Below are 54333 nucleotides of genomic sequence, written 5' to 3'. Positions count from 1 at the left end.
AGCAGCAGAGTGAAGAAGGAACATGGTCCATTTATCCAGGCGGTCCTCCGGATCTCAACGCGACGGTGGAAGCCTATGTGGCGTTGAAATTGATTGGCGTTCCGGCGGATGACCCGCGTATGCTGAAGGCGCGTGCGTTCATCCAGAGCGGTGGTGGGATTGAGGCCACGCGCGTGTTTACGCGCCTGTGGTTAGCCCTGGTGGGGGAGTACGAGTGGGGCAAACTGCCGGAAATCCCGCCTGAAATTATGTACCTTCCGAAATGGGTGCCGTTGAATATCTATGATTTTGCCAGTTGGGCACGGGCCACCGTTGTCGCTTTGACCGTCGTGATGAACCGTAGGCCCGTCTACCCGCTCCCGGACGGGGCGAAGGTTCCGGAATTACACACAAATGGAACGCCGCCGGCCGGAGACGGAGACATATTTACGGTGTTGGACCGAGCGCTCAAAGCGTATCGTCGTTTTCCTTGGCATCCGCTGCGTTCCTCGGCGGAATCGCGGGCCTTGCAGTGGGTTGTTGAGCATCAGGAGGCAGACGGAAACTGGGGTGGCATTCAACCGCCTTGGTTTTATTCACTGTTAGCGCTAGACGCTTGCGGTCAACGCCAACACCCGGCGTTCGAAAAGGGCTGGCGTGCACTGGACAGCTTTGCAGTCGATGAAGGGGATACGTGGTGGTTCCAGGCGTGCGTTTCCCCGGTTTGGGATACGGGATTAAGCGTCTTGGCTCTGCGCGCTGCCGGAGTTCAGGCGGATCATCCTGCGCTCATACAGGCGGGGGAATGGCTGTGCGAGAAACAGATCTTCACTGGTGGGGATTGGCAGGTGAGCCGCCCGCACGCGAAGCCAGGCGGGTGGGCGTTTGAGTTCTATAACGATAACTACCCGGATGTCGATGATACGGCGATTGTGGTGCAAGCCCTGAACAGTCTTCGCCTCCCCGATGAAGCCATGCGCCGCAAGGCGATGACCGCCGGTTTTCGCTGGCTTGTTGCCATGCAGAGCAAAAACGGCGGGTGGGGCGCCTTTGACGCGGATAACACGCGTACCCTGGTCAACCGAATTCCGTTTTGCGATTTCGGCGAAGTGATAGACCCGCCGAGCGAAGACGTGACCGCCCACGTCCTTGAGTGCTTTGGCAGCTTCGGGTACGACGATGCGTGGGACGTGATCCAGCGGGCCGTGGGCTATCTCCGCCAGCAGCAGTCCGCCTCGGGACCTTGGTTCGGGCGCTGGGGCGTGAATTATGTGTACGGCACCGGGGCGGTCGTGCCGGCGTTGGCCGCGGTCGGCATCGATGTGCGAGAGGATTGGGTGCAGAAGTCGCTGCATTGGCTCGCCGAGCACCAGAATGAGGACGGCGGCTGGGGAGAGGATTGCCGTTCTTACGAGGACGAGCGGTTTGCCGGCGTGGGCGAGAGCACCCCGTCCCAGACTGCCTGGGCATTGATGGCGCTGATAGCCGGGGGCTGGGCGGAACACGAATGCGTCCAGCGCGGGGTGGACTATTTGCTGCGCAATCAGCGTCCTGACGGGCGTTGGAACGAGCAGAAATACACTGGCACCGGCTTTCCGCGGGACTTTTACATCGGATACGAGATGTACCGTGACATTTTTCCATTGTGGGCCTTGGGCCGCTATCGACAGGTTGTGCTGGCAGGGGAGTGATGGCGGTGACCCAGCTCGTTGTCGATCCGGACGCAGGTTTGGCCAGCGACGAGGATGCCGCTTTCGCTTTGTGTAAGCAGGTTGTCCATCGCCATTATGAAAATTTTTCTGTGGTGTCTTTGTTTGTGCCCAAGCCCTTGCGACCGCACTTCTGGGCGGTGTACGCCTTCTGCCGAGGGGTGGACGATCTGGGGGATGAATACCCAGGCGATCGCCTCGCGGCCCTGGCCGCCTGGGAGCGCCAGCTGCGGGCGTGCTACGGCGGTCGACCGACGCATTTCGTGTTTCAAGCCTTACAGCAGACCATTGCGCAGTTTTCGCTGCCGATAGAGCCCTTCTTGGACTTGTTGGAGGCCAATCGCCGGGATCAACAGCCGCAGCCCTGTCAGACCTGGGAGGACCTGATGGAGTACTGTCGCTATTCGGCGAACCCAGTCGGGCGTCTGGTGCTGGCATTGTTCGGGTTTACAGACTCTCTCCGCCAGCGCTTGTCGGACAAGACGTGCTCGGCTCTGCAGGTGGTGAATCATCTGCAGGACCTGGGTCGGGACGTGCCGTTAGGGCGGATTTACCTGCCGTTGCAAGACCTGGCTGCCTGTGGTGGGTCGGAGACCGATTTGCGAGCAGGCAAGGGAAGCGAATCGCTCCGCCGCTGTGTCCAGATGCAGGCCGAACGCGCTTCCCAGATGTTTGTCGAAGGGGCTGCGTTGGAGGCGATGGTGCCTCCCCGCCTGCGCATGCAGCTGCGCATGTACCGACTCGGCGGTCAGGCGATATTGCGTGCCCTGGCCCGGCAGGGGTACGATCCCATGTTTCGCCGGCCCACTGTGTCCGGTTTGGGGAAGGTCTCCATTGCTGTGCGCACCCTGTTTGCACTGCCGCAGGCTTAACCGGGAGGTGACAAAACGTGGAGCTGTCGCACGCGTATAAGGTGTGTCACCAGATCACCAAGCAAGGAGGAAGCAGTTTTTACTACGGCATGATGCTCCTGCCGCAGCCAAAACGCCTGGCGATGCACGCCATCTACGCGTGGAGTCGAATCTGCGACGACGCGGTGGATGAGTTTTCCGGAGATCTGGCCACAAAGCGGCTGGAGGAAGCCGAATCACTATTGCGCCGCGCCACAGAGCCGTCGTATCTGGAGGACGATCACCCGGTAGTGCAAGCTCTGGGAGACACCATCCGCCGCTATCACATCCCCATCGATCCGTTCGAAGACTTGCTTCGCGGGATGCGCGTGGACCTGAAACCGGTCCGGTTTACCACTTTTGCTGAGCTGAAGCAGTATTGCGAATACGTGGCAGGCTCGGTCGGCCGATTGTGCATTCACGTGTTTGGCTTTACAGGAGAGGAGGCGCCGCATCTGGCCAATCAGATGGGCATCGCGCTTCAGCTGACCAATGTCATGCGGGACTTAAAAGAGGACATGGGGCGCAATCGCATATACATACCATCTCAAGACATGGAGGAGGTTGGGTGCACCTTGGACGACCTCCGCAAGGGGCGCAAAACGCCGCCCTTCCTCCAGTTGATGCAGCGGCAGCTTGAGCGCGCCCGGGAACACTATCGACAAGCTATGGAATTATTCCCGTTAATCCACGCGGATGCCAGGCGGTGCTTGCAAATGATTTATGCGGTGTACTTCGAACTTTTCAAAGCCATTGAAGCCAAGCCGGAGAGCGTGTTGACCGAGCGCATCAGTCTCTCAAAAACGAAAAAAATTCACCTGATATGGGATGCCCTGTGGCAGAAGCAAATCGGGTAGGCGCCGGTCGTGTCGTCATCGTGGGGGCCGGCTGGGCGGGCTTGGCGGCGGCCCTGGAACTCAGCCAGATCCACCCGGCGTGTGAGATTTGGCTGTATGAACGGAGAGCGCATCCTGGGGGGCGTGCGTTTTCCTTCATTCACCCCTCCACTGGTTGGCATCTGGACAACGGTCAGCATGTGCTTCTGGGCTGTTGCACGGAGTTCGTGGCTGTTCTGCGCCAAATTGGGCAGGAGGAGGCCGTACGCTTTCAACCTCTTTTGTCCGTCCCTGTCTACGCGTCCGGTGCCTGGCAGACGTTAAAAAGTCGGCGTTTGCCGGGCCCCCTGCACCTATTGCAGTCCCTCCTGGGTTACCGCCATCTGTCCCCGGCCGAACGGGCGCGCGCTCTCTGGGCGGCATTGGCCGTGATGACGGGTAACACTGAGCGGATTGACGGACAATCTTTTGCATCTTGGCTGGCCGAGCACGGGCAATCCTCACGCGCCATCGAGCGGCTCTGGGATTTAATTGGGGTCGCGGTTCTGAACGGCTCATGCGACAAGGTCAGCGCGGGGTTGGCGGTACAGGCTTTGCGGATGGGCGTGGTCAACGGGTGGCGCGCTGCGCGTCTGGGTTATTTTGTACGCCCGTTGGGCGATTTGGCCGAAGCTGCCGTACGCGTGCTCCGGGAGCGCGGCGTGCACGTCCACTTGGGGGAAGCGATTGAACGCGTTGAGCTGGAAGGGGGAACGGTTGTCGGCGTCCAAACCAAGGCGGGGGAGCGTGTCGCGGCCCAGACGGTGATTGCCGCCGTACCGCACGATGTGCTCCCGCGTTTGCTCCACCATGATTTGGCTCGCTCTTCAGAACTGCGCGGCCTGGCTTCGGTGCCCTGGAGCCCCATCGTGAATGTGTATCTTTTGTATGACCAGCCTGTCATGGCCGGGGAAGTGGCAGCTTGGGCCGGCCAGACGGCGCCCTTTATATTCAACCGCGGGCGGCTTCTTGGGACCACTGAATGGGACGGGCGGTTGTTGGCCGCCTCCATCAGCGCGGCTGGCAGCCTACTGGGGCAGCCGCGTCAACAGCTCGTGCGCCAGGTGGACCAGCAAGTGCGGCAGATGTTCCCAAAAGCGGGGGCAGCCAGACTCCTGCAGGCCGTCTGTGTTTGGCAGGCGCAGGCCACGTTTTTGGCCGAGCCAGGCATCCGTCAGTACCGGTTTCCCTGCCAGGGTTTGGTTCCTGGGCTGCTGGTGGCTGGGGATTGGACCGATACCGGTTGGCCCGCTTGTCTGGAAGGCGCTGTCCGCAGCGGGCGGGCTGCGGCCCGCAGGGTTGTCAATTCAAGGTGCATTCAAGACAGGGCGTGTAATGTATAAACCGACCGAACAGGAATCTCTCTATCGACATACAAAGTGAGGTTGGTTGTTCATGAGCAAACAGGGTCCAGGAGTGTGGAAGTGGGTTGCCGTGTGTGTCGTTTCCGCCATTGTCGGGTCCGGATCGACCATGGCCGCATTGCCGTGGGCGACACGGCACCTGCAAGCTTCGTCCACGGCGTCCAACACGCCCGCGTCCAGTACGAGTTCGAGGGCCCCGGCGGTCACGTCGACCAACGTGGACGTGAATGTGACGAGCGGGATCACGCAGTTGGTGAAGAAGGCCGCGCCGGCTGTGGCGGCTGTGGTCAACTACACGTCCTCACAGAACTTCTTTACGCAGCAGACTCAAGATCAAGAGTCGGACATCGGAACCGGAGTGTTGATAGAGAAGAATGGCGATACGGCCTATCTGGTGACCAACAACCATGTGGTTGAAGGCGGTTCGAAAGTGAGCTTGGTGCTGGAATCAGGGAAACACGTGTCGGCCGAAGTGGTTGGTACCGATCCGTACACCGACTTGGCCGTGTTGAAGACGAGTGCGACGAACTTTTCCGGAGTGGAACCGCTGCCCTTGGCCAACTCGGACAGCATCGAGGTCGGGGAACCGGTGGTGGCCATCGGTACACCGATGGGACTTGACTTCACGGATTCGGTGACGTCCGGCATCGTGAGCGCCAAGTCGCGCGAAATGCCGGTGGAGGAGCCGGAATCGCAACAGACGCTCGATTACCAATCGGTCATTCAGACCGACGCCGCCATTAACCCGGGCAACAGCGGGGGACCCTTGCTGAACATCGAGGGTCAGGTCATCGGCATCACGAGCAGCAAGATCGCGGAGGAAGGCGTGGAAGGGATAGGATTTGCCATCCCAGCCAACTTGGTCAAGATGGTGGCTTCTGAAATCATCCAATCTGGCCACGCCACCCACCCGGCGCTGGGGATAGAGGCATACCCGGTGGATGAGGTGCCGCCCAGCTATCTGCAAGGCGTGCCCACGAACACGGGTGTGTACGTGCTCAAGGTGACGTCCACAGCCACTAAGGATGCCGGTTTGAAGGCGGGCGACGTGATTGTCCGCATCAATTCAACCAACGTGCAGGACACGGCGGACCTGCGCACGGCGCTGTTTGAAACCAAACCCGGAGACAAGGTTCAGGTCACTGTGTACCGTGGGCAAAAGAGGTTGACCTTGACCATTCCGGTGCAAAAAATGTCCACGCCCAACGACGCGAATGGGCAAGGACAAAGCGACGACTCACAAGGGTTCGGAGACCAAGGTGGATACTCGTCTGGGGAAGGTGGCTATTCGCAGGGCATCCCGTTCACAGGGGGCTGGTAAGGTGGATGGGCCGTGGGAGATGATCCCGCGGCCCATTCTGTCAATCCGTCAGTCGTCCATGTCGTGGGCGTGGTTATCTTGGTCATGGTCTTTGTCGTCATGACCGTCCTTATGCGTGCCCCACCGGTCTTTCTTGTGCTTGTCCGTTTTGTCCGTCGTTCCAGGCGGGTGTGATGGAGCAGGCTTGTGAGTGTCCGCGGCGGTCGACCATGGGAGTACGGAGTGGGCGGACGCTGGCTGCGTCCACGCCGGCCAAGCGGTGAACACCGCAAACCCTGCCAGCAGCCAGGCGGCGATGGTTCCTTTTCTCATCCAAATTCCTCCTCTATGTGGAAGTTTCACCCTTATCTTGTACCGGGCCGTGCCAGGCTATGCGCGGCCAGGCCATCTATGCGTCCACCTTGTGGAGTGATATAATAGGTTCACATCATACGCCCAAGCGCGAAAATTCCATCTCTACAAACGGAGGTGACTTTATTGTCACGTGCCGCCGGGTTGTTTGTGACAGGTCTGGTCCTGATGCTGGCTGGTCTCGTGATGGTTGTGCAGTTGCGCGGGTTCTGGGAGTTTATTGGGATTGTCCTGATGGTGGTGCCGCTCTTTATTGGCATCGGGGCTGATATGTCGCAATCGAGTGACTAGGCTAAGGACGCCTGCTCTCAGGCAGGTGTCTGTTTCCGTGCAGGCACAGTTCCAGGAGTGGGCAGTTGGCGCAATCAGGCCGCGACTGTCGGCAGACTCGATTGCCGAGCGCGTCAATGAGCGCGTGGTATTGATTGTAGAGGGATACATCGCGCGGCAGGTGCTGCATAAACCAACTGCGCATCGCTTCGTAGCCGGGGTTTTCCGGAGTCATGCCGAGGCGATGGAAAATACGCCGGGTGTACGCGTCGATGACAAAGCTCGGTTTGGCGGCGGCGTACAGCACGATATCGTCCGCCGTTTCCGGACCGATGCCGTGGATGGACAACAATTCTGAGCGCAGCGTGTCTTCGGGCTGTTCCAGCATCGCGTCGAGGTCAAAACCATACCGGTTCTTCAGATGACCGGAAAACGCCTTCAGCTTTTGCGCTTTCATCCGATAGAACCGTGTCGGGATGAGGCAGTCCTCCAGAAGCGCAGTGTCGGCCGCGTCGAGCGCGCGAAAGGAGAGCAGACCGCGGTCCTCAAGCGCTTGGATGGCTTTTGTGGTATTCGCCCACGAGACGTTTTGCACCAGGATGGCTCCGATGACGATTTCCTCGCGGGTTTTGGCGGGCCACCACTTGCGGTCGCCAAAATGGCGGTACAACCGGTCATAGATTTCCATGAGTCGAGTTTTTGTTTTCTGGCTGAGTCGGCTGGGAGGCCAGTTGGACGTTTGCTTCTTCATGTTAGACATTATAGCGCATCGGGCGTCGAGCATTGTGGCCTGGTTCTCGAGACTAACACAGGGCGGTGGGTTTCACTGGGCGGTGGTCAGTGAAAATCGGGGAGTGAATGCGGGGTGTCCGTACGGATCAAGCTGGTGGCGGCGTTGGTCCTGGTGGTGGGCGTGCTGGCCGTCCTCATCCGAACGGCGGTGACGCATGCCGCAACCTATTACATGACGGTCGCGGAATTGACGGCAGAGGGTGCGCGGGCGGATGGCCAGGAAGCGACGGTGAGCGGTGATGTCGTCGCCGCAAGCGTGCGGTGGCAGCCGGAGCAGCAGCTGCTTCAGTTTACCCTGCGGGACCCGAAAACGAATCAACGCCTGCCGGTTGTGTTTCATGGGCCTGAGCCGGATGATTTCGCCAATGACTGGCCAGTGATTGTAACTGGCAAGTTGCAGTCCAACGGACGCTTTGTCGCCCACACCTTGCTGGTCAAGTGTCCGTCCAAGTACGAAGCTCAACCGCAGCAGTACACAGCCGCATCCGCGAAATGAAGCAGGTGAGCAAGGGGGGCTCTGTGTGTGGATTGGTGAACTGGGACAGGCCGCCTTGCGGGTGCTTCTGGCCGTTCTCGTCCTGTCCATGGCCTGGCACGGCTGGACGGTTGCTAGGCCCACGCCCAACCGCCTGCGCGTGGGCCGGGCGCTGATGCTTATTCAGTTCGCCCTGGCCGCGCTGGCCTCCGCCGCTTTGGTGGAACTGTTGGTGAGCGAAAACCTGGCCTATACATATGTTGCCGAGTATACGGGGCCGCACCTGCCTCTCGTCTACCGAATGGCCGCTTTTTGGGGCGGCAACGCGGGCTCCTTACTCTTCTGGGTGCTGATTCTGACTCTGTACGGCAGTGTTCTGGCGGCCATCCGCCACGATGGTGAGCAGCGGGTGGCGGCCCTGGCCCTTTGCATCTTCAGCGGCATCACCCTTTTTTATGGGGTGCTGATTGTGTTGGTGGCCAATCCATTCGCGCGCTTGCCTCACCCTGCGGCCGTTGGCAATGACCTGAATCCTTTGCTGCAGAATCCAGGCATGACCGTTCATCCTGTCAATGTCTACCTTGGCTGCATCGGCTTCACTGTCCCCTATGCTTACGCCATGGCTTGCGCATGGCTAAAACAGACTGGCGACGCGTGGCTGCGTGTGACTCGCCGTTGGTCGATGGTGGCATGGCTGTTTCTCGGTATCGGAATCGTGTACGGGGCGCACTGGTCATACGAGGAACTGGGTTGGGGCGGCTATTGGGCTTGGGATCCGGTCGAGAACGCCTCCTTGCTGCCGTGGCTGACCGCCACGGCGTTTCTCCACACCGCGATGGCTCAAGAGCGGCGCGGTCTGTTCTCTTTATGGAACATGGTCCTCATCGCCCTGACATTCATACTCACCCTGTTTGGGACGTTCCTGACGAGAAGTGGAACGGTGTGGAGCATCCACGCGTTTGCCGATGGGCCGTTGGGAGCGGATTACCTTACGTTTATCGGCGTCGTGGTGGCATTCTCCGTGGCAACCATCCTGTTGCGGGGTAGGTCCATGCGTTCCAGACGGCGCCTGCAGGCTGTGGTCAGCCGCGAGTCGGGACTGCTCCTCAACAATCTCATGCTCTTGGCCGTTATGTTTGCTGTTTTGTGGGGAACCGTCTACCCGCTTGTGTCGCAACTGCTGGTCGGTCGACAAATGGTGGTCTCCGCTTCTTTTTACAACAGTGTGGCACTGCCTGTGGCCGTGGTCGTGCTGGCTCTCATGGCGGTCGGCCCGCGCATAGCGTGGCGAATGTCGTCGGTTGTTGAGGTTGTGCGTTCGTCACTGGGTTCCGGTCTCGTGGCGTTGGCTGCGGCCGGCGTATCCACGCTGTGGATGTACATAGCTTACGGGCGATTACCTTGGCTGACCGCGGCAGCGATGTTGGCTGCCGCGTGGGTGATGGCCAGCGTCTTGTCTGAGTGGCTTGCCGTCCTGCGCAGACGGATGGCGGAGACCGGTGACGGGCTGGGACGGAGCCTGTGCGCGGTCATCGCCAACCACCGACGGCGTTGGGGGGGGTATTGTGTGCACCTGGCCTTCTCCGTGATGGCGGTGGGCGTGGTTGGTTCTGGAGCTTATCACATAGAAAAGCAACAGGTATTGGCTCCGGGCCAGACGGCTGCCATCGGGGCGTATCAATTGACTTTTGCCGACATGGCCGTAAAGCCGGGGGAGGGAACCCGGCAGATGTACGCCGATTTGGTGGTCTCCCGGGAGGGCCGTACGTTGGGTGTGCTGCGCCCTGCCGTGACCTTCTACGAAGACGGCCAGCAGCCCTTGACGAATGTTGCCATCTACAATCGGCCACTGGCGGATCTATACGTCGTGATGATAGGCACGTCCGGCGGCACGCGAGCCGTGTTTGATTTTCATTTGAACCCGCTGGTGTCCTGGATCTGGTGGGGTGGATACTTGATGATCTTTGGCACCTTGTTCAGTCTCTGGCCCAGCAGCGTGAGCGCCAGGCTGGGCGCGGCCGCGCGTTGGTCCAGTCCGGGCTCCCGGGCAGGGGGTGGATGCACGTGATGCCTCCCCGTCTTAGCCGTTGGTGTGGCTGGTTTGGCCGTCTCCTGCTGGGGGTCTTATGCTCTGTTTTCGCTCTGACTGGAGCTTGGGCAAGCACGGTCGAGGCAGCTTCCACACTGCGTGTGGTCGAAGCAGCCTACTTCTTTCTGCCGGAGGGACAAAGCCACCGGTTGCAGATTGTCGAGCAACTTCGCGTGTATAATCCTGGTCACTCGCCACAGGACGTCACCCTGCCGTTGCCGCATGGCGCTCACGGCGTGCAGATGGGTAACCATGTCTTGGTCCGCACGAACGGAGGGGTGCGTGTTGCACGGGGTGCCCCGGCAGGGAGCAGCACCCTCACAGTGACTTACTGGGTGCCGTGGGTTCCGAACGGATCGGTCGTGGTGAATGTGGGGCAGACGTATCCAGTGGAGGAACTGCACCTGTATCTGCCCATCGGGGACACCGCTCTGTCGGCCTCCAATTTGTCCACGCAGACCGATACGGTAGCGATTTCGGGGACCGTGTATCGGGTGTTCACACACCCGGGGCTGGCTGCACGCGCCGACCTGCCAGTCAGCATTCAACAGCTGCCAACGGCCGCCGCGAGTTCTTCCAGTCTGGGTCTTCCGGTGATTGGCAAGACGGCCGACTCCACCGTGCATACGGCGGAAGCCGTGGGCAATCTGCTGTTGGCGGCCATCGTGTTCTCGTTGGGGATCTTGGGGCATGAGCGGGCGGGCCGGCTTGGGTCTCGCCAGCTGGGCGGACTTTACGGGCCGTGGCGGGAGTCGGCAAGCCGCACTCCGATGGACGGGACGTCACACGACGCGAGACGTGACGGCTGACTACAGGAAAGATTCCTAGCAAGGAGTAACGGATATGTTGGCGTTGTGCGATGTCACGAAAGAGTTTAATTTCCGGGTCGTATTGGAAGACATCACGCTCCGCCTGGAGGCCGGACAACGTTATGCGTTACGTGCGCCCAATGGGAGCGGAAAGACCACCCTGTTGCGCATCATGGCCGGTCTGACAAGACCCACCCGCGGACGCCTCCTGTGGTCCGGACGCCCGATGAGGGTACAGGATCGCAGGCGGATGGGGGTGGTGTTGGAGTCTCCGATGCTCTACGGGGACCTGACAGTATTGGAGAACCTCGTTTGGTTCAGCCGTTTGTACGGGTTGTCGCAGGCTGGCCGCTGCGCCAGGTGGTGGACGGACGCGGCGGGACTGACGGAGTGCGCCCAACTGCCGGTGCGGCAGCTATCCAAGGGGCAGCGGCAGAGGGCGGCCATGGCGCGCGCCTTCCTGCATGACCCTGAACTGATTTTGTTGGATGAACCGTTCGACGGCTTGGACGAAGAGGCGCGGGAATGGGTCGGGGATGTACTGGATACAGCGTGTGCCGCCGGGAAAACGGTATTTTTGGTAACGCATGAGGAAGAGACCTGGGCACAGGCCGATGTGGGGCTGACCTTGCACAACGGCCAACTCGAGGTGCTTCAATGACCGCGGTCCGGGTGTATGCATGGCTGGTGGCAAGCGATGTGCGCCAGGAATTGCGGCGCGCTCGCGTTGTGGTGTCGGCTCCGGTCCTGGGGGTCCTGTTGGTGCTCCTGCTCGGCCTGGCCTTGGGAGCGCCGGACCGCCTCAGCGCGGACTGGTCGGCCGGCCTCCTGTGGATGATGGTCTTCTTCATGAACGCCGTGACGGCGCGGCAAACCCATACCCGAGACGGGGAGCTTGGCGCCCGGGACGCGTTGCAGATGTTACCTGTTGACCGCAGCGTGATTTTTTACGCGCGCTGGACCACAGCCACGCTGTTTTTGTGGTGGGCTCAGGCGGTAACCATAGGTGCCTTTTTCCTCTTCCTCCATCCATCGCCGCCCGGTCGTCCGTTGGGCTTTATAGCTGTACAGGCCATGGGAGGAGCCTGCATGTCCGGGATCAGCGGACTGTTGGTCACTGTGTTCGCGTCCAGTGTCCTGCGCGAGGTGCTCTTGCCCCTGGCCCTGTTTCCTCTGGCCGTTCCCTTGTTTTTGGCACTGACAAGGCTCAGCGCCGCCATGCTGGCTGGAAACCCTTGGCCCTCGGTTTGGCTGGATGTCGTGCTGGGCTATCTCATACTGTTTGGTGCGTTGCCCTGGTTGGTCTACGAGACGCTGCTGGAGGTGTGATATGAAACCGAACATCCTGTTCGTCGCTCTGGTGGGGGCCTGGATGTTGGTGTTCCTGTGGTGCGCGTTGGTTCTTTCGCCGCCCGAGGTCCACATGGGAGACCTCGTGCGCATTCTCTATGTCCACGTCAACAGTGCTTGGACCGCTCTGCTGGCGTTTTTCGTAAGCTTCGCCGCATCCGTGGGGTATCTGATACGACGCCGGCTGACGTGGGACCTCGCCGCTGCCAGCGCGGCTGAGATAGGTCTACTGTTTACCACGTTCACCCTGCTGACGGGGTCGCTCTGGGGACGCCCGGTCTGGAATACCTGGTGGACCTGGGACCCCAGGCTGACCACCACGCTCATCCTGTGGTTCCTGTACGTTGCGTATCTGTTGCTGCGCCAGACGATTGATGGGGTGGAGCGGCGTGGCAGGGTGGCGGCAGTCTACGCCATTGTGGCGTTCCTCGACGTCCCCATCATTCACGAATCGGTCACCTGGTGGCGTTCGATTCATCCCACCGTCATTGACGACAGTGGCTTTCACATGCCGGATTCCATGACGTGGCCCTTGCTGTTGGGCTTTGTGGCGTTCCTTCTGTTGTTTTGTCTGCTGTTCTGGCTGCGTTTTCAGCTGGAAATTACCCGCATGGAGGCCATTCGCATGCGGGAACAGATCCGTCGCGCCCGCGGGCAGGCAGCGCATGTACAGGGAGGGGGACGCTGATGAGGGATTCGTTGATTTACCTGTGGGCAGCCGTCGGTGTGGTCTGGGTGGGCACGCTGGTTTACGTGTTGTCGCTCATCCGCCGGCAAGCTCAGGTCCGCAAGCAGTTGGAGCAGTTGCGGCGCATGCTCGAGGGGCGGTCGTAGCACCTGGGTTGGGAGCCGCGATGTAGCCGCCGAGATGCAGGGGGGATAACTCCCGCCTTTCCGCCGGTTCCGGCGGCAGGACCGCTACCGCCACTCTTGTGCAATCAAGACAGGGCCTGCCGCAGGTTGTCCGTGAGTGCGGTCCAGGTCTGTTTGTCGGATAGGCTGAGCGACCAGACCGCCACGCCTGCCAACCCATATTCACTGACCAAATTGAGTTTTTTGGCCAGGGTCCGCGGGGTGTCGTACCAACCAACCTCGTATCCGTCCGGTTTGGGGTAGCGGACGGTGGCGACACCCAGTTTGTCGTCCCAATGGGCGGTCGCGTGGTGAATCCGCAGAATCTCATCAACATTGGGAAGCGCCACCGCTGTGTCGGACACCCATCCGGCTTTGTGAACATACCAGAAGCGTCCATAGAAAGGCACGCCGAGTATGACCTTGTCGGCCGGCACTCCGGTGTTCAGAAGGTCTTCGACCGCCTGCGTGACCCAGGGAACATCGGCCACTGGACCGGGTGTCTTGTCTCCTCCCCAGTGTTCATCATAGGCCATGAGCGCGATGTAGTCTGCCTGCGCCGCCAGCCCGGCGTGAAAGTAGGCCGCGTCGTCGCGAAGGAATACGATGTCGGTCGTGATGTCTATAGATAAGGTCTTGTGCAAGGGCGCCAACGCTTTATGCAATTCCCCCACAAACTGGGTCAACGCGTTCTCATCGGCGCTGTACACATTCTCAAAATCGATGTTCAGTCCATCCAGGTCTTGAATCTTCACCACATGGACCAGTTGCTGCACGGCACGCCGGCGGGCCGCCGGCGAGGAGAGAACCTGATGGGTCAAGCTGGATCGGAATTGGTTATCCACGAGGGCCCACACGGCAATCCCGTGCTGGTGTGCGTATTTCGTCACTTCGGGTTGAACGCGGCTGGTGATCGACCCGTCGCTGTTAAGGGTGAGCCACTTCGGACTTACTACCGTGATACCCGGGCTCTCACGAATCATTTCAATGGTGGCTGGCACGTTGTTGTAGGGAATCCAGCCCATCGCAATCGGCTTCTCCTGCGGCGACTTGCTCTCCCATTGGGTGATGGTCTGAAACAACCCGGCCTGATCCGATGACGCGGGTACATAGGGGGCTTGGGTTGCCGGCAGTTGACTCGTGATCATCGTCAAGGGTTGCGTGAACGGAAGATTCAAGATCTGGCCCAGGGCGGCCATCAAACTGCGGCGTTGCACTTGGTCTGCCTTTTCGTATTGGGCGGTTCCGACCCATTCGGTGACGGCCGCCGTGGCCAAACGGGAGGCCTCGAGCTTTGCTGTGCCCTGTGCTCCGTATATCCACCTGACTCCGCCCAAGCACCCACAGCTCAAGACCATGATCCAGACCAACGAGAGGATAAACCGGGCAACCTGGCGAGTGCGTGCTTTTGGCATGAGCCTTCTCCTTTCCGTCGTTCATCGCTGCGGACTGGGGCAAGATGCGGGGGTGGGCCTGTCCTATACACCATTCTATGAACCGCCCTCATAGTTTAGAAGAATTGCGGGTCATTGCACGATTGCGTATCATGAACGCAAAGGCGTGACGATTGCACGCCGCGCGAAGGGCCGAAAGGAAGGGCTGGATATGCACGCACAGCTTCTTTGCGACCATGTGACAGTTTATCCGCTGGAACTGCCGACGCCGTTGCCGGTGGGCCCGGTTAATGCCTATCTCTTGTGCGGAATGGGACAGTGTCTACTGGTCGACTGTGGACCTCGGTACGCCCCGGCCTGGGACGCGCTGGTGAGCGGATTGGCGCAGTACGGACTGACACCCGCGGACGTGACGGGCATTGTCTTGACTCACGGTCACGTGGATCATGTCGGCAACACGCGGCGTTTCCAGGCGCAGGGCGTACCGGTTTACAGCCATCCGCGTGTTTCGGACTGGCTGGAGCCGGGGGGAGCGCACGATGCGTACCGCGCAGAATTTTATCGCCGTTTGTACCATGACATGGGGGTTCCCGAGGAAGCCGCGGCGAGAGCGCTGGAGGGGCTTTTATTGTTCCATCGTTGGAACGACCGGTCGGTAGTTACCCATCCTGTACGTGCCGGAGAACCGTTACCGCCACTGCCCCAGTTCCAGGTCTTTGAAGTGCCTGGACACGCGCAGGCGGCGATTGCCCTGTGGAACAGCGACAGCGGGGAGTTGCTGGCCGGTGACCAACTGCTCCCGCACATTTCTCCCAATCCTATTATTGAACCGCTGCCAGGCGCGGACTCGGGGACTGCAGCCGAACGCAGCCGCAGTCTGCTCGACTACCGCCGCAGTTTGCGGGAGCTGGCACAGCTGCCCATCAAAACCACGTATCCAGGCCATGGCCCGGTGATTGTGGATTCGGTGCCGCTCATTCATCGGCGTCTCCAGGAGCTGGAGGTGCGCAGGCAGAATGTCTTGCAGTGCTTGTGTCGGCATTCTCCTATCAACGCTTACGAGCTGGCGCGCCTCCTGTTCCCGCGGCACACCGACCAAGTTTCCCTCATCCTCTCGGAGACGTTAGGGTATCTGGACTGGCTGCAAGACGAGGGTCTGGCGTACGTGGCTCCTGATGAGGAAGGAGTCTACCAATGGATGTGCGCATAATCCGGGTTTTTTCTGGCGGGCAGCGCTTGATCGACGCCTGGCCCCCTTGTCTTCAGCCTTCCTCGGGCTCACGAGCGGCCTCTGGATTGCTTTTCCAGGTGGTTTCGCCGTTCGCGTAAAACTCCTTTTTCCAGATGGGTACTTCTTTCTTAAGGCGGTCAATCAGCATGCGTGAGGCCGCGAACGCATCGGCGCGGTGTGGTGCAGAGGCGGCGCAGATGACAGCGATTTCACTCGGGAGCAGACGCCCAATCCGGTGCCACTGCAGGGTCCAGACATCTGGATACATGGCTTTCACATCGTCTTCAATCTTTTTCATCTGGGCCAGGGCCATGTCGGTGTAGGCTTCATACTCCAAATGGCTGGTTTGCCGACCACGCGTCCACTCGCGTACCGTCCCCACAAACAAGACCGTGCCGCCATGGTGGACGCTTTCCAGTTGATGAAACGCCTGTGCGACATCCAGTGGATGGGCACTGATGACACATGAGGGCAGAGCGTCTCCACCGCTGACCGGAGGTATAATTCCTATTTCGTCGCCCTCATGCAGCGTGGCGCCATCGTCAGCGTAGGACCGGTTAATCGCCATCATGGCTTGTGCAATCTCTTGGCTGGCTTGCGGGTATTGTTCCATCAGATGATGGCGCAGTTGCAGGATGGATGTGCCTACAGGTACATTGAGGGTGAGTTCACGCAGTTGTATCGTCTCTGCAATCCCTGCGAACAGTCGGACACGGATCTTCACGTCCCATCACCTCAATGTGACGATACCATATCGAAACGTGAGCGTCGACTGTCTGCAACAGGAGGAATCATACATGCTGGAGAAGGGGTTCACCCATTTTGATGACCGCGGGCGACCACGCATGGTCGACGTGAGTGGCAAACCGGCCACCCGGCGCGAGGCGGTGGCGGAGGCGCGCGTGCGCATGGCAGCAAGGACCCGCCAGTTGGTGGAGAGTCAATCCATTGCCAAAGGGGATGTGACAGTAGTCGCTGAGTTGGCCGGTACGATGGGGGCGAAGCGGACCTCTGACCTGATTCCATTGTGCCATCCCCTGCCGTTGAGCAAAGTGGAGGTGGTCAGCCAGTGGTTACCTGCGGACAGCCATGACACTGCCCTCCTGCAATTGACGGCGAGCGTGAGCACAACCTATGCGACCGGGGTGGAGATGGAAGCTTTGACCGCATGCAGTGTGGCGGCCCTAACCGTATACGACATGTGCAAGGCTGTGGATCGAGAAATGACGATTGAGTGCATTCGTCTGTTGCGAAAATCGGGCGGCCAGAGTGGAGACTTTGTACGCGTGGACTGAGCTGCATGGACCTGGGTTGACTGTGGAGCGGCGGATGTCGCCTGGTGACCCGGGCCAGGGCGCAGACAGCGTCAGAGCACGTCACGAGGGGGCGCATGCGTTGGGCGGGAACGCCGGGCTCGTTTGCCCAGCTTGCCGCGTTTTTTGTCCCGGTAGTAAATAAACCCGCCCAACCAGGCGGTCGCGCCCAGACCCAGCAGCACGCCGAAGACAGCCCACCATGCGTCCCTCGGTTGGCCGAACGCCAGCCACAGTTCGGCATGGACTCGAAACAGATTGAATCCTTCGCCGGCGAGCAAGAAGACGACCAGCAAGATCATCCAGGCAGCCAAGGAACGCAAGGCCAGGTCCTTCCCTTCCACATGTAGGCATGGGATGCAAGCGCTGCGCAACATGAGTCTGTGGTTCCCGAATTCTCTTCCGGGTTCTGGCTTCATTCTATCATATCCAAAAGTCCTTGGCATTTCTCTGCGCGGTTGCTATATATAAAGATGGGAGACGGAAATCCCTGACGACAGTTCGCAGAGTTGTGTTTTCGATCTATAATGAAAGCGTTTTCATTATGATGCCTGAATAGCGATTGGGCATGATGGGATGGGGCGCCGTGTGGGCGAAGAACGCCCGCTCGGTATGTATCCGGCATCCGAAACCACACTATCCTATGGACAATCCGTCTAGGGGGGCTTGGGATGGAATTATTCTCCTATCTGGAGCAATACGACTATGAGCAGGTGGTGTTTTGCCACGACCGAGCGTCCGGGCTCAAGGCGGTGATTGCCATCCACGACACGACGCTTGGCCCCGCTTTGGGAGGGTGCCGGATGTGGAATTACGATTCGGAAGAAGAGGCCATCCTGGACGCTCTGCGGCTGGCGCGGGGGATGACCTACAAGAACGCGGCCGCGGGACTGAACCTCGGGGGCGGGAAAACGGTCGTCATCGGCAACCCGGGGACCGACAAGAGCGAGGCCATGTTCCGGGCCTTAGGCCGCTACATCCAAAGCCTGAACGGGCGCTACATCACGGCAGAAGACGTGGGCACGACGGTGGATGACATGGACTTGATTCACAAGGAAACGCCCTACGTTACCGGGGTGTCGCAGGCGTACGGATCGTCTGGAAGTCCAAGTCCGATGACCGCCTTGGGAGTGTTTCGCGGGATGCAGGCGACGGCGCAGGTGGCGCTTGGGTCTGCCGACCTCGCGGGGCGAACAGTGGCCATCCAAGGATTGGGGAGCGTCGGCTACGCGCTGGCTGAACATGTACACCAGGCGGGTGGCCGATTGGTAGTCGCCGACATCCATGAAGAGGCGGTGCGCCGAGCGGCGAACCTGCTGCACGCTGAGGTCGTGGACCCCAGCGAGATCCTCTCCGTAGAGTGTGACATCTTCGCGCCCTGCGCCCTTGGGGGCGTATTCAACGACGACACCATACCCAGACTGCGCTGCAAGGCGATTGCCGGATCGGCCAACAATCAGCTCGCAGAGGCCCGGCACGGGGATCGGCTGCACGAGATGGGAATTTTGTACGCACCCGATTATGTCATCAACGCAGGCGGTGTGATCAATGTCGCCGATGAGTTGGAGGGGTACAACCCGGCTCGCGCGCAGGCCAAGGTTGAACGCATCTATGACATCATGCTGCAGCTGTACGAGACGGCTGAACGTGAGCGCATCCCGACCTATCAGGCAGCCGACAGGATGGCGGAAGCGCGGATAGAGCAGATGCGCCGGGTGATGAGCACCTACATTCCGTCGCACGGCCGCCGGGCGCTGGTCATGGAGGGAATGGTTTCACATTATCGATAGCGTGACCCAAGGGTGCCCGATGTCCTTCACTCCGTCTTGGGAACGCGCGCATCCATAATTTCATTGGATGCCGAGAACATCGCGGCTGCTATGCGCGAATTGACGCTTTTGACAGCGCGTCCTCGCTGATGGATACTGGGACTGGGGAGTCGCGCGTTTCGGCCTCTACACCGAAAGGTTAGCTAACGCAAAGGGGGATATCGATGACCGACGTACGGATGCCCCAACTGGGAGAGAGCGTGAGTGCAGGCACCATCGGCAAATGGTTAAAGCAGGTCGGCGATCACGTAAGTCAACATGAACCCTTGCTCGAGGTGATGACGGACAAAGTCAATGCGGAGATTCCGTCCGAATGGGATGGCGTGATCACCGAAATCCTTGTCGAGGAAGGCGACACGGTAGAGGTGGGCACGGTCATTTGCCGTATTGACACGGGGACCGCGACGGACGGCCCGCCCGTCGACGAGTGAGACACGCATCGGCAAGGCGTGGGCAAAGCCCGATGTCCAGATTCATCCGTCCGGGCCGCGGCTTCTGTCCATCCTGCCCATGCTGCTGGGCCAGCGGCCGGCACTATGGCCGGCCGGTATTCTCTGGACGTCCCGCACAGGAGCCAGGTTCACAGAGAGGATCTGCGGTTCTTCTACGGCTGTCGCGAGCGGGCAGCGCGGGCGTTTTTCGCCGACGTCACGGGCTCGGTTGCACCGTGTGGACGGGTGAAAGCTGCATTTAGCCGCGATGAGGGCGTGGAGGGCGTCGAGTTTCCGTTATTTGAAAGCGATTTCAAAATCCTTTCCCAACCCGTCATCAATCCATCTCAGGCATCAAGGTCCGGCTGGGGAAGTATAACGAGCAACCTACCTCAGGTCGCTGCCGGCGGGAGCCGCTGAGGCTGGCTGTCGTCCTGGAGCTGTGTCTTTGGTGGGGAGCCGCCTTTGTTTTCCGCCCGCTTTCGACTACACTGGAGTCAGACTGGACGCCGCCAAGGCGTGAGGGGGTGCGTTTCCTCATGACCAACCCGAAGTGGGTGGAAAAGCAGCAACAGAAGGAACACATCATGCGTGAACAGGCCAAGTCTCGCCCGGAATGGCTGAAGATCCAAATCCGTACGGGGCCCAATTATAAACAGCTGAAAGACATCATGCGTGGGCGTGCACTGCACACGGTCTGTGAAGAGGCCCGGTGCCCGAATATCTACGAGTGCTGGGAGCAGCGTACGGCCACGTTCATGATCCTGGGTGACGTGTGTACCCGGGCCTGCCGGTTTTGCGCCGTCACCAGCGGACGACCGAGCCACCTCGACCTGGCGGAGCCCAAGCGCGTGGCCGACGCCGTGGTCGCCATGGGCTTGCAGCATGTCGTCGTCACCAGCGTAGCACGCGACGACCTGGACGATGGTGGGGCTTCCATATTCGCCGCGACGATTCGCGCTATCCGGGAACGCGTGCCGGAATGCGGGGTTGAGGTTCTGATTCCCGATTTCATGGGTAATTGGGACGCCCTGAAGACGGTGCTCGATGCTTCACCAGATATCCTCAATCACAACGTGGAGACAGTGCGGCGCTTGTCGGACAAGGTTCGGTCGAAAGCCAAGTACGACCGCACGTTGGAGTTGTTGCGACGCAGCAAAGAGATGCGGCCTGATATCCGCACCAAGTCGAGTATCATGGTTGGCTTGGGTGAAACCATGGAGGAGATCCTCGAGACCATGGACGACCTGCGGGCGGTGGATTGCGACATCCTGACCATTGGCCAATACCTGCAGCCGACCAAAAAGCACCTGTTGGTCGAGAGGTTTTATACGCCAACAGAGTTTCTGCGGCTGCGCGGGGAGGGCCTGAAGCGTGGTTTTGCCCATGTGGAGGCGGGCCCGTTGGTTCGCAGCTCGTATCACGCGCATGAACAGGTCCTGCGGGCCGACGGCATGCCTTTGCAGTCGCTCCGGCCAGCGCAGCAAGCGGCGAGGGCCGGTAATAGCGAGGGGGCGACGGTGCGGCCATGAGTCGTGTGCGTGGCATCTGGCGTTCTCTCGGTCGCATGGATTACGATGCTGCGCTTGCCGAACAGATGGCGCGGCGCGATGCGGTGTTGCACGGGCACGACGAAGCGCAAACCGTGTATGCGGTGGAACACCCGCCGACGATCACGATTGGCAAGGCGGGCACCTTTGAACACATCCTGACACCGCCCGCCGCTCTGGAACAGATGGGTTTTACCATCCGCGAGGTGGACCGGGGGGGCGACGTGACCTATCATGGGCCCGGGCAGTGGGTTTTGTATCCCGTGCTGCACCTTGCTCCCTGGGGCAACGACGTGGGAAGGTACGTCCGCATGCTAGAGGAAACCGTCATTCGAGCGCTCGCGGAGTTGGATATTCAGGGCACCCGCAGCGAGGGGTACCCGGGGGTATGGGTGCAAGACCGCAAAATTTGCGCCGTGGGCGCCAGTGTCAAACGTCGCCTGAACGGAGAATTCGTCACGGCGCACGGACTCGCGCTCAATGTCACGACGAATCTCGCCCACTTTAACGCCATCGTTCCCTGTGGCATCAGCGACCGCGGGGTGACCTCGGTGGCCGCCGAATTGGGGAGCGAGGTGCCGTTTGCTGAGTGGGAAGACCGGTTGCGCACCTCATTCGCGGATGTGTTTGAAATGGATTTCTAACCCACGGTCCACAGACGGCAGCGGTGCTTGCGGCGGCCGCTGGCCAATGAGGAGGGGATTCGGATGAGTTCGTTGGCCATGACAAGCGGCCTCATTGTAGCGATTTTCGTGGTGGCGATGGGGGTCATATGGGTGCTCGGGGGCATCGCTGGCCGCGGCCGGTGACGCCTGGTGATAGCGTGTGAATGGGGGAACCGCCGACGCGGCTGGGGGACGGATGGCTGGGCCTCCAGCGATTGTCCGCGTTCTCGCAGCAGCAGGTTTCAAGGCGTGATGACATGAATGAAGCAGGTGTGTTGGCCCTCTTCTTGCAACTGGTCCAGTTGGCGAGTCCGTCGCGCCACGAGGGAAAAGTGGCCGCGTTTTGCGCCAAGGAGCTTAAACGTTTGGGGTTCCGTGTCGAGTTTGACGGCGCTGGGGACTTCCTCGCCGCGGACACGGGCAACCTGATTGCCACCCTGGATGGCGATGCGTCGCGGGTCCCCCTGCTCCTGATTGCTCACATGGATACCGTGGCCCCGGGGACCGGCATCCGTCCTCAATTAGGAAAAGATGGAATCATCCGTGCCGACGGCAGTGCCATCCTGGGCGCGGACGATAAGGCGGGCATCACGGCGATTCTGGCAGCACTGCAAGAACTGGTCGGAAACGAGATTCCCCACGGACCCATTCAGGTCGTGTTGACGATTGCGGAGGAACTGGGGCTCCAAGGTTCTGCCCGATTCGATCCCGCCCGCCTCTCCGCCCAGTTTGGTCTCTGCCTCGATGCAGAAGGAGAACCTGGAACCTTCGTGGTCTCGGCACCCTCGCAGGTGCGTTGGCAGGCTGACGTCCTGGGGCGGGCCGCGCCTGTCGGAGGTGCTTCGGAAAACGGCACCAGCGCCATTCAGGTGGCGACCCGAGCGGTAGCCCGCATTCCGCACGGCCGCGTAGACGCGGACACCACCGTGCACATTGGCGCTTTCATCGGAGAAGGGCCGACCGAGCGGATGCGCGACCGGGTACGGTTGGTCGGGGAAGCGAGAGGTCTCCATCACCAGCGCCTGCTCCAGGTTCTGCGGAAAATGGAACGCACCTTTGCGCAGGTGGCGAAGGCGCACGGGGCATCTGTGGATTTCTCGTTTGCGGTCACATGCATGGGGTTTGCGTTTGCGCCTGACCATCCGTTGCTGCGGATGGCCGAGACAGCCGCGCGGCGCGCCGGTCTGACCCCACGCTGGGTGGTCCACGGTGAGGGCAGCGAGGCCCATCGCTTCACGGCGATGGGCGTGCCGACGCTGAACGCGGGTGTCGGGTATCGCGACATTCACACCTCAAAGGAACGGATAGCCCTCGCCGACTTGGTCCGGACAGCCCGATTGGTCTACGAGTTCCTTGTTTTGGCCTGACAAGTCCCGTCCGTGCGGTATAGCCGAATCTCCCGAGACACAAACTGACACCGGGATGCCACGCATTCCGCATCCTGGAAGTCTGTTCGTGTTTGGGGGAATGTTCATGCAGACAACCGACCGACGAGCTGTGGCCAAGGCGGCTGCCGGGGCCCCAGGCCGTCGCGCGGACCGGGACCACTCGGCCCAACTGGGGGTATGGGAGCTGGTCTTGATTGGCGTCGGCGGCATCATGGGGGCCGGTTTTTTTCTGGGCTCCGGCCAACCGATACGCTCGGCTGGGCCGTCCGTCCTGTTGGCGTTTCTGCTGGGCGCTCTCGTGACGGCACAGGCGATTGGGGCGGTCGTGTCGATGGCTGCCCATCACCCGGTCCAAGGATCATTCGCCGCGTTTGCGGACATGTATCTCGGCCGCTTCGCCGGCTATCTCCAGGGTTGGACGTATTATGTGACCAGCGTCTTGACGATTGCCAGTGAAGCGGTGGCCATGTCCGTGTTTGCCCGGGTTTGGCTTCCCCATGTCGCCGGGTGGATGTTGACCAGCGCCTTTATTGGGGTGGTCGTCGCGATCAACGCGTTTGGCGTGAAAAACTTTGGTCGTGTAGAATCGGTGATGAGCGCGGTGAAAACGGCGGCTCTGGTCGGATTTATCGTATACACTGTGTTCTGGTTGCTCGGACGGACGGGACAGGTTGTCCACGTGACAGGGACAGCCGGCTTGTGGGCGGGCGGCGTCTTTCCCAACGGAGTCACAGGGTTGGCTCAGTCGATGCTCATCGTTGTCTTCGCCTACGCGGGCATCGGTGTGTTCACCGGCGCCATGACCAATCTGAACAGTCCACGCGCGATGGACAAGGGCGCTTGGTGGACCGTGATTTTGCTGGCTGTCCTGTATACCCTCTCTATCGCTTTGCTGTTGTGCGTCGTGCCCTGGCAAGGGGTGAGCACCAACACCAGCCCGTTTGTCGCCGCCCTCCATCGCATGGGCGTCCCCGTCCTCGGCCAAATTTTCAACGCGGTCATTTTGGTTGCGTCGTTCAGCGTCATGTCGGGAGCCGTCTTTGCAGCTAACGAGATTCTCATCGGGTTGGCTCAACAACGAGTCGCACCAGACTTTGTGCGGTGGGGCCGGGGAGGACGGCAAACCGGGGCGCTGCTGGCCACCACCGTGTGCATCGTCGCTGCCGTGGTGCTTTCGTACAGTTTACCGGCCAATGTATACAGTTTTTTGATCAGCGCGTCCAGCTTTTTTACCTTCATGACCTGGTTTGTCATTTTCTGGACTTTTCTGTCGTGGCGCCGCCGGGCCGCGACGGACCACCGCTTTGTTTCGAGCTTGGCATTTGGACAGCCGTGGATGACCGTTGTCATGATGTTGTTCATCGTGGTATTGGCTGGGTACGCGTTGACCAATCGGGATCAGCGCCTAGGTTTTTATACCTGTGTCGTGATCTGGGCCATCTTGGCGGCAGTCTATGCGGTATTTCTCAGAGGGAAGGGTGGACGTGTTGAACCATCCACAGGAAACGGATCAGCACCTGGTCGAGCGGACGGTCGAGGTTAAGCCGATATACCATGGGCGCATCATCCGCTTGGAAGAACTGACGGTCGAACTGCCGAACGGTCGGCGCGCCGGACGGGAGGTGATTCGGCATCCGGGGGCGGTGGCCGTCCTGGCCGAACTGGCGGACGGGCGTGTGCTGGGCGTGCGTCAGTTTCGCTCCGCCCCGGGCGAGGTGCTGCTTGAAATCCCCGCCGGCAAGCTCGAACCGGGTGAAGACCCGCTCGCCTGCGCCCATCGGGAATTGGCGGAGGAGACGGGCGGTGAAGCGGCCCACGTGCGTCACGTCGGGTCCTTTTATACGAGCCCAGGCTTTGCGGATGAGTGCCTGCACTTGTTTTACGCCTCGTCCGTCACACTCGGTTCTGCGCACCCGGATGACGACGAGTTTGTGGAGACGGTCTGCCTGGACCTAGACGAAGTGCGGGAAGCGTTGACTGCCGGGCAAGTGCGAGATGCCAAGACTTGGATTGCCTTTGAATGGTGGCTGTTGCTCAAGGCCGGCGTGTGGGCATGAGGACGTTTTACGCCGACTTTCACGTGCACATCGGGCGGGCCCGCGGTCGTCCAGTCAAGATGGCGGCTGCCCACAGCCTGACCCTGGCCAATTTGCTGCAGCATGCAGCTGACAGGAAAGGCATCGACCTGGTCACCGTGATCGACGGCGTCTGCCCGCCCGTTCAGTTGGAAGTCAAGCAGCTGCTGCAGGCTGGCGACTTGGCCTACCAGCCCGGGGGCGGCCTGCGTTATCGGGATCGGCTTACCGTCATATTGGGGGCCGAGGTGGAGGTCGCCGGGCCTGACGGGGGCGCGGCCCACTTCGGCTGCTGGTTTGCGGATTTGGAGACGGCTCGCGATTTTGCCGACTGGTTGGCGACCGTGCAGAAGAATCCCCACCTCTCTTCGCAACGGGCGCGGGTCCGCGCCTTTGAACTGCAGGAGCAGGTGGTAAAGCGCGACGGCGTGTTCATCATCCACCACGCGTTTACGCCACACAAGGGGATGTATGGGAACTGTGTCCGGCGCATGCGCGAGATGGTGAACCCCGCCTGGGTGGACGCGGTGGAATTGGGGTTGTCGGCCGACACGGAAATGGCCGATTGCCTGGATGAACTGGCGGCGTTCACGTTTTTGACCAATTCGGATGCGCATTCGTTGCCTAAGATCGCGCGTGAGTACAATCGACTGGAGTTGGCTACCCCCTCGTTCGCGGCGGTGCGCGATGCGTTGCACCGCCGACGCCGGCACCGTGTGGCGGCCAACTATGGGCTCCTGCCGGCTCTCGGCAAGTATCATCGATCCGCCTGTAAACGCTGCGGCCGCCCGTGGGCACCGGGCGCGGAGCGGTGCGCGTGCGGATCGGACAAAGTGGTGTTGGGCGTGTACGACCGGTTGCTGCAGGTCAGGGACAGGGTCGAACCCGTGCATCCAAAGCACCGTCCGCCATACGTTCACCAGGTCCCCTTGGAGTTCATCCCCGGTCTCGGTCCTGCCTCGCGGGAGCGGCTGTTCGCTGCGTTTGGCACAGAGATGGCCATCTTACACCAGGCTTCCTTGGAGCAATTGGAGGAAGTGGTGGGGGGAGAGATGGCCAGGCGAATCGACGCGGCGCGTCGCGGGCAGACCCGCGTCTTGCCGGGCCGGGGAGGCATATACGGCAAACTTGTGTTGCCGTGAATGGAGGTCTATACCGGATGGGCGGCATACCGGCCAGTGGCGACACATATACTCTCCGTAAGCTTGTACCAGACGGAGGGATAATTGTGAGGACCGCGAACGTGGTGCTCGCGTGGCCAAAATGGCGCAAACGCATGACCTTTGTGCAGCGCGGGGACGCTGCAAGTTGGAATGTGTGGGCCTTTCTGTGCGGTGTCTGCCTGTGCGGGCTGGTGTTTGGAGCCGTCGTGGCAGGGGAACTCGGCGGCAACGACGCGGTGGTGCTCAACGACGCCATCCAGCGTGTGCTGACGGCCATTCAACAGCATCAATTGGCAAGCGCGCGCGACCTGTGGTGGCAGAGAATGATTGGCGACGCGCAGCTGCTGGCTCTGCTCGCCTTGTTCGGGGTCTCCATCATCGGGGTACCGTTTGTCGTGATGGTCCTGTTCTTGCGGGCTTTCAGTCTGGGCTTTGCGATTGGCTTCACCGTTATCCAGTTTGGTTGGAAGGGTTGGGTGTTGGCGGGCGTCGGCATGTTTTTGCACCAGGTGCTGTCGCTGGCCGTGCTGTTGTGCGCAGGAGTCATGGCCATCCGCTTCAGCGCCGCACTCCTGCGCCACATTTATCCGCTGCCGCGGCTTACCATGGCGCTCGCGCGCTACACCCTGCGGTTTGGTGTCTGCTTCCTGGGATTGATGCCGGGAGCGTTCGTGCAAGCCTACCTGACGCCGCACCTCTTGGCGCGTATGCTGGTTTCGGGGTGATGGCAACACGAGGGGGCATGATGTTCCGTGTCCAGACGTTTTACTGTCCATAACGAGTCGTTCACCTGCGTCCACTGCGGACGTTTGGTGCCCCCGGCCAGCCGTACGTGCCGCAACCACTGTCCCTACTGCTTGTACTCGGTCCACTTGGACAAGTTCCCCGGCGATCGCGCTGCTGACTGCGGCGGGCTGATGCAGCCGGTGGCGGTGACCTACCACAGCAAGAAAGGGTATCAACTCATCCATCGTTGTTTGCGTTGCGGCGTGCAGCGGCCCAATCGAGCGTTGTTGGACGACGGGAACCAGCCAGATTCGCTGGAGGCGATTTTGGCGCTCATGGCTCATGGCGGGGCGTGAGTGCAACGGGAGGGCCCGATGTGTCGAATTGGCGCGATTTTTTGCACGCTCTGCGTCTGTGCCTGTCCATTTGGCTGATAGCGGCCAGCATATTTGTCGTGCAGGGGATTGTCCTGCGTTGGCTGTCGTCCGACGGTTACCACGTCCCTTCGCGCCCCTACGTCTCCGTGGTGGGTGAACCCAGTGCGCAAGCGGACGGATCGATCCTCCATATTTTGCAGAGGATCGTCCTCTATTGTGAGACGGGAGCGTAAGCGTCCGACCTTGAGGCCGGGTCATGCACCGTGGGGCAGGATTTTCTCCCCAAGCGTGGAACTACTCATAGAGCGGACGCAAACCGCACGATGTAGGTGACATCGAAGGAGCTTTGCCATGACGCAGTGGATTGCGGATTTCTCAGATTATCTCGTGGTTGAACGCGGCCTGGCCAAGAACACGTTGGAGTCGTATCGGCGCGATTTATCCACTTTTCTGGCGTATGTGGAAAACCAGTGTCACGTACCGGTGGAGGGGGTCACGCAGCAACACATCCTGTCCTATCTCGCCAGCCTGCGCCAACAGGGGCGGGCTAATTCTACCATATCTCGTAACCTGGCCAGTATTCGCTCGTTTTTTCACTATCTCGTCGCCACCGATGTCCTCACGGTGGATCCGACCGCCCACGTGGACACGCCGAAAATTGAAAAGCGGTTGCCCAAGGTGCTAAGCGTGGATGAGGTGGAGCGCCTGTTGGCCGCACCCAATTTGCAGACGGTGGCAGGGCTGCGCGACCGGGCGATGCTAGAGCTGCTGTATGCGACCGGGATTCGTGTCAGTGAGCTGGTTTCTCTCAATGTGGAGGACTTGAACCTGGCAGCCGGCTTTCTTCGATGTACAGGCAAAGGAGACAAGGAACGGGTGATACCTGTTGGCGATATCGCTGTTCAGGTGCTGTCCGCCTATTTGCAGCAGTCACGCCCGGAGTTTTTGCGCCTGACGGACGATTCCGCCCTGTTCCTGAACCATCTGGGGGAACGCATGTCGAGACAGGGCTTTTGGAAGTTGTTGAAAAAATACGCGAAACTGGCGGGCATTGTAAAGGATATCACGCCGCACACTTTGCGCCATTCCTTTGCCACCCACCTTCTGGAACGGGGAGCCGACCTGCGGGCTGTTCAGGAGATGCTGGGGCATGCCGATATCTCCACAACGCAGATTTATACGCACGTTACGCGGGGGCGCCTGCGTGAGCTATACGCAAGTTCTCATCCGCGTGCCTGAAAGTTGAGTCGCACGCCTGACAAATCAGGGGGCCAACAGGGACAATGGCTCAATCTGCCTGCTTCCTTCCTGGGATGGAGTGACCGTCATCCTGTCACCCTATCCAGAGGAGGTGAGGATATGCCCAAGGGTGTGACCTGCTTTGTGGAGGAGTGTGTCTTCAACGCGGATGATCGATGCCTGGCGGACGCCATTGAGGTGCGGTCCAACGGCAACGATATTGTAGGGACCAGCAAAGGAACCATGTGCCGGACGTTCCGGTACCGGGACTTTGACGACGGGCACGCGGACGCCGATCTCGCTGCCCATCCATAAGACCGGACTTTTCAACTGGAGTTTTCAGCCATACAAGGCACGGAAATCGTCTCCTGATGGAAGGATGCCTGGCACTAAGGCATCCTTTTTCTTCATGTCGGCCCCCATCATAAACCATGTGTATTGTCGCAAACTACGCCCAGAACCGTATGTATGGGGGGCCATCCAGAATGGGGAAGGGTACAGGTCGCTTCGCTCCTGCATGGATTTCATTGGTCTGCTGTTCCATGTTGATGACGTCGGTGTCCGGCCAGGCACGGGCCGAGAGCCTAAGTTCATCGATACATCCTGCGGGCATTCACGTCGGCATTCATGAAAACCCTCCGCTGCCGCTTAAAGAGACCGCGGACGCGGGCACAGGGGAATTGGCGGCACACGCACGTTCCGCGGTCCTGATGGATTTCGCCACCGGCAAGGTGTTGTTTGAAAAGGACGCGCATGAGCGGCTTCCGATGGCGAGCATCACCAAAATCATGACTCTGTTGCTCATCATGGAGGACATCGACCGAGGGAAGATCAAGCTATCCGATCCGGTGAAGGCCAGTGAATATGCCGCCAGCATGGGGGGCTCCCAGGTCTTTCTGGAGCCGGGTGAGGTCATGACCGTCGATGACCTGATCAAAAGCATCGCCATGGCCAGCGCCAACGACGCCTGTGTGGCCATGGCTGAGCACTTGAACGGCACGGAACAGGCTTTTGTCCGTCGGATGAACCAGCGCGCCCGCGAGCTGGGCATGTTGGATACTCACTTCGCCAACAGCAACGGCTTGCCCGCCGCCAACCATTACAGCAGCGCCCACGACATCGCCCTCATGTCGCGTGAATTGCTGAAACACAGCCAAATCACACGTTGGACCTCGGTCTACAGTGATTACCTGCGCAAGGATACAACGCACCCGCTCTGGCTGGTCAATACCAATAAGTTGGTGCGATTTTACGACGGGGTTGACGGCTTGAAAACAGGCTATACCACCGAGGCCAAATACTGCCTATCCGCCACAGCGCGCCGCGGGGATTTTCGGGTCATCGCCATTGTCATGGGTGAACCCAAGGTCACCGTCCGGAATCAAGAGGTCACTCAGATGTTGAATTGGGCCTTTGGCCAATTTGAATCGAAGGTGTTGTACCCGGCCGGCCGGACGGTGGGGAAGGTGGAGGTCATCCACGGCAATCCGCCGTTCGTACCGGTGAAGGTGGCCGATACCGTCGGCATCTTGCGCGAGAAAGGAAGTTCTGTTCGATACGAGACCCGGATGAACCTGCAGCGGGTCAAGGCACCAATCCAGCAAGGACAACGAGTGGGGACACTACAAATCTACGACCTGGAACACCAGCGAATCGCGGCGGAAGTTCCTTTGATTGCCGCTGCACCGGTCAAGAAGGCTGGATTTTTCCAAAGTGTCGGGCAAACGGTGAGAAAGATTGTCACCTTCGGCCATTGAGATGGAACCGTTGCGACCGGTTGGTCCGCCTCTGTGCACGTCAACCGGTCGTATTTTGTCATACAACAAGACATAGCCGTGCATTCAGTCGATTTCTGCTATTGTTCAGGAAATATTCATGACCCTGTTTCCCGGTAGGACGCGCGGTGATGGAATCCGCCGCCGCATGATCTGCAGCGCCTCCAGTTCCGCCGACAGGGCTTGATGCGGCCTGTCCAATTCGCGGTACAGTTTGCTCAACTGCCGCCACACGCGTAACTTGGCCAGCGGATCTTCCACAGTATCGGTCAACGGCAGCGCGGCTTCTAGCGTTGACGCGGCTTCTTCGACGCGCTGCATCGCCATCAAGCATTGGGCCCGCACCCAATGCACTTCTTGTGCCAACTCGGGCTCCCGCACGGATTCCCGATGCACGGTATCGAGCAACTGCATCGCGGCTTCCCGATCTCCGAGCGCCAAACGGTTTCTCGCCAACTCAATTTGTAGCTTGGTGTACCGAGGCGGGTCTTGGCGCAAAGCGCGGCGGTTCTGACAACTTTGCAAATGGGCGATGGCGGCTTCATACAAACCTTCGCGGCGCAGGATGATCGCTTGGTTGATAAGACATTGGTGGACGCCTCGCGAGTGGCCGACCGACTCGTACAGAGACAAGGCCTCATCCGTGTGTTCGCGCGCTTCGTCAAATCGCTCCATTTCCACCAATACGTTTGCCAATCCGTGATGGATAACGGCCAAGTCACGGACTTGGCCGTAGGCTTGGGCAGCGGTACAGGCGCGCTGATAATGGATGAGCGCTTTGTTGTATTGGCGTGAAAGGTAATAAACTCTCGCCAGATTGTTCTCCAGCTTGACGGAAACCGGCATGCGCAATCTTGGATATCGCTCCAACAATTCACTCCCGCGGCGCCAGAACATGGCGGCTGCCTGCAGGCGTCGCCGTCCGCGTTCCACGTGACCCAACTGGTAATAGTAGTGGACGCTGGTGGAGATATCTCCATGCTCCAACGTAAAGGCCAGCGCTGTCTCGTACATGCGTACGGCCTCATCTTCAAGTCCCAATTTTAAGCAACATTCGCCCAGTTCGGCATAGACCTTGTCCGTCCTCACCTGAGCGGGCACGTCTTCAATCACTTGTAGCAGCAGTTCCCGGGCACGACGCGCATCGCCTCGCTCCATTAATGTTTTGGCCTCCCGGTACCGCTGCAGGTTCTCGTTGGCTTTCAGGAGCGAGCGAAACTCATCCCTGTCGGCGTCCAGCCGCTCCAACAATTGCTCCAGCAGGCGCTGCGTCGGTACCACCCGGTTGGATTCAATCTGGCTGATCATGCTGGCGGTCACCAAATCGCGCCCCAAGGCGGACTGAGTCATGCCTTTGGCGACGCGTAATTCACGCAGCTTGTTCCCCAAAGTCTCTTCCATATCGTCCTCCGCCATACTCTTGATTCTATGTATTCTACTATAAATTCCGGAATCTGCATATCCCTTTTCAAGCGCGAAATCCAGCGCTGTGTCGAAATTTAGGGCTTTTTTTCTTCTTTTGTCAGGCATGCAGGAGAACATGCGTCCTTCACAAATAGTTAAGGTGAAGTGAGTCTGATTGGGGGGAGCAGCATGGTCATGCAGCTGCAGGTGCATGATGGCGTGGTGGTGGTGAAACTCGGCGGGGAATTGGGTCACCATGAAGTGGAAACCATCCGGAATGAAATTGAGGCGGAATTAGAAAGAACAGGCCACCGAGGGTTGGTGATGTCGTTTCGGGATATCGATTTTGTGGACAGTTCCGCTTTGGGATTGATTCTTGGGCGGTACAGGACTGTGACCGAACGGCACGGGCGGATGGCCCTGTGTGAGGTGAACGAGTCCCTGGCTCGCTTGTTCGAACTGTCCGGGCTCAGGCGCATCCTCCCTGTCACCGCGACGGTGGACGAGGCGCTGCAACTTGTGCGGGAGGGATGAATGATGAATCGCGAACTGCAGACCAAAGTGGCGGTGGACAATTACTTGCGTCTCCAATTCCCCGCCCAATCCGAGAACGAATCGTTGGCGCGTGTGGCGGTGGCCTCCTTTGCCGCCCAGTTGGATCCGACGATGGAGCAGTTGACGGAGTTGAAGACGGCCGTTTCTGAGGCCGTGACCAACGCTATCATTCACGGCTATGTGGACTCCCCCGGTGAGGTGCGGATTGAATGTGCTATCCACCAGGGAGTGGTGGAAGTCGTGATTGAAGATGATGGCGTCGGGATTGAGGACATTGAGCAGGCCAGACAGCCGCTCTATACGTCCCGGCCCGAATTGGAGCGGTCGGGAATGGGTATAACGATAATGGAAAACTTCGTAGATGAGCTAGTCATCGAGTCGATTCCCGAACATGGCACAAAGGTCCGGATGCGCAAGCGGATGGCGCCGGTCCTGGATGGTCAGTGATAGGAGACCTCTCGCATGGATTATGTCAATGATACCGAGGAACGTTCCCGTAGGTATTCCGACGACGAGATTCGCGCCTTGATTGCGCGCAGTCAGCAAGGGGATGTTGCGGCCCGGGATGAACTTGTGATTGGCAATCAGCGTTTAGTGTGGGCTGTGGTGCAGAGGTTCTTGGGCCGCGGTTACGAGGCGGACGACCTATTTCAGATTGGTGTCATTGGCCTCATGAAGGCTATCGACAAATTTGACCTGAGTTACGATGTGAAATTTTCTACATATGCTGTCCCGATGATCATTGGCGAAATCCAACGCTTCCTGCGCGACGACAGCACTGTCAAGGTCAGCCGCAGCTTGAAGGAGACCGCGCGCCACATTCGCCGCGCCCGCGACGAATTGGCGAAGCGCTTGGGCCGACAGCCGCAGATCACTGAGATTGCCGACGAGTTGGGGATTGACCCGTCTGAAGTTGTGTTTGCTCAAGAGGCGCTGCGCGCGCCCACGTCCATCCACGAAACGGTGTTCGAAAACGACGGGGACCCGATTTATCTGATGGACCAGATTGCCGGCGAGGAGAGCGTATCTTGGCTGGACCACATCGCCTTGCACGAAGTTTTGGGACGCCTGCCAGAACGGGAACGTCTGATTGTCTACTTGCGCTTTTTCAAGGATAAAACCCAGTCGGACGTTGCCGCCGTGCTGGGAATATCCCAAGTGCAGGTGTCCCGTCTAGAGAAGAAAATCCTCCGCGCCATCCGTCAACAGCTCGAATCGTGACCTTCGCGTAAGCATCCAGCCCCTCGGACATACTATACGAGCGCCTGCTCCGGCGGCGCACAGCCACGCTCCATCCGCGGGGTGGAGGCTTGTATAGGGAGGGGTCTTATGCCTGCACGCGTTCGTCAAGACGCATCCGACTATCAGCAGCTTGCTCAGCGCCATACCCCATCTCGGCCGATGCTGCGCAACACCGTTCGGGCCTTTTTGGTGGGTGGGGGCGTCTGCGTCATCGGGCAAATCGTCCTCCTGCTGTTTGTGCGATACGGTCACTTCAGTCCCAAGGAAGCGGGAAATCCGACCAGTGCGGTGATGGTGCTCCTATCCGTCATTTTCACGGCGCTCGGCGTGTATGACCGATTCGCCGCTTGGGCGGGGGCTGGATCGGCCGTGCCGATAACAGGCTTTGCCAATACCATGGCGTCGGCGGCCATGGAGTACCGCAGTGAGGGCTTGGTGCTCGGCGTCGGCGGTAACATGTTCAAATTGGCGGGGCCCGTAATCGTCTACGGCGTGGTCAGCGCCTTCTTCGTGGCCCTGGCCAGATACGCCATTTTGCACCTTTAGACAACTTTCGGTCTGACAGGGGGGACATACCGGTGCCGCTTGCGGGGACTCAGACGTGGCGGTTTGCCCGCCCGCCGCGCGTCTTGGTGACGGCGACGGTGGCTGGAAAGAACGAGGGAGAGGGGCCGCTCGGTGACGAGTTTGACGTTCGGCACAACGATGACCGGCTCGGTTTGAACACCTGGGAACAGGCGGAGCAGCACCTGTTTGACGAGGCCGTGGAGGTGGCCTTGAGCAAGGCGAAGCTCAAGCCGCCAGACATCGACTTGTTGATTGGCGCGGACCTCAACGCGCAACTGGCGAGTTTCTACTTCGGGTTGCGTGCCTATCCGGTGCCGCTACTCGGGGTCTACAGCGCCTGTGCATCAATCTGCGAGGCAATCGCAATCGGCGCGTTGACCATAGACAGCGGTGTCGCAGAAAAGGTCCTCGTGGGGACGTCGAGCCACTTTGCGACCGCTGAACGGCAGTTTCGTTACCCGACGGAGTACGGGGCGCAAAAACCACCTACCGCCCAACGAACGGTGACCGGTGCAGGAGCCGCCATTCTCGCTGCCGGTGGCGGCAAGGTGGCCGTCACCGAGGCGACCATCGGCCAGGTCGTGGATATGCAGGTGAAAAGTCCGTGGGAAATGGGCGCAGCGATGGCGCCCGCGGCGTACAGCACCATAACCGCCCACTTGCAGGACACCGGCCGCAAGTGGGACGACTTCGATTGCATCGCCACCGGCGACCTTGGACACATTGGCCATAACATCCTGCGGGACCTGTTTGCGCGCGATGGTCATCACATGGGAGAGCGATTGGTTGACTGCGGTCTGCTGATCTACCGCAAGGACCAACCCGAGGTGCTCTCTGGCGGCAGCGGCGGGGCCTGTTGCACGCTGGTCACGTTTGCTCATTTGCTGCGGCAATTGGCATCCGGGGTTTTCCGGCGGATTTTGGTCTCGGCCACCGGCGCCTTGATGTCTTCCGTCACCGTTCAGCAGGGGGAAAGCGTACCTTCCGTGTCGCATGCCGTTGTCTTTGAAAGGATGGAGGATTGACCTATGCAAGCGGGCTGGGAGGGGTTTTTATACGCATTTCTGGTCGGCGGCGCCATCTGCGCCATCGGACAAATTCTCATGGACTCCCTGAAACTCAATCCCGGACAGGTGATGGTGATTCTCGTGGTCGCCGGCGCGGTGCTGGACGGCGTCGGTCTTTATGATCCGTTGATTCGCTTTGCCGGCGCGGGAGCCACCGTGCCTATCACCAGCTTTGGCAACTCGTTGGTGCACGGGGCGTTGGCGGAAATGAAGCTGCACGGCCTGATTGGCGTGATCACCGGCATTTTTGAAGTAACCAGCGCAGGCATCTCGGCTGCCATCATCTTCGCCTTTTTGGCCGCCGTGGTGGCCAAACCCAAAGGATAGTCCAGAAGCCTGTGCACGAACTGAAGCGTGTGCATAACCTAGCAGCGAGATGTCCGCGGTGTCCGTTCAAAATCCATCTTGGAGATGAGGAAATTGCTCAGCATGCTTTTGTTTCTCCCGCGGCTGTTCCGCTACTTCGGCATGTTCCAGATGTTTATGTCCGTCGTCCGCCCATGGTGGCCACGCATAGCCCGCCTGTGGCAACGGCAACAACCCAGAACCGCGTAGCGACAACCCGTCCGCTTGTGGTCTATACTGGATCCAACCCAAATGACCACAAAGGGGTGGGCCAGTGAACGGAATCGTGGAATTAGAACGTCGCGGTCAGGTGCATGACATCCAAGTCATCCGCCGCGGGCGTATCCGCTATCTCCGTTTCGGCCGCGGCGGCGGTTGGCAGGGCGCCTTGGACATCGCCCGCCCTTGGCGGCCTGTGTTTCCCTACCAACGGGCGTTTTACGCTTTGGCTGCCGCCGTGAAGGCGCCGCGGCGTTTCCTGGCGGTCGGCGTAGGCACCGGCACGGCTTTGCGGTCCGTCCGCCGTCTGTGGCCGGAGTGTCGGCAGGTGGGCGTTGAACTGGACGAGACGGTCGTCGATGTAGCGCTTGAGTATTTTGACAGTCCGCCGACCGACGAGACCCGCTACTACGTCGGCGATGGGGTTCGTTTTCTGGAGACGAGCTCGGAGGTCTATGACCTTATCTTTGTCGATGCCTACTTGCGGAACCGCATCTACAGCCCGTGTTTGCAACCTTCCTTTGCCCATCTTCTTCATGTTCATCTGTCTGAAGCCGGGGTGGTGGCTTTCAACATTATCATGAGTGTGCCGCCGGCCCGGGAGGCTGCCCGATTCCTGCGCGCCCTAACCGATTCCTTCGCGGAGGTGCTGGTGCTGCCTGTAGGCTTTCCAGGCATGGAGCAAAATTGCCTGGTGGTCGCTTCTCGTCGTGTTGGGCTGCGTGCTCTGTGGCGGGCCGAGATCCGGCGCCTGCCGCTCATGGGGTGGCACGAACGGCTCGCCTGGCCTTGGCGAATCCGGACCATGGCCGGTCTCTCTGTGTTATAATAGCCCCACCAGAGTGGCTCTAGAACCGCGCATACGGCCGCAAAAGGGGTTCGTTCCTTGCTTCAGAACCTGTTTAGTCCCAACTTCATTTTCTATGTCATCACCATTCCCGTCAGCCTTGTGTTTCATGAGTTTGCTCACGCGTGGACCGCAGACCGGCTCGGCGACCATACGGCCCGCCTGGCAGGCCGCCTGTCCTTGAATCCGTTGGTCCATCTCGATCCGCTCGGGCTAATCTTGATTCTCTTTGGTCCCATTGGCTGGGCCAAGCCGGTACCCGTGGATGTGTCTCGTCTGCGGCACCCGCGCCGCGACCTCATGTTTGTGGCCTTAGCCGGACCTGCGTCAAACTTGTTACTGGCTGTAGTGTGCTTCCTTGTGCTACGTGCCATGCCCGTGTCCGGATTTTCTGCCGGCGGCCTGCCGGCTTTTGCGTTGCAGCTGTTGACGTGGGGGGCCGTGGTGAACGTGACACTGTGCGTGTTCAATTTGATCCCGGTTCCTCCGCTGGACGGGTCCCGTGTCGTTTCAGCTTGGGTTCCGTATCGTCACCTCTCTTGGTACCATCGATATGAAACCTATGGCCCGTTTTTGCTTCTGTTGGTGGTGGTCATCCCGCCCCTGCGCAACACGATTCTGTCGCCCATCCTGAATGCATCCTGGCACTTGGTCGCCTCTTGGTTTGGGTTTTATACAGGGGGTTTTTGAGATGGCATACGAGATCGTGCTGGATACCTTCAGTGGTCCGCTCGATCTGCTCTTGCATCTCATTCAGAAGCATGAAATTGACATTCACGATATCCCCATCGCATTGGTGACGGAACAGTATATGCAGTACCTGCGGGCCATGGAAGAGCTGTCCTTGGAGATAGCGAGTGAATTCATCGTGATGGCGGCCACATTGTTGGCCATCAAGAGTCGCATGCTGCTGCCGCGCCCACCCCGGCAGCAGGAGGAACTCCCCGACTCCGAAGAAGACCCGCGCGATCAACTCGTACAGCAGCTGCTTGAATATCAACGCTGCAAGTGGGCGGCTGCACAGCTACAGGAGTTGGAGCGCCGGCAGAGCCTCATCTTTTCCCGCGAGCCCATGGACCTAAGGCCCTATGCGCCGGAGGCACCGCCCCTGCCGGCGATGAGTATGTGGGCACTCGTGGACGCTTACCGGGCGCTCATGCGACGGGTGCCGCCCCAACACCAATCGGCGCAAATTACCGGTACCGTCATCAGCGTCGAGGAGATGATGGATAGGGTCCTACAGCGGCTGCAGCGCTGGCAGCGATGCAGTTTCTATGACCTGTTCCCTGTGGACAGCAGCCGCGAGGAACTGGTTTCAGCCTTTCTCGCCGTGCTGGAGTTGGTTAAGGAACGGCGCGTGGCTTGTACGCAAGCGTCGCCCTTTGCTGATATTGAAATCGTACTGGTGGACAGTCGTGCGACCGCGTGAGCATGATGGGAGGTGCAAGGGGTGCTGCTCAATGTGACCGGCCCGCTAGAGGCTCTGCTGTTTGCCGCGGGCAGTGAGGGCTTGACGACCGAAGAGCTTGCCGATGTCCTGCAGTTGGGAGTGGAGGAGACGCGCCAGCTTTGCTTGCAGCTGCAAAAACAGTACGACGAGCGCGGCGCCGGGTTGGCATTGGTCGAATTTGCCGGGAGTTGGCAGTTGGTCACCCGCCCCGAGCACGCCATCTATTTGCGCCGCCTGGCCCACACTCCGGTGGCCACTCAGTTGAGCACGGCCGCGCTTGAGGTGCTGTCGATTGTGGCGTACCGTCAGCCGATTTCCCGTGCCGAGATAGAAGATGTCCGCGGGGTGAAGTCGGATCGAGCCATCGCAACCCTCGTCCATCGTCGGCTGATTGCCGAGGTGGGGAGGCAGAATGCGCCGGGACGGCCCATCCTGTACGGCACCACGGATACCTTTTTGCAAACCTTCGGTCTGCGCAGTTTGGAAGACCTCCCTCCGTTGCCCGAAATGAACGACGCGTCTTTAGACCTGGCCTTGTTCGAACAACGTGCCAGCGTTCCCAGGGATTGATGCATGGGCTGGGCGATTCTGGATAGGATAAGGGGCGTCTGGCGACTGTTGCGGAAGGACGCTCTGCGTTCAACTCGCCTGGTATCGGGGTGGAGGGTTTGTGGTTTCTATTCTTGACAGCCGTTGTATTCGTGGTGCTCGCGTTCGTCCTGGCGCTCCCTGTCACCCTCTATATATCCCTGGAACCTTCACACAATTCCTGGTTCAGCGTGGATGTGCGGCTGCGTGGTGTACTGGGGCTTGTCCGCATCCACAAAAAAATCCATGACATAGAGGTTCTTCTCGGACCTGGCGGCCCGTCCGTGGCGGCTCAACATGAGACCTTCGGCTGGTCGGGCCGGGAACCTGGCCACAGAATGGATCTCACCACCCATGAGGTCTTGGATCTGATACGTCATTGGCCGCAGTGGCTCGCCCGCTTGCAGGAGATAAAGGGCATCCTGAAAGAGGTGCTATCTAAGATTTGGATTACCGAGTTTGTCGTCACGGTCCGTTACGGGGTTAAGGACGCGGCGGTAACCGGTCTGCTGCACGGTCTGATTTGGTCGGGGCTGGGATTGGTCATGGTGATGCTGGTTCGCACCTTTTCCTTCCAAGCCGAGCCCGCGATTGTCGTGCAACCGGAATTTCACAGCCCAGGCTTTACACTGAAGGGCTCCTGCATAATGAAGCTCCGCTTCGGTTACGCTATCCTCGCGATGATGGGGCTACTCCGCGTCTGGCGAAGGAGGGGACACCATGGAACACCCAATTCAAGGGCTCATGCAGACGGCCATGAGCAGCATACGCGAAATGGTTGACGTCAACACGATAATTGGCGATCCGATTGAAGCCCCGGACGGTACCGTGATTTTGCCGGTGTCGAGGGTGGGGTTTGGCTTCGCAGCCGGCGGCAGCGAATTTGGCAGCGGCGGACGAGACGCCTCCGCAACCCAGGAGCACCCGTTCGGCGGAGGCTCGGGAGGCGGCGTGTCCATCACCCCCATCGGGTTTCTCATTGTCCACGGTGAACACGTACGACTGTTGTCAGCCGATCACGAGAATCAACTGTACGACCGACTGATTGACATGGCGCCCCAAGTAATGGAAAAGATCCAACACCTGTTCGATGGCGGTAAGGCGAAAGGCGAGGGGAGGCAGGACAACCGCAGCGAGTCGTCCGGGTTGTCCTAAACCGAGTGCGGCTGGCATACCCATAAACCAGTGAAGGTCTGGGGGTGTGCCAGCTATGATTGACCTCATCTGGCTCGGTCTGTTTCTCGCTGGGGTGACGACGGCTATGTTCACAGGTCACATGCAGCAAGTGACCGTTTCCATCCTGGGCGGGGCCGAGCACGGAGTGGAATTGAGTTTGGCGCTTATTGGGGTGATAGCGCTCTGGAACGGACTCATGGGCATCGCGGAAAAAGCCGGTTTGATTGACACCTTGGCCCGCGTCTTGCGCCCGGTCGCACGCTGGCTATACCCTTCCGTCCCTGAGAATCACCCGGCCATGGGCGCTATTTTAGCCAATATGAGCGCCAACCTGCTCGGCATCGGCAATGCGGCAACCCCGCTCGGGCTGCGCGCCATGCGCGAGCTGCAAACCCTCAACGCCGACAAAGAAACGGCCAGCGACGCGATGTGTACCCTATTGGCCGTCAATACTGCCAGCATTACGCTGATTCCCACGACGGTGATTGCCGTCCGCATGCAGTATGGATCGACCCATCCCACGTCCGTGGTCGGGACCACCATCATCGCCACGGCCCTCGGCACGGTCGCGGCGATTGTGTTGGATCGGGGATTTCGGGCCTGGGATAAACGGCGGAGGCGCGGTTGATGCAAGCCGCTATCGCCACGGTGTCCAATTGGCTCTTGCCGTTGTTGGTGGCAGGGATTCTGGTCGCCGGTTACATCAAGCGGGTTCCTCTGTATCATTCCTTTGTCGACGGGGCCAAGAGCGGCTTTGGGACCGCGATTCGTCTCTTGCCTCACCTGGTAGCTATGATGGTGGCGGTTGAGGTGTTCCGCACCTCGGGCGCAATGGACTTGCTTACACAGGGTCTGGCCCCAGTGATGAGCTTTTTGCACATTCCCATCGAAGTGTTGCCCATCGGTCTGTTGCGCCCCATCAGCAGCTCCGCGTCCTTGGCATTCATGACCCACATCTTTCAAGACCCGAAGGCGGGGCCTGATTCCTGGCTGGGACAGTTGGCATCCACCCTGCAGGCCAGTTCCGACACCACCCTCTACATTATCACCGTGTACTTTGGCAGTGTCGGCATCCGCAATTTCCGCTATGCGCTCAAGGTCGGATTGCTGGCCGATGTGGCGAGCGTGTTCGCCAGTGTCTTGGCCGTCACCTTGCTGCTAGGCCCGATGCCGTAGGCCGGGGCTTTCCCTGCTCAAAGTTTCATGCCATAATAGCGGTCAATGCATAGATAAAAACCTCATCCATGAAGGGAACAGCGATGGCGGAACGAATTCAAAAAATCCTGGCAGAGGCCGGTTTTGGGTCACGCCGCAAGTGCGAACAACTCATACAGGAAGGACGGGTGTCGGTTGACGGGCGGCCCGCTGTGTTGGGAGAACGTGCCGATCTGGAGCGGCAAACGGTGACGGTGGACGGGCAGGTGGTCGAGCCGCAGCCGAAGGTTTGCTGGATGCTGCATAAGCCGACCTCGTGTGTGACCACACTGTCGGATCCACAGGGACGACGTACGGTGATGGAATTCCTGCCCGAGCTGCCGGTGCGGGTTTATCCGGTCGGGCGCTTGGATTACGACACCAGTGGTCTGCTGGTTTTCACGAATGACGGTGAACTCGCCCATCGACTCATGCATCCACGATACGAGTTGGACAAGGTGTATCGGGTGACGGTGACGGGCATGCCGGAGGCATCTGACCTGCGCGCTTTGGCGCAAGGTATCGATTTAGAGGATGGCCGTACAGCCCCCGCCAAGGTGGAAGTGTTGCGCCACCACCCGCGCGAGTCGGTGTTGGAATTGACACTCCATGAGGGGCGGAACCGGCAGATCCGGCGGATGCTGGATGCCATCGGATTTCCAGTGAAACGGCTGAAGCGGGTGCGCTACGGACCGTTGCGACTCACCGGTTTGGGTCCGGGCCGCGCTCGCCCGCTGACCGCGGATGAACTGGCCATGCTGTACACAAGCGTGGATTTGGATCCGCCCCAGCCGCGGCAGAATCCGCCTCAGCTTCGGCACGTACACCGGCCAGGACGAGCCCGAGGGCGCTTTGCAAGGCGGTGAGTGTGCCCAAGCGGTGTATAATCCTTGCACTCATTGCAGAAAGTAGGTGCAGGGAGTGTGATCCGCCATGAAAAAAGCCATGTATGGCACGCTCGCCGCAGCCCTGTGCCTGTTTTCCGTCACGGCCTGTGGCAATCCACCCGCGAACAAAGCCAACACGGCGGGCAACCCAGCGGTGAGCCCGCGCAACGACACGACGGCTCCGATGCGTCGCCCGGGGACCCCGGGAACCAACGCCAACCTGGCTGTAGAGCAGGACATCGCGAATCATGTGGTGAAAGTGACGCACGTGCAGAACGCGAACGTCATGGTGGCCGGCCACACGGCTTACGTGGCGGTAAAAATCCGTCCGGGTGTGCATACGGGACTGGCCGAACGCACGAAGGACCGGATTATTGCGGCGGTCAAAGACCGTCACCCAGAGATTCGCACGGTCTACGTCTCAGCCAATCCGGATGTATATCAACAGTTCCAGAAATTTGCTCGCGATTTGCAGCAGGGACAGCCGGTCAGTGCCGTCTGGAATCAGTTCTCGGCCATGGTGCAACGTGTGTGGCCGAACGCCCGCTAGCGGGAATCCGCGCGGCCTGTGCGCGATTCCCGACGCCGCACGCGGTGTGAGAATCTGTCGGCATGAGACCGTACGCGGCTTGAGCGACGAGGCTTCCGTTGCCTTGTCGCTTTTTCCGTCTGTTCGGATGTTGCCCGGTGACAAGCGGATCGTCATAATGGAAGGCAGTAATGACGAGGAGGGTCCGGGGATGGATCAGGAGCCTGTGCGGATACTGGTGGTGGACGATGAGGAGCGGATCCGCCGCCTTGTCCGAATGTATCTGGAGCGCAGCGGTTTCGCGGTCGATGAGGCCGCCGACGGGAAGACGGCGCTGCAAGCGGCCTTGAGTCAACCCTACGCGCTCATCATCCTCGATCTCATGCTGCCCGAGATGGATGGCCGCGACGTGTGCACGCAGATTCGCCAACACCTGCAGACTCCGATTATCATGTTGACGGCGGCCGGCGATGAGATCAGTCGCATTCACGGTTTTGAATTGGGGGCGGACGATTATGTCGTCAAGCCGTTCAGCCCCCGGGAGCTGGTGATGCGGGTCAAGGCGCTGCTGAAGCGGGTTGGAGAGAACGACACCGCCCGCACGGAATTGCAGCAGGTTTTGACGTTTCCCCACCTGAACATTCACATTGAAGCCCGCCGGGTGGAGGTGGCTGGCAAGGAGGTCGCCTTGACCCCCAAGGAGTTTGACCTGCTGGTTTACATGGCGCAAAGACCGGAAAAAGTCTTCAGCCGGGAAGAGTTGCTGCGCGATGTGTGGAACTACCAGTTTTATGGCGATCAACGCACGGTAGACACGCATGTCAAACGGCTGCGAGAAAAACTTGGACACGCCTCGCCACAGGTCAGCGCTTACATCGTCACGGTCTGGGGTGTTGGATACAAATTTGAGGTTGGTGCCCGTTGATTCGCAACAGCATCGTCGTCAAACTGTGGTTGACCATCGTGGGCATGGTCGTCGTGGTGTTGGCGCTGTTGTCCATTCTGCTGCAGCAGTTCTTCGATAATTACGTCTATCGGCAACAGGCACGCCAGCTGTCCCGTCTCGCGCAAAGTGTCCAAGTCTCCATCAACAACACGAGAAATCGGACCGCTGCGCTGCAGATAGCTCGGCAGATGGCCTACGTCCAGCAGGCCGACATTCATGTGGCGCTCAGCTTTGACTTAACTTCCAACCGCAACCTCGCATCCGCCTATGACCATTTCACCGCGGACCAGCGCAAGGTGTTTCTGTCCGGGCAACCCGTGGTCATTGCCGGGGAGTCCGACGACGCCGACGTCGTGTCCGTCTATCTGCGCCTAAATTCCGCCTCGAATCCGGGGATGCTGGCCGTCTGGCAGAATATCAGCGCGCTCGACGAACCGATTGCCTTGATGCGCAATTTGATCATCTTCGCCATGGTGCTCGGGATCTTGCTGACGACTGGGTTGGCATTTGTCGTGTCGAAAAATTTGTCGCGGCCCTTGGTGCAGATGAACGAGGCGGCCGAACAGATGGTGCAAGGCCAGTTTCACGGGAAAATCGACGTGGCCACGAACGATGAGGTGGGCAGGCTGGGGCGAACGTTCAATGTCATGGCGGACGAGCTGGAACAGACGATTGCCGCCCTGTCGTTTGAAAAGGAGCAGTTGAGCAACATCCTTGCGTCGCTGCATGATGGGGTGGTGGCGGCCGATTTGGACGGCAACATCACGCTGGCCAATCCACCGGCGCGCCGTCGGCTGCAGTCGACCTCCTTGGCAGCCACAGGGGTGCCTGATTCGACACGGCTGCCGTCAGACCTGTATGGTCAAATGCAGGCAGTCGTGGAGGCGCGTCAACCGATAACCCGTGAATGGTCTTGGCAGGCCCGGGACATTCTGGCCACCATGACTCCATTGTATCAATCGGATGGGAAAACCCTGCGCGGGGTGGTCGCCGTCTTGCGGGATGTCAGCGAGGAACGGAGACTGGATCGTCTGCGCAAGGATTTTATTGCCAATGTGTCCCACGAACTGCGGACTCCGCTGAGCATGATGCAGGGGTACACGGAAGCTTTGTTGGATGAATTCGGTGACGATCCGGAACAGCGCCGCGAGCTGACCGGCATTATCCATGATGAAACCCTGCGCATGAAGCGTTTGGTCAACGACTTGTTGGACCTGGCGCAGTTGGAGTCGGGGCAATTTCAGATGACGTTTGCGACGGTGAATATCAGCGAGGTCGTCTTTCGCGTGGTCCGAAAGTTTCAAACGTTGGCCGCCGAACGGGACATTCGCCTGGATGCGCAGCTTCCGGACAGCGAGGTTTGCGTGCGTGGAGACGAAGACCGGTTGGAGCAAGTGTTCACCAACCTGGTGGACAACGCACTGCGCCATACTCAAGCGGGCGGACAAGTCAGCCTGGTGGTGCGCGAGAGCGGGGGCCATGCGCAAATTGACATTCGGGACACCGGCAGCGGCATCCCAGAGGAAGACATTCCATACATATGGGAACGGTTTTACAAGGCGGATAAGGCGCGCACGCGTGATCGATCGGGTACGGGCCTTGGTTTGGCCATCACTCGCCACATCGTCGATGCACATGATGGCGATATCATTGTCAACAGCAAGCTTGGGCAGGGCACCACGTTTACGGTGTCGATCCCGCTGGCGCACAGCGCATCGCGGGCGTAAGACATGGAGGGAGTTCATTGGCCTGGGTGTACTACATGAAAATATTCGATACCCGGTTCCAAGCGGATTGTCTCGCGGCACGCATTCGTGATGCCGAGGGCGTCCTGCAAAAGGCGCCGAAGTATGTAGCTGTGTTTCGCACTCCTAGCGGAAAATATGGAATCAAGATCCTATGGTAGGTGCAGGCGCCGTTGGCGCCTGCACGCTTTTGGTACGCCAGGCACGACAGCCATCCGCTGGCCATAGCTCGCAGTCGGGTCACCGGTCCGGGTCCGTCCGCCGACGTTCCACCAACAACTCGACAACGAGCGACAAGAACTCCGTGTCCTGCTTGGGCAGTGTGCTGAGGCGATGGGCCATCTCCAAGTAGGGGGTGGACTCCTCGTTGAGCACGAAGTTTTGCAGGTAGGATGGAAGTTCATCCGGCGAATTTTTCATCTTGGGCGGCCGCAATTCCCTTCGTTGGTCGCACAAAGCGGGCAAAGACACACCAAGCGCGTTTGCCAGTCGCATGGCGTAATCCAACGACGGAAACCGCTTCCCTCGTTCGATGGATGAGATATGCGGCGTGGAGATACCGGATCGCAGGGAGAGCTCTTGCTGTGACCACCGACGCGCCTGGCGCAACCGACGAACTCGACTACCAAATGACTCGTTCAATCTGGTTTTCCTCCTGATGCAATATTTTACTTACGCCTATTACACTATCGCTGAACTTTTGAATTGTAAATAGTTAACGTCGAATATTGTTATCTTTTTGTAGACACAAAAAGAAAAATGTTGGTTAGAGGGCGGCTGCTTCACATTCATGAACCCGTCGTCATGCGGGCACCCTCCCTACAGGGGGTTCTGAATGCAATACGAGGTGACGCTTGCGGATGTGTCATTCCGACTCGCTCGAATTCAAGCGGCCGTACGGCAAGCCGTCTTTCCGCTGGCCATCACAGGCGCTGGCATCAGTGTGGCAAGTGGCGTGCCCCTGCTGGCCGATTGCGTCGCGGGGGTGGCGTTGGCCGAATTTTTCCGGCCACACCTATTCACCTACCACCCGGGGAGGTTTTACGACGCCTATCGGCGAATCCTGCAGCACTGGCGCGCGGCCCAACCCAATGCCGCGCATCGCGCCTTGGCGGCAGCAAGGTTTCATGTCGTGACGCAAAATATCGACGGGTTGCATCGGGATGCCGGTACTGTCCATTTGCTTGAATTGCACGGGAATTTGCGCGAGTTGCGTTGCCCACGCTGCGCTCAGGTCTTTCAAAGTCAATTGGTATGGCGGGCTCGTGTTCCTCATTGCCCGGGCTGCGGGGCCGTTTTGCGGCCAGGTTTCAGCCTGGAGGGAGAGCCGGTTCGCCATTTCAGCAGAGCGGTCGATTGGATGGGGAGGGCGGACTTCGTTTTGGTAATTGGCACCCGGTTGGAGATGGAGCCTGTCCGGCGGTTGCCACAGATGGCGTCGCGCCGGGGATTGGACGTGATTGAAGTGAATCGCGATGCGGAAGCGTTGGTGCCGTTGATTCTGGGGAGAGACTAAGGAAGACAACCCCCTTGTCCGACTGGGAACCATCGGAGGGGGCTGCCCGCAAAGATGGATTCTATGGCCACTACCATCTGTGTTCCGGCCCGGACGTGACAAAGGCGATGGCGACGAAGGCTCCTCCCATGGCCAGGAACACGGTGGCCAGAGTGGCTGCGTGTTGTGAAAAGAACAACGCCAGAACGGCGAAAAAGGCGCACATTATGGCGATGCCTAAATAATACTTGAACACCCGTGCCTCCCCCTTTGACCGTATGGGAAAATGATCAAAGTTATCATAGCATTCAGCACCTTGTTTTGGCAACCATATGAACAGGTCGGGCTCTACCACTCTGGGTTTGGCTCCCGCCTCCAAGTGCGCTATGATACAGTTGCAATGCATTTCGGCGGGCAAGGGGGCGCCATGTGTGCTGAAACACGGGTTTGTCAGCGACGCCAGCCGCAAGGCGAAAGCGACTCGGCATGTGTATGAATATTTGAAGCGGAAGGTGGCGCCGGAATACTGGATAGCCTCCGTGCAATGGGAGAATATCGAAGGAACGGATGGCATTCCGGTTCCCCAGAAGGACCGTTTCCGCGTTCTGAATGTACGGCTGCACGATGAACATTTGAGCCCGTATTTCAAGACAGATATGAATCTTTTTCAAATGTTGATGCTAGACGACTCGGTTTCCATTCAGTTGTTTCGTGCCCGCAAAGGGTGGCTGTATATATTTGACGGGATTCCTGCCGGTCCCAAGCCTTTCGGCAAGGATGGTCACGACACCCGTTGAACCGACCACCGGTCCATCTGCCGGATGCGGCGTAGGGACCATTCCAGCAGGACCACAAGGTATGCGGCGAGGAACAGGTCTGGCAATACGCCGCCGGCCAGGGCAAAGGTGTCGTACACGCCATGGGCGAACGCGGGGACAATGTAGGCCCATCCGCGGCTTCGCGTGCCCCAAACCGATTCTGCGAAAGCAGCGCCCATCAAGATCCCGAACATCATGTGTGCGGGTACGGCCGTGACAGAACGGAGAATGACGGTGAAGAAGCCGGAGCTGGTCACGTAGAGGATTGTCTCCACAGCTGCGAATCCCAGCGCTGTCGCTCCACTGTACACCACGCAATCGATTGGGCTTCGCACTAAGCCATTCTCAATCGCCCCACGGTCAACGATGCTGGCCTTCAAGAACTCCTCCACCATGCCCGCGATGAAGAAGGCCGTGATCAACAAAGCCGGCCATCCTCCCAGACGTGCCTCGCTCCAGGAGGACAGCAACAGCCGCTCAATGAGCCCTGCCGGCAGGACAATCGCGGCGCCGCGGAGAAACAGGCGGTACACAGCGCGCTTGGGCTCTGGATGCAGCCTATCCCGGGTGTACAACCAGATGATGAACAAAGTGACCGGTATCATGGCCAGGGCGGCGTACAGCATGGATGACTCCCTCCTGTTCTCCTCTAAGCTGCCCACATGACGCCACGGTCATGAACAGGAATGACGGAGGAAACAGGGGGAGCGTGCTGCATCTGGTTCTGGCCATTCATCCGTGGTAGAGTGATGCAAGGCTAGAATTACGAGGTGGTTGCGTGTTCGAGATAGGCGGGTACTTGCGCGAGTTGACGCACCAGGCGACACAACCTATCTATTACCGTCTGCACACTGACGACGACTCGCTGGTAGTGAACGCGGCGCTCGGGCGGTCGATTCGGATTCGCTTTCTGGGAGACAAGGCTTGCATCCATTGCGGTCGCAAGGTGAAAAAGTTATATCAAAACGGGTACTGTTTTCCGTGTGTCCGCACTCTGGCAGAATGCGACCTGTGTGTCGTGAAGCCGCAAGAGTGCCATTATCATCAGGGCACGTGCCGGGATGCGGCGTGGGGGGATGCGCATTGCATGATCCCTCACTACGTGTATCTGGCTGTCAGCAGCGATCCGAAGGTGGGACTGACGCGCAAGGGCCGCGAATTGACCCGGTGGGTGGACCAAGGGGCCGTGGCGGCTGTGCTTTTTGCCGAAGTGCCCACAAGGCGGCAGGCAGGCGAGCTGGAAATGGAACTGGCCCAGCACATTGCGGACAAGACCAACTGGCGAAAAATGCTGGCCGACGAGGTAGAACAAACGGATCTGTTAGCGCTTCGGAAACAATTGATAGACAAGTTGCCAAGTCATTGGCGGTCTTACGTTCTCGATTCCGTCACAGTCCACCGCTTTTCCTATCCACGTGCCGAAGGTCAGCTTGCGCTTCAATCTCTCTCTCTTGACCGGACGCAGACTGTCGAAGGACGGCTGATAGGGGTCAAAGGGCAGTATCTGTTGCTTTCCAACGGAGTCTTTCATGTCAAAAAACATGTCGGATACAGGGTTCAGATTTCCGTATCGTAGAGCCGTATGGCTTCTTCCGCGGACGCTCGCACTCGCGCAAGGAGGCTGGGGACATCGTCAGCGGTGACGATGTCCCCATTGACAAATACATACGCCTGCAGGGCGCACAACTCGCATTCGCTCAGACACGAGGTTTCCAGCACCGAGACCGCCGGGTATTCCGTCTCCAGTGCAAACAGGTCCGGGACGCATGCTGGGTTGGCATCGCAAACTTCAATGAGGACGAATCCTCCCATATTCACTGTTCACCTCCGACACACGCGTCTAGTGTAACACGGATGGCACCATAAACCCCACTGTCAGCCAGGGCATTGGCTGGGGCGTCGGCGGGCAATCTAGGGTCGGAAAAGGAGGCAAATCACATGTCCTGGATTTACGAAGCCCGTCTTTACGACTCGAAAGCCGTCGCTTCGTATGTAGCCATGTGCGTCCGTGATCACCGTTTGCTGCAGGGTCTGGAACCGGCCAAAGTGCAGGTGTTTCGTACCCGAAAAGGGAATTACGGGATTCGCTACCGTCCGCAGGCCTGCCCATAGCCTACTGCGCTTGTCAGACGATGGTGTTTTTTCTTAACGATCCGCAACAACTTGCGATACAATGTTAATAGAACAACGTGTATCCTCAGGGCGGCGGGATTCGCGCGATTGCTGAATCTGCAACACACGCAGTTTGGGAAGGGGATTAGGCATGGAGCCGAAGGTCAACCTCAAATGGTGCAGAAAAAACCTGGAGCGGTTCAGTCAACCTGTATTTGACGTGCTCCGCGAGGAACACCCTGAATTGAACATGTCCTGCGACGATTGTCTGAATGCCTGTGGTTTGTGCATTGACGTCCCGTTTGCGATGCGCAATACGGGAGTGGTGGCTGCCCGCGATGCACGCGGACTTTACCATAAACTCAAACGCGGCACCACCGTCTTGACCACACCGCCATTACCGGGGACGTACCGGGCGGTCATGGCGGCATCCCGTCCCGAAGACCAGGCATAGGCGTGCGTGGATTACCTTCGTGTCACCTCACTGATTGCCAACGAGGGGAATAAGATCAATCAACATTTGGTCCCAACCCTCGGCATCAGAGGTGAATCCGATGTCTGAACGAAGCAAACGCACGGTGAAGAAAAAAAGGGGGACGACCGTTGGTCTTCCCAATTTTGTGCCGATTGTCGAGCGCTACAAACAGGCGGTTGTGGGCATAGAAGTCGTGCATGAACCGGCCCAAACCCGTTTGTTTCCCATAGGTCCCTTGTGGCATGACGGGTCACCGAGCTACCGCAGCGTCAATATTGGAACTGGATTCATTTTTGATCCCCAGGGTCACATTCTCACCAACGAGCACGTGATTCACAGTGCCAGCCAGGTATTGCTGCGTTTTTACGGACGCAAGCGTCCTGTCCGTGCCACGATTGTCGGTACGGATTACGTTCACGATATTGCCATCTTGAAAACCCATTTGGCTGCACCAAAACTGATTCTCCGCATCGCCAAGCCCGAGGACATTTGCGTCGGCGAGTGGGTGGTGGCGATAGGTTCGCCGCTCGGTCTTGATCATTCCGTCACGGCTGGAATCATCAGTTCTAAAGACCGTCCGCTCAAGATTGGCGACCGGGAATATCCGAAACTAATTCAAACCGACGCGGCAATTAATCGAGGCAACAGCGGTGGGCCCCTGATCAACATGCGGGGCCAGGTCATTGGCATGAATACAGCGGTCAGTCAGAGTTCCCAAGGCATTGGCTTTGCCATTTCCGCGGAGGTTCTGCGGGAATCCATTGCCAAAATTTTATGAACAGCCGCCTTATGGAGACAGGTTGCCTGGTACATAATCCCTCTATCCTGCGCGTAAGCATCAGAAGAAATGGGGTGACTCCGGAGGAGGGATTCTTGTGTCGATACGGGCTGCACTGGCCGCCGGGTCCTCATTGGCTGTGGCGGTCACGTCTTTCACGGCTGCGCTGGACACCCGTCCAGGTCTGCAGCGGGAAGCGCTTGCCGCTCCAAGCAAGACCAACTTTCGCAACCCAACGCTTGCCAGCAAGATGAAAATTCCTGTGGAATACCTGCGTGAACGGATGCGCTTGCGTGAGATTCATTTTTCGACCTCCAAGCAGCGGTTTGCTTCCTCCTGGCAAGCGCAGCGAACCGTTAATCTGCAGGTGCTGGGTGCGGGCCATCCCGACTGCATGCGGAGCCTGGCGAACATTCGACGTACCAGCGTCACGTCCCGCGTGTCTCCCCCACGCCAGTCGGTCCCGGTCCTGGCCAGTCGCGGGAGCATCCCACCTATCCAGCGGCGACCCCAGGTTGCCCAACCAAGTCAATATCAATCCGCGCCCGCCACGGTACCATCATCCATCCGTAGCTCCACAGGGACGGCCATCGCCCGTGTGGCGCTCTCCCTGGTCGGCAGTCCGTACGTGTACGGCGGGGAGGACCCGGCCGGCTTCGACTGCTCGGGCCTGGCCGAATACGTGTATGCCAAGTGCGGCATCGTCATCCCCCGCACCTCTTTTCAGCAATACGCGTGTGGGGAACCGGTTGCATGGTCCCAGTTGCAACCTGGCGACCTCGTGTTCTTCGCCACCACCGGGAGCGGACCCACGCACGTCGCCATCTATGTGGGCAATGGACTGATAGTTCAGGCGCTCAATCCTCGCACCGGCGTCATCGTCAGCCATATCAACGCTCCCTATTACGTCCAACGTTATCTAGGAGCGCGCCGTCCATGGCATGGCTAGAGGGAGATTTGACTTCACGCGAGCGGCGTGCCAACATACCCAATAGGTTTTGTATGTTGGGGAGGTAGAAACAAAATGGCCTTCGATCACAATGGTATACCGCAATATTCGCCGCAAGAAGTGAGGACCATCTTGTCACAGCGGACGGTTCAGGTCATTGATGTGCGCACCCCAGAAGAGTATGAATCGGGCCATATCCCGGGTGTGCCCCTGCATCCCATGCAGGAGGTTACCGATTGGATGGAGCAACTGGATCCGGCGGACGAATACATTTTTGTTTGCCGCAGCGGCAACCGTTCGCAACGCGTGGCCGAGTTTCTAAAAGCGAACGGCTTCTCGCGGGTGGGGAACCTGGCCGGTGGAATGCTCCAATGGGATGGAGAGGTCATTTCCGGTTCAGACCTGTGATGGATTGGACAAAGCGAGCCAGAAAGAACAGTTGTCGTGGGTTGTTTTCATACAACCAGCGTAAGATTTGTGGCGTGCTGCCGGCATGCACCCAGCCGTGGCGCGCCGTATCTTCTGTCACATCCTCCAGTCGGTAATCGGTTCCCTGGTGAGAGACGCCAAGTTCCAAATCGCCCCATGCGTAACGGTGCAGTGTCGCACGAAGGCGGTTGTGGTCGGCGCTGGTCGAATACACTTGAAAATGTCGGTTTTCGAACACGATGACGACACCCGCGGGCTGAAACACAAAATCCCCAGGTTCCTCTATGGATAGAACGTACACCTTGTCAATCCGGGTTTCCATGAACGTCATCCCCCTGTCCACTTCACCTTACCAGTCCGTGTTCGTACGGGCAAGCCGTCACTGTGTTTGAGCTTGCCTTCCGCGCCCAGTCAGGAACGACGGGTCCTCCATATTCATAAAGCGGGGCGATGGGAGGTAGGCAAAACGTGGATTATCAGGACGTATTAGCCGTGCTGGGGGCTGGCAGTGCGCACCCGGGAGGTTTCCGGACCACCTTGGAATGGTTGGAGCATGTTCCCATACAGGCTTCGACGCGTATCTTGGAGGTTGGTTGCGGGACCGGGCGAACATCAGTATATGTACAACAGAAATACGGCTGTACTGTGGTCGGGGTTGATGTCCGCCGGGAAATGGTGGCCAAGGCACAACGGCGCGCTGGGCAGGTCGGGGCGAAGGTGAAGTTCGTGCAAGCGTCGGCCGAACGCCTGCCGTTTCCAGCAGACAGCTTTGATTTGGTCTACATGGAGTCCGTGAATGTGTTTGTCGACCATCTTCAGCAAGCGCTGGCGGAGTACCACCGCGTGCTCGTTCCAGGTGGTCGCTTGCTGGATGTCGAGATGATGATCATGGGGCCCGTGGCGCCGGCCTGGCGTGAGTCTGCAAAGCGCGTTTACGGGGCTCGGCGAGTCCCGGACTTGGCCGGTTGGCGACATATGTTTCAAGACAGTGGATTCTCCAACGTGCGGGCGCTGTGGTCCCGGCCTGTGCGACCCGAGGACGCGCTGGTAGGCGAACCGATGGACGAGAGTGGCGCCCTTATTGATCCGGGAGCCTATCAAAGACCTGAGGTGGTACGCGTCCTCGCGGAGAATGCTCAGTGGATGGAAGCCAACCACCGTTGGCTGGCCTACGTTGTCTTGGTGGGTGAGAAATCCAAAGGGAGCATGGAGACCAGCGGTTGATTTGGCCATGGAAGCGAGGGTGCGGAAGCGTTCCATATTGTTCCAGGATACACTGGTCACCGACCGGGTATGGTAGCAAAAAAGCTAGCAGAGGAGGTCGCTTATGGACCAGGAGCAACAGGAGAGATTTTCGACAATGCGGGCGTTGTGGTCAGCTGCCAGCGAAGCGCTGACAAAGATGGAGCACGCTTTGCACACAGGGCTTCAATCCGTGGACCATGATTCATCTCAGCAGGCGGCGGATCTGCAACGCATCCAGGAGCAGGCAGGCAAGGCAGTTGACGCGTTGCGTCAAGTCTCCGAACTGGCGCGGCACGCTCGTTCCTATCAGGCGCAGATTCATCAGCGGCACAGTGGACGTGTCCCCCACTAGCGTGCTCTTCTGCCGTAGGCTGGTGCCGTATAGCCGCGGAATCGGTCAAGGCGCTCATCACAATGGCAGCTGGAGTGGTCGAAATCCTAAATAATCGGAGCTGACCAGTAGGTACTCAACCCCGTCTTTCTCGCCCTCGAAACGGTACCGGTGAGCCGCTTGATGAAGATGACCGTATACGCACAGGCGCACGCCAAACTCAGATAGCAGCGCCGTGAAGAGCGTGTCCTCTCCGAGGTGACTCAGCGGCGGATAATGCAGCATGCAGACAATCGGGAGGTTGAACTTAGCGGCCGCGCGCAAGGACAAGCGCAGGCGTTCTTGTTCCCGGCGGTACAGCGGATCGTCGCGTTGGGCGTCAAACTGGGGGTGCGATGGCAGCAACCAGCCCCTTGTGCCACATACCGCATAACCACCGATTGAGAGCGCGTCGTTTTGAATGGCAAACATCCCTGCATCCAGGTGCTTACGTACGCGCCCGATTCCGTTCCACCAGTAATCGTGATTGCCTCGAATCATCAATTTCTTGCCGGGGAGGCGGGCTATCCACTGGAGGTCCGGCACAGCTTCGGCGAGCGTCAGCGCCCAGGAGATGTCACCAGGCAGGAGAACGATGTCGTCTGGCGACACCGCATCG

The 54333-nt window shown here is 59.3% G+C and carries 69 protein-coding genes (2 of these 69 running past the window's edge); 57 read left to right on the top strand and 12 right to left on the bottom strand.

What is annotated here, in order from left to right; genetic code table 11:
• The 5 genes in view from shc to AK2_RS09770 are tightly spaced (at most 52 nt apart) and all read left to right on the top strand, a layout consistent with a single transcriptional unit that may run on beyond the window.
• Positions 1-1670: the 3' portion of a squalene--hopene cyclase gene (shc, locus tag AK2_RS09790; protein WP_067933768.1), read on the top strand. 208 nt of this gene lie to the left of the window's left edge; only the last 1670 of its 1878 coding nucleotides appear in the window; its start codon lies beyond the left edge, outside the window; its stop codon occupies positions 1668-1670.
• 5 nt (positions 1671-1675) lie between these two features.
• Positions 1676-2560, top strand: a complete 885-nt coding sequence (gene hpnC / locus AK2_RS09785; RefSeq protein WP_439645092.1) for a squalene synthase HpnC — start codon at positions 1676-1678, stop codon at positions 2558-2560.
• Positions 2561-2577: 17 nt separating this feature from the next.
• Positions 2578-3435, top strand: coding sequence for a phytoene/squalene synthase family protein (locus tag AK2_RS09780; RefSeq protein ID WP_067933766.1), 858 nt, complete (start codon positions 2578-2580; stop codon positions 3433-3435).
• The gene (gene hpnE, locus AK2_RS09775) at positions 3414-4796 is read left to right on the top strand and encodes a hydroxysqualene dehydroxylase HpnE (protein ID WP_067933764.1); all 1383 of its coding nucleotides are present in this window, start codon (positions 3414-3416) and stop codon (positions 4794-4796) included. The genes AK2_RS09780 and hpnE overlap by 22 nt, the downstream gene beginning before the upstream one ends.
• Positions 4797-4848: 52 nt before the next feature.
• A complete protein-coding gene (locus AK2_RS09770; RefSeq protein WP_067933761.1) occupies positions 4849-6138 on the top strand; it encodes a trypsin-like peptidase domain-containing protein in 1290 nt (429 codons plus the stop codon).
• A 48-nt stretch (positions 6139-6186) separates the two neighbouring features.
• Here AK2_RS09770 and AK2_RS09765 read toward each other — a convergent pair whose 3' ends face one another.
• The gene (locus tag AK2_RS09765) at positions 6187-6450 is read right to left on the bottom strand and encodes a hypothetical protein (protein WP_067933758.1); all 264 of its coding nucleotides are present in this window, start codon (positions 6448-6450) and stop codon (positions 6187-6189) included.
• A gap of 165 nt (positions 6451-6615) precedes the next feature.
• Between AK2_RS09765 and AK2_RS16880 the strand changes: the two genes are divergently transcribed.
• A complete protein-coding gene (locus tag AK2_RS16880) occupies positions 6616-6780 on the top strand; it encodes a hypothetical protein (protein WP_157076294.1) in 165 nt (54 codons plus the stop codon).
• A gap of 1 nt (position 6781) precedes the next feature.
• Here the strand turns inward: AK2_RS16880 and AK2_RS09760 are convergent, their stop codons facing one another.
• Entirely contained in the window at positions 6782-7510 is a 729-nt protein-coding gene (locus AK2_RS09760; RefSeq protein ID WP_067933755.1) for an endonuclease III domain-containing protein, read from the bottom strand.
• Positions 7511-7624: 114 nt separating this feature from the next.
• Between AK2_RS09760 and AK2_RS09755 the strand changes: the two genes are divergently transcribed.
• From AK2_RS09755 to AK2_RS16475, 7 genes are read left to right on the top strand one after another with little or no spacing between them, the layout of a single operon-like run.
• Positions 7625-8047 (top strand): cytochrome c maturation protein CcmE, encoded by a 423-nt coding sequence (locus AK2_RS09755; RefSeq protein WP_067933752.1) that lies wholly within the window; start codon positions 7625-7627, stop codon positions 8045-8047.
• A 25-nt stretch (positions 8048-8072) separates the two neighbouring features.
• A complete protein-coding gene (locus tag AK2_RS09750) occupies positions 8073-10094 on the top strand; it encodes a heme lyase CcmF/NrfE family subunit (protein ID WP_067933750.1) in 2022 nt (673 codons plus the stop codon).
• Positions 10091-10924, top strand: coding sequence for a hypothetical protein (locus tag AK2_RS09745; RefSeq protein WP_157076293.1), 834 nt, complete (start codon positions 10091-10093; stop codon positions 10922-10924). Before AK2_RS09750 ends, AK2_RS09745 begins: the two co-directional genes overlap by 4 nt.
• Before the next feature lie 34 nt (positions 10925-10958).
• Positions 10959-11585, top strand: coding sequence for an ABC transporter ATP-binding protein (locus tag AK2_RS09740; protein WP_067933744.1), 627 nt, complete (start codon positions 10959-10961; stop codon positions 11583-11585).
• Positions 11582-12253, top strand: coding sequence for a heme exporter protein CcmB (locus AK2_RS09735; RefSeq protein ID WP_067933741.1), 672 nt, complete (start codon positions 11582-11584; stop codon positions 12251-12253). Before AK2_RS09740 ends, AK2_RS09735 begins: the two co-directional genes overlap by 4 nt.
• A gap of 1 nt (position 12254) precedes the next feature.
• Positions 12255-12962, top strand: a complete 708-nt coding sequence (locus tag AK2_RS09730; protein ID WP_067933738.1) for a cytochrome c biogenesis protein — start codon at positions 12255-12257, stop codon at positions 12960-12962.
• The gene (locus AK2_RS16475; protein WP_083521055.1) at positions 12962-13108 is read left to right on the top strand and encodes a CcmD family protein; all 147 of its coding nucleotides are present in this window, start codon (positions 12962-12964) and stop codon (positions 13106-13108) included. Before AK2_RS09730 ends, AK2_RS16475 begins: the two co-directional genes overlap by 1 nt.
• 104 nt (positions 13109-13212) lie before the next feature.
• Here AK2_RS16475 and AK2_RS09725 read toward each other — a convergent pair whose 3' ends face one another.
• Entirely contained in the window at positions 13213-14541 is a 1329-nt protein-coding gene (locus tag AK2_RS09725) for a glycosyl hydrolase family 18 protein (RefSeq protein ID WP_067933736.1), read from the bottom strand.
• A 190-nt stretch (positions 14542-14731) separates the two neighbouring features.
• On the opposite strand from AK2_RS09725, the gene AK2_RS09720 reads away from it, so the two are divergent.
• On the top strand, positions 14732-15730 hold the full coding sequence (locus tag AK2_RS09720; RefSeq protein WP_067933734.1) for an MBL fold metallo-hydrolase: 999 nt from the start codon (positions 14732-14734) through the stop codon (positions 15728-15730).
• Between the two features lie 52 nt (positions 15731-15782).
• On the opposite strand, the gene moaD is transcribed toward AK2_RS09720, so the two are convergent.
• On the bottom strand, positions 15783-16475 hold the full coding sequence (gene moaD / locus AK2_RS09715) for a molybdopterin converting factor subunit 1 (protein ID WP_067933732.1): 693 nt from the start codon (positions 16473-16475) through the stop codon (positions 15783-15785).
• 73 nt (positions 16476-16548) lie between these two features.
• Between moaD and moaC the strand changes: the two genes are divergently transcribed.
• Positions 16549-17046, top strand: a complete 498-nt coding sequence (gene moaC / locus AK2_RS09710) for a cyclic pyranopterin monophosphate synthase MoaC (protein ID WP_067933730.1) — start codon at positions 16549-16551, stop codon at positions 17044-17046.
• Positions 17047-17117: 71 nt separating this feature from the next.
• Here the strand turns inward: moaC and AK2_RS09705 are convergent, their stop codons facing one another.
• A complete protein-coding gene (locus tag AK2_RS09705) occupies positions 17118-17387 on the bottom strand; it encodes a DUF2627 family protein (RefSeq protein WP_169794768.1) in 270 nt (89 codons plus the stop codon).
• A 348-nt stretch (positions 17388-17735) separates the two neighbouring features.
• On the opposite strand from AK2_RS09705, the gene AK2_RS09700 reads away from it, so the two are divergent.
• The 14 genes from AK2_RS09700 to AK2_RS09635 all read left to right on the top strand — a co-directional run bounded on the left by AK2_RS09700 (position 17736) and on the right by AK2_RS09635 (position 30264).
• Positions 17736-18854: a Leu/Phe/Val dehydrogenase gene (locus AK2_RS09700; protein ID WP_067933726.1), complete on the top strand. Its 1119-nt coding sequence runs from the start codon at positions 17736-17738 to the stop codon at positions 18852-18854.
• A gap of 203 nt (positions 18855-19057) precedes the next feature.
• Entirely contained in the window at positions 19058-19324 is a 267-nt protein-coding gene (locus tag AK2_RS09695; protein WP_067933724.1) for a biotin/lipoyl-containing protein, read from the top strand.
• A gap of 539 nt (positions 19325-19863) precedes the next feature.
• Positions 19864-20856, top strand: a complete 993-nt coding sequence (gene lipA / locus AK2_RS09690; protein WP_083521053.1) for a lipoyl synthase — start codon at positions 19864-19866, stop codon at positions 20854-20856.
• Entirely contained in the window at positions 20853-21518 is a 666-nt protein-coding gene (lipB, locus tag AK2_RS09685) for a lipoyl(octanoyl) transferase LipB (RefSeq protein WP_245632853.1), read from the top strand. The genes lipA and lipB overlap by 4 nt, the downstream gene beginning before the upstream one ends.
• A gap of 185 nt (positions 21519-21703) precedes the next feature.
• On the top strand, positions 21704-22906 hold the full coding sequence (locus AK2_RS09680; protein ID WP_083521052.1) for a M20/M25/M40 family metallo-hydrolase: 1203 nt from the start codon (positions 21704-21706) through the stop codon (positions 22904-22906).
• Positions 22907-23012: 106 nt separating this feature from the next.
• Positions 23013-24470 carry an amino acid permease gene (locus tag AK2_RS09675; RefSeq protein ID WP_067933722.1) on the top strand — a complete coding sequence of 486 codons (1458 nt, stop codon included), beginning with the start codon at positions 23013-23015 and terminating at the stop codon, positions 24468-24470.
• Positions 24415-24984, top strand: coding sequence for an NUDIX domain-containing protein (locus AK2_RS09670; RefSeq protein WP_245632852.1), 570 nt, complete (start codon positions 24415-24417; stop codon positions 24982-24984). Before AK2_RS09675 ends, AK2_RS09670 begins: the two co-directional genes overlap by 56 nt.
• The gene (locus tag AK2_RS09665; RefSeq protein WP_245632851.1) at positions 24948-26144 is read left to right on the top strand and encodes an endonuclease Q family protein; all 1197 of its coding nucleotides are present in this window, start codon (positions 24948-24950) and stop codon (positions 26142-26144) included. The genes AK2_RS09670 and AK2_RS09665 overlap by 37 nt, the downstream gene beginning before the upstream one ends.
• A gap of 86 nt (positions 26145-26230) precedes the next feature.
• Entirely contained in the window at positions 26231-26890 is a 660-nt protein-coding gene (spoIIM, locus tag AK2_RS09660; RefSeq protein ID WP_067933720.1) for a stage II sporulation protein M, read from the top strand.
• A gap of 27 nt (positions 26891-26917) precedes the next feature.
• Entirely contained in the window at positions 26918-27247 is a 330-nt protein-coding gene (locus tag AK2_RS09655) for an RNHCP domain-containing protein (protein WP_067933718.1), read from the top strand.
• Between the two features lie 20 nt (positions 27248-27267).
• The gene (locus tag AK2_RS09650; RefSeq protein WP_067933716.1) at positions 27268-27501 is read left to right on the top strand and encodes a hypothetical protein; all 234 of its coding nucleotides are present in this window, start codon (positions 27268-27270) and stop codon (positions 27499-27501) included.
• Positions 27502-27619: 118 nt separating this feature from the next.
• Entirely contained in the window at positions 27620-28507 is an 888-nt protein-coding gene (gene xerD / locus AK2_RS09645; RefSeq protein WP_067933714.1) for a site-specific tyrosine recombinase XerD, read from the top strand.
• Positions 28508-28627: 120 nt separating this feature from the next.
• Positions 28628-28822, top strand: coding sequence for a DUF1540 domain-containing protein (locus AK2_RS09640; protein WP_067933712.1), 195 nt, complete (start codon positions 28628-28630; stop codon positions 28820-28822).
• Positions 28823-28992: 170 nt separating this feature from the next.
• Positions 28993-30264 carry a D-alanyl-D-alanine carboxypeptidase family protein gene (locus AK2_RS09635; protein WP_245632850.1) on the top strand — a complete coding sequence of 424 codons (1272 nt, stop codon included), beginning with the start codon at positions 28993-28995 and terminating at the stop codon, positions 30262-30264.
• 105 nt (positions 30265-30369) lie between these two features.
• Here AK2_RS09635 and AK2_RS09630 read toward each other — a convergent pair whose 3' ends face one another.
• Positions 30370-31683 carry a tetratricopeptide repeat protein gene (locus tag AK2_RS09630; RefSeq protein WP_067933710.1) on the bottom strand — a complete coding sequence of 438 codons (1314 nt, stop codon included), beginning with the start codon at positions 31681-31683 and terminating at the stop codon, positions 30370-30372.
• Between the two features lie 192 nt (positions 31684-31875).
• Between AK2_RS09630 and AK2_RS09625 the strand changes: the two genes are divergently transcribed.
• The 18 genes from AK2_RS09625 (at position 31876) to AK2_RS09540 (ending at position 45025) form a co-directional block, all read left to right on the top strand.
• Positions 31876-32220 (top strand): STAS domain-containing protein, encoded by a 345-nt coding sequence (locus tag AK2_RS09625; protein WP_067933708.1) that lies wholly within the window; start codon positions 31876-31878, stop codon positions 32218-32220.
• Between the two features lie 3 nt (positions 32221-32223).
• On the top strand, positions 32224-32688 hold the full coding sequence (spoIIAB, locus tag AK2_RS09620; RefSeq protein ID WP_083521047.1) for an anti-sigma F factor: 465 nt from the start codon (positions 32224-32226) through the stop codon (positions 32686-32688).
• A gap of 15 nt (positions 32689-32703) precedes the next feature.
• Positions 32704-33462, top strand: coding sequence for an RNA polymerase sporulation sigma factor SigF (gene sigF, locus AK2_RS09615; RefSeq protein ID WP_067933706.1), 759 nt, complete (start codon positions 32704-32706; stop codon positions 33460-33462).
• A gap of 108 nt (positions 33463-33570) precedes the next feature.
• Positions 33571-34029, top strand: coding sequence for a stage V sporulation protein AC (gene spoVAC / locus AK2_RS09610; protein ID WP_067933704.1), 459 nt, complete (start codon positions 33571-33573; stop codon positions 34027-34029).
• 32 nt (positions 34030-34061) lie between these two features.
• On the top strand, positions 34062-35075 hold the full coding sequence (spoVAD, locus tag AK2_RS09605; RefSeq protein ID WP_067933702.1) for a stage V sporulation protein AD: 1014 nt from the start codon (positions 34062-34064) through the stop codon (positions 35073-35075).
• A 3-nt stretch (positions 35076-35078) separates the two neighbouring features.
• Positions 35079-35444 carry a stage V sporulation protein AE gene (gene spoVAE, locus AK2_RS09600; protein WP_067933700.1) on the top strand — a complete coding sequence of 122 codons (366 nt, stop codon included), beginning with the start codon at positions 35079-35081 and terminating at the stop codon, positions 35442-35444.
• 292 nt (positions 35445-35736) lie between these two features.
• Complete coding sequence (locus AK2_RS09595; RefSeq protein ID WP_067933698.1) at positions 35737-36510, top strand: spermidine synthase; 774 nt, start codon at positions 35737-35739, stop codon at positions 36508-36510.
• A gap of 57 nt (positions 36511-36567) precedes the next feature.
• Positions 36568-37218 carry a site-2 protease family protein gene (locus AK2_RS09590; protein WP_067933696.1) on the top strand — a complete coding sequence of 217 codons (651 nt, stop codon included), beginning with the start codon at positions 36568-36570 and terminating at the stop codon, positions 37216-37218.
• 1 nt (position 37219) lies between these two features.
• On the top strand, positions 37220-37957 hold the full coding sequence (locus AK2_RS09585; protein WP_067933694.1) for a segregation and condensation protein A: 738 nt from the start codon (positions 37220-37222) through the stop codon (positions 37955-37957).
• 21 nt (positions 37958-37978) lie between these two features.
• Complete coding sequence (gene scpB / locus AK2_RS09580) at positions 37979-38548, top strand: SMC-Scp complex subunit ScpB (protein WP_245632849.1); 570 nt, start codon at positions 37979-37981, stop codon at positions 38546-38548.
• Positions 38549-38646: 98 nt separating this feature from the next.
• Complete coding sequence (locus AK2_RS09575; protein ID WP_067933693.1) at positions 38647-39348, top strand: DUF2953 domain-containing protein; 702 nt, start codon at positions 38647-38649, stop codon at positions 39346-39348.
• Positions 39287-39721, top strand: a complete 435-nt coding sequence (gene ytfJ / locus AK2_RS09570; protein WP_067933691.1) for a GerW family sporulation protein — start codon at positions 39287-39289, stop codon at positions 39719-39721. Before AK2_RS09575 ends, ytfJ begins: the two co-directional genes overlap by 62 nt.
• Positions 39722-39776: 55 nt before the next feature.
• A complete protein-coding gene (locus tag AK2_RS09565; protein ID WP_067933689.1) occupies positions 39777-40370 on the top strand; it encodes a nucleoside recognition domain-containing protein in 594 nt (197 codons plus the stop codon).
• Entirely contained in the window at positions 40370-40918 is a 549-nt protein-coding gene (locus tag AK2_RS09560; protein WP_067933687.1) for a spore maturation protein, read from the top strand. The genes AK2_RS09565 and AK2_RS09560 overlap by 1 nt, the downstream gene beginning before the upstream one ends.
• Before the next feature lie 83 nt (positions 40919-41001).
• Positions 41002-41802 carry a pseudouridine synthase gene (locus AK2_RS09555; protein ID WP_083521046.1) on the top strand — a complete coding sequence of 267 codons (801 nt, stop codon included), beginning with the start codon at positions 41002-41004 and terminating at the stop codon, positions 41800-41802.
• Between the two features lie 67 nt (positions 41803-41869).
• On the top strand, positions 41870-42373 hold the full coding sequence (locus AK2_RS09550) for a YhcN/YlaJ family sporulation lipoprotein (protein ID WP_067933685.1): 504 nt from the start codon (positions 41870-41872) through the stop codon (positions 42371-42373).
• A gap of 190 nt (positions 42374-42563) precedes the next feature.
• The gene (locus AK2_RS09545) at positions 42564-43277 is read left to right on the top strand and encodes a response regulator transcription factor (protein WP_067933683.1); all 714 of its coding nucleotides are present in this window, start codon (positions 42564-42566) and stop codon (positions 43275-43277) included.
• The gene (locus tag AK2_RS09540) at positions 43274-45025 is read left to right on the top strand and encodes a HAMP domain-containing sensor histidine kinase (RefSeq protein WP_067933681.1); all 1752 of its coding nucleotides are present in this window, start codon (positions 43274-43276) and stop codon (positions 45023-45025) included. The genes AK2_RS09545 and AK2_RS09540 overlap by 4 nt, the downstream gene beginning before the upstream one ends.
• Positions 45026-45283: 258 nt before the next feature.
• On the opposite strand, the gene AK2_RS09535 is transcribed toward AK2_RS09540, so the two are convergent.
• Entirely contained in the window at positions 45284-45685 is a 402-nt protein-coding gene (locus AK2_RS09535) for a helix-turn-helix domain-containing protein (protein ID WP_067933680.1), read from the bottom strand.
• Positions 45686-45878: 193 nt separating this feature from the next.
• On the opposite strand from AK2_RS09535, the gene AK2_RS09530 reads away from it, so the two are divergent.
• Positions 45879-46559, top strand: coding sequence for an SIR2 family NAD-dependent protein deacylase (locus AK2_RS09530; protein WP_083521045.1), 681 nt, complete (start codon positions 45879-45881; stop codon positions 46557-46559).
• A gap of 70 nt (positions 46560-46629) precedes the next feature.
• Here AK2_RS09530 and AK2_RS17145 read toward each other — a convergent pair whose 3' ends face one another.
• Complete coding sequence (locus tag AK2_RS17145) at positions 46630-46794, bottom strand: hypothetical protein (protein WP_169794767.1); 165 nt, start codon at positions 46792-46794, stop codon at positions 46630-46632.
• 175 nt (positions 46795-46969) lie between these two features.
• On the opposite strand from AK2_RS17145, the gene AK2_RS09525 reads away from it, so the two are divergent.
• Positions 46970-47335: a hypothetical protein gene (locus AK2_RS09525; RefSeq protein WP_067933678.1), complete on the top strand. Its 366-nt coding sequence runs from the start codon at positions 46970-46972 to the stop codon at positions 47333-47335.
• Here AK2_RS09525 and AK2_RS09520 read toward each other — a convergent pair.
• Entirely contained in the window at positions 47320-47982 is a 663-nt protein-coding gene (locus AK2_RS09520) for a PrsW family intramembrane metalloprotease (protein ID WP_245632848.1), read from the bottom strand. The two genes, AK2_RS09525 and AK2_RS09520, sit on opposite strands and share 16 nt — an antisense overlap.
• Before the next feature lie 152 nt (positions 47983-48134).
• Here AK2_RS09520 and AK2_RS09515 point away from each other — a divergent pair, with 152 nt between their 5' ends.
• The gene (locus AK2_RS09515; RefSeq protein ID WP_067933676.1) at positions 48135-48932 is read left to right on the top strand and encodes a DUF2797 domain-containing protein; all 798 of its coding nucleotides are present in this window, start codon (positions 48135-48137) and stop codon (positions 48930-48932) included.
• Here AK2_RS09515 and AK2_RS09510 read toward each other — a convergent pair.
• Positions 48914-49168: a YuzB family protein gene (locus AK2_RS09510; protein ID WP_067933674.1), complete on the bottom strand. Its 255-nt coding sequence runs from the start codon at positions 49166-49168 to the stop codon at positions 48914-48916. The genes AK2_RS09515 and AK2_RS09510 overlap by 19 nt on opposite strands.
• Before the next feature lie 126 nt (positions 49169-49294).
• On the opposite strand from AK2_RS09510, the gene AK2_RS17140 reads away from it, so the two are divergent.
• The 5 genes from AK2_RS17140 (at position 49295) to AK2_RS09490 (ending at position 52078) form a co-directional block, all read left to right on the top strand.
• Complete coding sequence (locus AK2_RS17140; protein ID WP_169794766.1) at positions 49295-49468, top strand: hypothetical protein; 174 nt, start codon at positions 49295-49297, stop codon at positions 49466-49468.
• Positions 49469-49619: 151 nt separating this feature from the next.
• Positions 49620-49922, top strand: a complete 303-nt coding sequence (locus AK2_RS09505) for a DUF1450 domain-containing protein (protein ID WP_067933673.1) — start codon at positions 49620-49622, stop codon at positions 49920-49922.
• A gap of 100 nt (positions 49923-50022) precedes the next feature.
• On the top strand, positions 50023-50721 hold the full coding sequence (locus tag AK2_RS09500; protein WP_067933672.1) for a S1C family serine protease: 699 nt from the start codon (positions 50023-50025) through the stop codon (positions 50719-50721).
• A 97-nt stretch (positions 50722-50818) separates the two neighbouring features.
• Complete coding sequence (locus AK2_RS09495; RefSeq protein WP_067933669.1) at positions 50819-51670, top strand: C40 family peptidase; 852 nt, start codon at positions 50819-50821, stop codon at positions 51668-51670.
• A 75-nt stretch (positions 51671-51745) separates the two neighbouring features.
• Complete coding sequence (locus AK2_RS09490) at positions 51746-52078, top strand: rhodanese-like domain-containing protein (protein ID WP_067933668.1); 333 nt, start codon at positions 51746-51748, stop codon at positions 52076-52078.
• On the opposite strand, the gene AK2_RS09485 is transcribed toward AK2_RS09490, so the two are convergent.
• The gene (locus AK2_RS09485) at positions 52056-52421 is read right to left on the bottom strand and encodes a hypothetical protein (protein WP_067933665.1); all 366 of its coding nucleotides are present in this window, start codon (positions 52419-52421) and stop codon (positions 52056-52058) included. The genes AK2_RS09490 and AK2_RS09485 overlap by 23 nt on opposite strands.
• Positions 52422-52567: 146 nt before the next feature.
• On the opposite strand from AK2_RS09485, the gene AK2_RS09480 reads away from it, so the two are divergent.
• Both AK2_RS09480 and AK2_RS09475 read left to right on the top strand, forming a co-directional pair.
• Positions 52568-53323 carry a class I SAM-dependent methyltransferase gene (locus AK2_RS09480; protein ID WP_067933663.1) on the top strand — a complete coding sequence of 252 codons (756 nt, stop codon included), beginning with the start codon at positions 52568-52570 and terminating at the stop codon, positions 53321-53323.
• Positions 53324-53426: 103 nt separating this feature from the next.
• Positions 53427-53696 carry a hypothetical protein gene (locus tag AK2_RS09475; RefSeq protein ID WP_067933661.1) on the top strand — a complete coding sequence of 90 codons (270 nt, stop codon included), beginning with the start codon at positions 53427-53429 and terminating at the stop codon, positions 53694-53696.
• 57 nt (positions 53697-53753) lie between these two features.
• On the opposite strand, the gene AK2_RS09470 is transcribed toward AK2_RS09475, so the two are convergent.
• Positions 53754-54333, bottom strand: partial view of a metallophosphoesterase gene (locus AK2_RS09470; RefSeq protein WP_067933659.1) — the 3' portion only. Its footprint extends 113 nt past the window's final position; 580 of the gene's 693 nt are visible here — the last part of the coding sequence; its start codon lies beyond the right edge, outside the window; its stop codon occupies positions 53754-53756.

Origin of the sequence: Alicyclobacillus kakegawensis NBRC 103104, assembly GCF_001552655.1 — a bacterium.
Lineage (GTDB): Bacteria > Bacillota > Bacilli > Alicyclobacillales > Alicyclobacillaceae > Alicyclobacillus_G > Alicyclobacillus_G kakegawensis.
This window is presented reverse-complemented; position numbering and strand designations above follow the sequence as displayed.

What these genes read in the sequence shown, in the direction of transcription:
- AK2_RS09770 (WP_067933761.1), top strand. Translation starts at nt 4,849, where the DNA reads ATGAGCAAACAGGGTCCAGGAGTGTGGAAGTGGGTTGCCGTGTGTGTC.
- AK2_RS09765 (WP_067933758.1), bottom strand. Translation starts at nt 6,450, where the DNA reads ATGAGAAAAGGAACCATCGCCGCCTGGCTGCTGGCAGGGTTTGCGGTG.
- AK2_RS09760 (WP_067933755.1), bottom strand. Translation starts at nt 7,510, where the DNA reads ATGAAGAAGCAAACGTCCAACTGGCCTCCCAGCCGACTCAGCCAGAAA.
- AK2_RS09740 (WP_067933744.1), top strand. Translation starts at nt 10,959, where the DNA reads ATGTTGGCGTTGTGCGATGTCACGAAAGAGTTTAATTTCCGGGTCGTA.
- AK2_RS09735 (WP_067933741.1), top strand. Translation starts at nt 11,582, where the DNA reads ATGACCGCGGTCCGGGTGTATGCATGGCTGGTGGCAAGCGATGTGCGC.
- AK2_RS09730 (WP_067933738.1), top strand. Translation starts at nt 12,255, where the DNA reads ATGAAACCGAACATCCTGTTCGTCGCTCTGGTGGGGGCCTGGATGTTG.
- AK2_RS16475 (WP_083521055.1), top strand. Translation starts at nt 12,962, where the DNA reads ATGAGGGATTCGTTGATTTACCTGTGGGCAGCCGTCGGTGTGGTCTGG.
- AK2_RS09725 (WP_067933736.1), bottom strand. Translation starts at nt 14,541, where the DNA reads ATGCCAAAAGCACGCACTCGCCAGGTTGCCCGGTTTATCCTCTCGTTG.
- AK2_RS09720 (WP_067933734.1), top strand. Translation starts at nt 14,732, where the DNA reads ATGCACGCACAGCTTCTTTGCGACCATGTGACAGTTTATCCGCTGGAA.
- moaC (WP_067933730.1), top strand. Translation starts at nt 16,549, where the DNA reads ATGCTGGAGAAGGGGTTCACCCATTTTGATGACCGCGGGCGACCACGC.
- AK2_RS09700 (WP_067933726.1), top strand. Translation starts at nt 17,736, where the DNA reads ATGGAATTATTCTCCTATCTGGAGCAATACGACTATGAGCAGGTGGTG.
- AK2_RS09695 (WP_067933724.1), top strand. Translation starts at nt 19,058, where the DNA reads ATGACCGACGTACGGATGCCCCAACTGGGAGAGAGCGTGAGTGCAGGC.
- lipA (WP_083521053.1), top strand. Translation starts at nt 19,864, where the DNA reads ATGACCAACCCGAAGTGGGTGGAAAAGCAGCAACAGAAGGAACACATC.
- lipB (WP_245632853.1), top strand. Translation starts at nt 20,853, where the DNA reads ATGAGTCGTGTGCGTGGCATCTGGCGTTCTCTCGGTCGCATGGATTAC.
- AK2_RS09680 (WP_083521052.1), top strand. Translation starts at nt 21,704, where the DNA reads ATGGGGGAACCGCCGACGCGGCTGGGGGACGGATGGCTGGGCCTCCAG.
- AK2_RS09675 (WP_067933722.1), top strand. Translation starts at nt 23,013, where the DNA reads ATGCAGACAACCGACCGACGAGCTGTGGCCAAGGCGGCTGCCGGGGCC.
- AK2_RS09665 (WP_245632851.1), top strand. Translation starts at nt 24,948, where the DNA reads ATGGTGGCTGTTGCTCAAGGCCGGCGTGTGGGCATGAGGACGTTTTAC.
- xerD (WP_067933714.1), top strand. Translation starts at nt 27,620, where the DNA reads ATGACGCAGTGGATTGCGGATTTCTCAGATTATCTCGTGGTTGAACGC.
- AK2_RS09640 (WP_067933712.1), top strand. Translation starts at nt 28,628, where the DNA reads ATGCCCAAGGGTGTGACCTGCTTTGTGGAGGAGTGTGTCTTCAACGCG.
- AK2_RS09635 (WP_245632850.1), top strand. Translation starts at nt 28,993, where the DNA reads ATGGGGAAGGGTACAGGTCGCTTCGCTCCTGCATGGATTTCATTGGTC.
- AK2_RS09630 (WP_067933710.1), bottom strand. Translation starts at nt 31,683, where the DNA reads ATGGAAGAGACTTTGGGGAACAAGCTGCGTGAATTACGCGTCGCCAAA.
- AK2_RS09625 (WP_067933708.1), top strand. Translation starts at nt 31,876, where the DNA reads ATGGTCATGCAGCTGCAGGTGCATGATGGCGTGGTGGTGGTGAAACTC.
- spoIIAB (WP_083521047.1), top strand. Translation starts at nt 32,224, where the DNA reads ATGAATCGCGAACTGCAGACCAAAGTGGCGGTGGACAATTACTTGCGT.
- sigF (WP_067933706.1), top strand. Translation starts at nt 32,704, where the DNA reads ATGGATTATGTCAATGATACCGAGGAACGTTCCCGTAGGTATTCCGAC.
- spoVAC (WP_067933704.1), top strand. Translation starts at nt 33,571, where the DNA reads ATGCCTGCACGCGTTCGTCAAGACGCATCCGACTATCAGCAGCTTGCT.
- spoVAE (WP_067933700.1), top strand. Translation starts at nt 35,079, where the DNA reads ATGCAAGCGGGCTGGGAGGGGTTTTTATACGCATTTCTGGTCGGCGGC.
- AK2_RS09585 (WP_067933694.1), top strand. Translation starts at nt 37,220, where the DNA reads ATGGCATACGAGATCGTGCTGGATACCTTCAGTGGTCCGCTCGATCTG.
- ytfJ (WP_067933691.1), top strand. Translation starts at nt 39,287, where the DNA reads ATGGAACACCCAATTCAAGGGCTCATGCAGACGGCCATGAGCAGCATA.
- AK2_RS09565 (WP_067933689.1), top strand. Translation starts at nt 39,777, where the DNA reads ATGATTGACCTCATCTGGCTCGGTCTGTTTCTCGCTGGGGTGACGACG.
- AK2_RS09560 (WP_067933687.1), top strand. Translation starts at nt 40,370, where the DNA reads ATGCAAGCCGCTATCGCCACGGTGTCCAATTGGCTCTTGCCGTTGTTG.
- AK2_RS09555 (WP_083521046.1), top strand. Translation starts at nt 41,002, where the DNA reads ATGGCGGAACGAATTCAAAAAATCCTGGCAGAGGCCGGTTTTGGGTCA.
- AK2_RS09550 (WP_067933685.1), top strand. Translation starts at nt 41,870, where the DNA reads ATGAAAAAAGCCATGTATGGCACGCTCGCCGCAGCCCTGTGCCTGTTT.
- AK2_RS09545 (WP_067933683.1), top strand. Translation starts at nt 42,564, where the DNA reads ATGGATCAGGAGCCTGTGCGGATACTGGTGGTGGACGATGAGGAGCGG.
- AK2_RS09530 (WP_083521045.1), top strand. Translation starts at nt 45,879, where the DNA reads ATGCAATACGAGGTGACGCTTGCGGATGTGTCATTCCGACTCGCTCGA.
- AK2_RS09520 (WP_245632848.1), bottom strand. Translation starts at nt 47,982, where the DNA reads ATGCTGTACGCCGCCCTGGCCATGATACCGGTCACTTTGTTCATCATC.
- AK2_RS09510 (WP_067933674.1), bottom strand. Translation starts at nt 49,168, where the DNA reads ATGGGAGGATTCGTCCTCATTGAAGTTTGCGATGCCAACCCAGCATGC.
- AK2_RS17140 (WP_169794766.1), top strand. Translation starts at nt 49,295, where the DNA reads ATGTCCTGGATTTACGAAGCCCGTCTTTACGACTCGAAAGCCGTCGCT.
- AK2_RS09505 (WP_067933673.1), top strand. Translation starts at nt 49,620, where the DNA reads ATGGAGCCGAAGGTCAACCTCAAATGGTGCAGAAAAAACCTGGAGCGG.
- AK2_RS09500 (WP_067933672.1), top strand. Translation starts at nt 50,023, where the DNA reads ATGTCTGAACGAAGCAAACGCACGGTGAAGAAAAAAAGGGGGACGACC.
- AK2_RS09490 (WP_067933668.1), top strand. Translation starts at nt 51,746, where the DNA reads ATGGCCTTCGATCACAATGGTATACCGCAATATTCGCCGCAAGAAGTG.
- AK2_RS09485 (WP_067933665.1), bottom strand. Translation starts at nt 52,421, where the DNA reads ATGGAAACCCGGATTGACAAGGTGTACGTTCTATCCATAGAGGAACCT.
- AK2_RS09475 (WP_067933661.1), top strand. Translation starts at nt 53,427, where the DNA reads ATGGACCAGGAGCAACAGGAGAGATTTTCGACAATGCGGGCGTTGTGG.